General features: G+C 70.5%; 51 protein-coding genes (1 of these 51 only partly in view). 19 read left to right on the top strand and 32 right to left on the bottom strand.

From position 1 onward, the window contains the following. Window positions 1-1055 carry the 5' portion of a PspC domain-containing protein gene (locus J7E89_RS08875; RefSeq protein WP_214970683.1) on the bottom strand. The gene continues 238 nt to the left of window position 1, outside the view, so only the first 1055 of its 1293 coding nucleotides appear in the window; the start codon lies at window positions 1053-1055; its stop codon lies beyond the left edge, outside the window. 202 nt (window positions 1056-1257) lie between these two features. Between J7E89_RS08875 and J7E89_RS08870 the strand changes: the two genes are divergently transcribed. Next, on the top strand, window positions 1258-2604 hold the full coding sequence (locus J7E89_RS08870; protein WP_214970680.1) for a PspC domain-containing protein: 1347 nt from the start codon (window positions 1258-1260) through the stop codon (window positions 2602-2604). 165 nt (window positions 2605-2769) lie between these two features. Here the strand turns inward: J7E89_RS08870 and J7E89_RS08865 are convergent, their stop codons facing one another. The 6 genes from J7E89_RS08865 to J7E89_RS08840 form a co-directional block, all read right to left on the bottom strand. Then, window positions 2770-3267 (bottom strand): DoxX family protein, encoded by a 498-nt coding sequence (locus tag J7E89_RS08865; protein ID WP_251060306.1) that lies wholly within the window; start codon window positions 3265-3267, stop codon window positions 2770-2772. Between the two features lie 217 nt (window positions 3268-3484). Beyond that, a complete protein-coding gene (locus J7E89_RS08860) occupies window positions 3485-4750 on the bottom strand; it encodes a hypothetical protein (protein ID WP_214970675.1) in 1266 nt (421 codons plus the stop codon). 100 nt (window positions 4751-4850) lie between these two features. Continuing rightward, the gene (locus J7E89_RS08855) at window positions 4851-5657 is read right to left on the bottom strand and encodes a class II aldolase/adducin family protein (RefSeq protein ID WP_214970672.1); all 807 of its coding nucleotides are present in this window, start codon (window positions 5655-5657) and stop codon (window positions 4851-4853) included. 49 nt (window positions 5658-5706) lie between these two features. Then, window positions 5707-6318: a Uma2 family endonuclease gene (locus J7E89_RS08850; RefSeq protein WP_214970768.1), complete on the bottom strand. Its 612-nt coding sequence runs from the start codon at window positions 6316-6318 to the stop codon at window positions 5707-5709. Window positions 6319-6436: 118 nt separating this feature from the next. Then, window positions 6437-8020 carry a glutamine-hydrolyzing GMP synthase gene (guaA, locus tag J7E89_RS08845; RefSeq protein WP_214970669.1) on the bottom strand — a complete coding sequence of 528 codons (1584 nt, stop codon included), beginning with the start codon at window positions 8018-8020 and terminating at the stop codon, window positions 6437-6439. A gap of 625 nt (window positions 8021-8645) precedes the next feature. Further along, complete coding sequence (locus J7E89_RS08840; RefSeq protein ID WP_214970666.1) at window positions 8646-9422, bottom strand: DNA-binding transcriptional regulator; 777 nt, start codon at window positions 9420-9422, stop codon at window positions 8646-8648. 291 nt (window positions 9423-9713) lie between these two features. Here J7E89_RS08840 and J7E89_RS08835 point away from each other — a divergent pair, with 291 nt between their 5' ends. From J7E89_RS08835 to J7E89_RS40665, 4 genes are all read left to right on the top strand, one after another. After that, window positions 9714-10193: a hypothetical protein gene (locus tag J7E89_RS08835; RefSeq protein ID WP_214970656.1), complete on the top strand. Its 480-nt coding sequence runs from the start codon at window positions 9714-9716 to the stop codon at window positions 10191-10193. Window positions 10194-10281: 88 nt separating this feature from the next. Then, window positions 10282-10953 (top strand): bifunctional 2-polyprenyl-6-hydroxyphenol methylase/3-demethylubiquinol 3-O-methyltransferase UbiG, encoded by a 672-nt coding sequence (locus tag J7E89_RS08830; protein ID WP_214970654.1) that lies wholly within the window; start codon window positions 10282-10284, stop codon window positions 10951-10953. 735 nt (window positions 10954-11688) lie between these two features. After that, the gene (locus J7E89_RS08825; protein WP_214970651.1) at window positions 11689-11997 is read left to right on the top strand and encodes a chorismate mutase; all 309 of its coding nucleotides are present in this window, start codon (window positions 11689-11691) and stop codon (window positions 11995-11997) included. Window positions 11998-12714: 717 nt separating this feature from the next. Continuing rightward, on the top strand, window positions 12715-13929 hold the full coding sequence (locus J7E89_RS40665) for an LAETG motif-containing sortase-dependent surface protein (RefSeq protein ID WP_251060295.1): 1215 nt from the start codon (window positions 12715-12717) through the stop codon (window positions 13927-13929). Window positions 13930-14029: 100 nt separating this feature from the next. Here the strand turns inward: J7E89_RS40665 and J7E89_RS08815 are convergent, their stop codons facing one another. The 6 genes from J7E89_RS08815 to J7E89_RS08790 form a co-directional block, all read right to left on the bottom strand. Continuing rightward, on the bottom strand, window positions 14030-15826 hold the full coding sequence (locus J7E89_RS08815; protein ID WP_214970648.1) for a GMC oxidoreductase: 1797 nt from the start codon (window positions 15824-15826) through the stop codon (window positions 14030-14032). A 39-nt stretch (window positions 15827-15865) separates the two neighbouring features. Further along, window positions 15866-17482, bottom strand: a complete 1617-nt coding sequence (locus tag J7E89_RS08810) for a succinic semialdehyde dehydrogenase (RefSeq protein WP_214970645.1) — start codon at window positions 17480-17482, stop codon at window positions 15866-15868. A gap of 136 nt (window positions 17483-17618) precedes the next feature. Then, the gene (locus tag J7E89_RS08805; protein ID WP_214970762.1) at window positions 17619-19265 is read right to left on the bottom strand and encodes a serine/threonine-protein kinase; all 1647 of its coding nucleotides are present in this window, start codon (window positions 19263-19265) and stop codon (window positions 17619-17621) included. A gap of 75 nt (window positions 19266-19340) precedes the next feature. Further along, a complete protein-coding gene (locus J7E89_RS08800; RefSeq protein WP_214970641.1) occupies window positions 19341-22055 on the bottom strand; it encodes a protein kinase in 2715 nt (904 codons plus the stop codon). Between the two features lie 150 nt (window positions 22056-22205). Then, a complete protein-coding gene (locus J7E89_RS08795) occupies window positions 22206-24116 on the bottom strand; it encodes a serine/threonine-protein kinase (RefSeq protein WP_214970638.1) in 1911 nt (636 codons plus the stop codon). A gap of 299 nt (window positions 24117-24415) precedes the next feature. After that, window positions 24416-26134: a glycerol-3-phosphate dehydrogenase/oxidase gene (locus J7E89_RS08790; RefSeq protein WP_214970623.1), complete on the bottom strand. Its 1719-nt coding sequence runs from the start codon at window positions 26132-26134 to the stop codon at window positions 24416-24418. Between the two features lie 242 nt (window positions 26135-26376). Between J7E89_RS08790 and J7E89_RS08785 the strand changes: the two genes are divergently transcribed. From J7E89_RS08785 to J7E89_RS41770, 3 genes are all read left to right on the top strand, one after another. After that, window positions 26377-27639: a nucleotide sugar dehydrogenase gene (locus tag J7E89_RS08785; RefSeq protein WP_214970620.1), complete on the top strand. Its 1263-nt coding sequence runs from the start codon at window positions 26377-26379 to the stop codon at window positions 27637-27639. Between the two features lie 104 nt (window positions 27640-27743). Then, window positions 27744-28232 (top strand): hypothetical protein, encoded by a 489-nt coding sequence (locus J7E89_RS08780; protein WP_214970617.1) that lies wholly within the window; start codon window positions 27744-27746, stop codon window positions 28230-28232. Window positions 28233-28284: 52 nt separating this feature from the next. Further along, window positions 28285-28416, top strand: coding sequence for a hypothetical protein (locus J7E89_RS41770; protein WP_285439219.1), 132 nt, complete (start codon window positions 28285-28287; stop codon window positions 28414-28416). Window positions 28417-28484: 68 nt separating this feature from the next. Here J7E89_RS41770 and J7E89_RS08775 read toward each other — a convergent pair whose 3' ends face one another. From J7E89_RS08775 to J7E89_RS08760, 4 genes are all read right to left on the bottom strand, one after another. Next, a complete protein-coding gene (locus J7E89_RS08775; protein WP_214970615.1) occupies window positions 28485-29612 on the bottom strand; it encodes a GuaB3 family IMP dehydrogenase-related protein in 1128 nt (375 codons plus the stop codon). Between the two features lie 106 nt (window positions 29613-29718). Then, entirely contained in the window at window positions 29719-31221 is a 1503-nt protein-coding gene (gene guaB, locus J7E89_RS08770) for an IMP dehydrogenase (RefSeq protein WP_214970612.1), read from the bottom strand. Window positions 31222-31360: 139 nt separating this feature from the next. Continuing rightward, a complete protein-coding gene (locus J7E89_RS08765) occupies window positions 31361-31936 on the bottom strand; it encodes a sigma-70 family RNA polymerase sigma factor (RefSeq protein ID WP_028812321.1) in 576 nt (191 codons plus the stop codon). Between the two features lie 259 nt (window positions 31937-32195). Beyond that, window positions 32196-32807 carry a response regulator transcription factor gene (locus tag J7E89_RS08760; RefSeq protein ID WP_003948568.1) on the bottom strand — a complete coding sequence of 204 codons (612 nt, stop codon included), beginning with the start codon at window positions 32805-32807 and terminating at the stop codon, window positions 32196-32198. A gap of 391 nt (window positions 32808-33198) precedes the next feature. On the opposite strand from J7E89_RS08760, the gene J7E89_RS08755 reads away from it, so the two are divergent. Further along, window positions 33199-33540, top strand: a complete 342-nt coding sequence (locus J7E89_RS08755) for a WhiB family transcriptional regulator (RefSeq protein WP_214970606.1) — start codon at window positions 33199-33201, stop codon at window positions 33538-33540. A gap of 110 nt (window positions 33541-33650) precedes the next feature. Here J7E89_RS08755 and J7E89_RS08750 read toward each other — a convergent pair whose 3' ends face one another. Further along, on the bottom strand, window positions 33651-34547 hold the full coding sequence (locus tag J7E89_RS08750; RefSeq protein ID WP_214970603.1) for a LysR family transcriptional regulator: 897 nt from the start codon (window positions 34545-34547) through the stop codon (window positions 33651-33653). An 80-nt stretch (window positions 34548-34627) separates the two neighbouring features. Here J7E89_RS08750 and J7E89_RS08745 point away from each other — a divergent pair, with 80 nt between their 5' ends. Next, on the top strand, window positions 34628-35284 hold the full coding sequence (locus J7E89_RS08745; protein WP_214970600.1) for an MOSC domain-containing protein: 657 nt from the start codon (window positions 34628-34630) through the stop codon (window positions 35282-35284). 61 nt (window positions 35285-35345) lie between these two features. Continuing rightward, the gene (locus J7E89_RS08740) at window positions 35346-36119 is read left to right on the top strand and encodes an SDR family oxidoreductase (protein ID WP_214970597.1); all 774 of its coding nucleotides are present in this window, start codon (window positions 35346-35348) and stop codon (window positions 36117-36119) included. On the opposite strand, the gene J7E89_RS08735 is transcribed toward J7E89_RS08740, so the two are convergent. Continuing rightward, the gene (locus J7E89_RS08735) at window positions 36113-37870 is read right to left on the bottom strand and encodes a DUF2264 domain-containing protein (protein WP_214970594.1); all 1758 of its coding nucleotides are present in this window, start codon (window positions 37868-37870) and stop codon (window positions 36113-36115) included. The two genes, J7E89_RS08740 and J7E89_RS08735, sit on opposite strands and share 7 nt — an antisense overlap. 145 nt (window positions 37871-38015) lie before the next feature. On the opposite strand from J7E89_RS08735, the gene J7E89_RS08730 reads away from it, so the two are divergent. The 6 genes from J7E89_RS08730 to J7E89_RS08705 all read left to right on the top strand — a co-directional run bounded on the left by J7E89_RS08730 (window position 38016) and on the right by J7E89_RS08705 (window position 44155). Beyond that, on the top strand, window positions 38016-39116 hold the full coding sequence (locus J7E89_RS08730; RefSeq protein ID WP_214970591.1) for a substrate-binding domain-containing protein: 1101 nt from the start codon (window positions 38016-38018) through the stop codon (window positions 39114-39116). A 99-nt stretch (window positions 39117-39215) separates the two neighbouring features. Next, window positions 39216-40538, top strand: a complete 1323-nt coding sequence (locus tag J7E89_RS08725; RefSeq protein WP_214970589.1) for an ABC transporter substrate-binding protein — start codon at window positions 39216-39218, stop codon at window positions 40536-40538. 8 nt (window positions 40539-40546) lie between these two features. Then, window positions 40547-41443: a carbohydrate ABC transporter permease gene (locus tag J7E89_RS08720; RefSeq protein WP_214970586.1), complete on the top strand. Its 897-nt coding sequence runs from the start codon at window positions 40547-40549 to the stop codon at window positions 41441-41443. Continuing rightward, window positions 41440-42303 carry a carbohydrate ABC transporter permease gene (locus tag J7E89_RS08715; RefSeq protein WP_214970584.1) on the top strand — a complete coding sequence of 288 codons (864 nt, stop codon included), beginning with the start codon at window positions 41440-41442 and terminating at the stop codon, window positions 42301-42303. Before J7E89_RS08720 ends, J7E89_RS08715 begins: the two co-directional genes overlap by 4 nt. A gap of 57 nt (window positions 42304-42360) precedes the next feature. Continuing rightward, window positions 42361-43389 (top strand): hydroxyacid dehydrogenase, encoded by a 1029-nt coding sequence (locus J7E89_RS08710; protein ID WP_214970582.1) that lies wholly within the window; start codon window positions 42361-42363, stop codon window positions 43387-43389. A 61-nt stretch (window positions 43390-43450) separates the two neighbouring features. Then, entirely contained in the window at window positions 43451-44155 is a 705-nt protein-coding gene (locus J7E89_RS08705) for an ester cyclase (protein ID WP_214970580.1), read from the top strand. 77 nt (window positions 44156-44232) lie between these two features. Here J7E89_RS08705 and groL read toward each other — a convergent pair whose 3' ends face one another. The 4 genes from groL to J7E89_RS08685 form a co-directional block, all read right to left on the bottom strand. Next, on the bottom strand, window positions 44233-45858 hold the full coding sequence (gene groL / locus J7E89_RS08700; protein ID WP_214970578.1) for a chaperonin GroEL: 1626 nt from the start codon (window positions 45856-45858) through the stop codon (window positions 44233-44235). Window positions 45859-45951: 93 nt separating this feature from the next. Continuing rightward, window positions 45952-46260, bottom strand: a complete 309-nt coding sequence (groES, locus tag J7E89_RS08695; RefSeq protein WP_138896888.1) for a co-chaperone GroES — start codon at window positions 46258-46260, stop codon at window positions 45952-45954. A 360-nt stretch (window positions 46261-46620) separates the two neighbouring features. Next, on the bottom strand, window positions 46621-47490 hold the full coding sequence (locus J7E89_RS08690) for a polysaccharide deacetylase family protein (RefSeq protein WP_308315395.1): 870 nt from the start codon (window positions 47488-47490) through the stop codon (window positions 46621-46623). Next, window positions 47487-48431: a polysaccharide deacetylase family protein gene (locus J7E89_RS08685; RefSeq protein WP_214970576.1), complete on the bottom strand. Its 945-nt coding sequence runs from the start codon at window positions 48429-48431 to the stop codon at window positions 47487-47489. The genes J7E89_RS08690 and J7E89_RS08685 overlap by 4 nt, the downstream gene beginning before the upstream one ends. Before the next feature lie 82 nt (window positions 48432-48513). On the opposite strand from J7E89_RS08685, the gene J7E89_RS08680 reads away from it, so the two are divergent. Then, window positions 48514-49707: a methyltransferase domain-containing protein gene (locus tag J7E89_RS08680; RefSeq protein WP_308315402.1), complete on the top strand. Its 1194-nt coding sequence runs from the start codon at window positions 48514-48516 to the stop codon at window positions 49705-49707. Window positions 49708-49827: 120 nt separating this feature from the next. Here J7E89_RS08680 and J7E89_RS08675 read toward each other — a convergent pair whose 3' ends face one another. The 5 genes from J7E89_RS08675 to tsaB are packed head-to-tail and all read right to left on the bottom strand — an operon-like array spanning window position 49828 to window position 53047. After that, complete coding sequence (locus tag J7E89_RS08675) at window positions 49828-50454, bottom strand: hypothetical protein (RefSeq protein ID WP_214970574.1); 627 nt, start codon at window positions 50452-50454, stop codon at window positions 49828-49830. Between the two features lie 44 nt (window positions 50455-50498). Further along, on the bottom strand, window positions 50499-50765 hold the full coding sequence (locus J7E89_RS08670; protein WP_308315394.1) for a hypothetical protein: 267 nt from the start codon (window positions 50763-50765) through the stop codon (window positions 50499-50501). After that, a complete protein-coding gene (gene tsaD / locus J7E89_RS08665; protein WP_214970572.1) occupies window positions 50762-51871 on the bottom strand; it encodes a tRNA (adenosine(37)-N6)-threonylcarbamoyltransferase complex transferase subunit TsaD in 1110 nt (369 codons plus the stop codon). Before tsaD ends, J7E89_RS08670 begins: the two co-directional genes overlap by 4 nt. Continuing rightward, window positions 51864-52370: a ribosomal protein S18-alanine N-acetyltransferase gene (gene rimI, locus J7E89_RS08660; RefSeq protein ID WP_214970749.1), complete on the bottom strand. Its 507-nt coding sequence runs from the start codon at window positions 52368-52370 to the stop codon at window positions 51864-51866. Before rimI ends, tsaD begins: the two co-directional genes overlap by 8 nt. 17 nt (window positions 52371-52387) lie before the next feature. Further along, a complete protein-coding gene (gene tsaB / locus J7E89_RS08655; protein WP_214970570.1) occupies window positions 52388-53047 on the bottom strand; it encodes a tRNA (adenosine(37)-N6)-threonylcarbamoyltransferase complex dimerization subunit type 1 TsaB in 660 nt (219 codons plus the stop codon). Between the two features lie 97 nt (window positions 53048-53144). Between tsaB and J7E89_RS08650 the strand changes: the two genes are divergently transcribed. After that, window positions 53145-53729, top strand: a complete 585-nt coding sequence (locus J7E89_RS08650) for a hypothetical protein (protein WP_214970568.1) — start codon at window positions 53145-53147, stop codon at window positions 53727-53729. A 23-nt stretch (window positions 53730-53752) separates the two neighbouring features. Here the strand turns inward: J7E89_RS08650 and J7E89_RS08645 are convergent, their stop codons facing one another. The 4 genes from J7E89_RS08645 to alr form a co-directional block, all read right to left on the bottom strand. Beyond that, complete coding sequence (locus J7E89_RS08645) at window positions 53753-53917, bottom strand: hypothetical protein (protein ID WP_214970566.1); 165 nt, start codon at window positions 53915-53917, stop codon at window positions 53753-53755. Between the two features lie 138 nt (window positions 53918-54055). After that, on the bottom strand, window positions 54056-54568 hold the full coding sequence (gene tsaE / locus J7E89_RS08640; RefSeq protein WP_214970558.1) for a tRNA (adenosine(37)-N6)-threonylcarbamoyltransferase complex ATPase subunit type 1 TsaE: 513 nt from the start codon (window positions 54566-54568) through the stop codon (window positions 54056-54058). Next, a complete protein-coding gene (locus J7E89_RS08635) occupies window positions 54540-55775 on the bottom strand; it encodes an alpha/beta fold hydrolase (RefSeq protein WP_214970553.1) in 1236 nt (411 codons plus the stop codon). Before J7E89_RS08635 ends, tsaE begins: the two co-directional genes overlap by 29 nt. A 12-nt stretch (window positions 55776-55787) precedes the next feature. After that, entirely contained in the window at window positions 55788-56930 is a 1143-nt protein-coding gene (gene alr, locus J7E89_RS08630) for an alanine racemase (RefSeq protein ID WP_214970746.1), read from the bottom strand. Window positions 56931-57204 lie beyond the last annotated feature (274 nt).

Below are 57204 nucleotides of genomic sequence, written 5' to 3'. Positions count from 1 at the left end.
TACTTGGCGGCGTTCACCATTGCCTCGCGTGCGGCCTGCATCTGCGCGACGAGCTTGTCGTCGAGCGGGCAGTCGCCGACGACCACGACCTCCAGCGGTACGCCGTGCTTGTCCTCGACCTCCGCCGCCGACCGCTTGACCGCTTCGGCAAGGGTGGTGGGCTCCTCCGACTCGTCCTTGCCGTTGCCCTCCGGCTTGTAGAGCCAGTTACGGAGTTCCCGTTCCTGCGCCCGTGCCAGGCGCCGTACCTCTCCGGGGTCCTCCGCGTTGCGCTGGATCAGCGTCAGGGTGTGCAGCACCGAGTCGTGCACATGCGCCGCGACTTCGGCGCGTTCCTGGGCGCGGATGCGCATCAGGCGCTCCTCGGACAGGTCCTGGGTCATACGGACCAGCCATGGCCCGGCCAGGAGCGCTATGCCGGTGATGACCGCGAGCGCCGCCGTCAGTACGTTGCCGAGCTGCGCCGCGGAGCCCCGTACGACCAGGAACGCGGTCAGGCCCGTACCGACCAGCGCCACGCCCGCCAGTCCGCGTGCCAGTTGCAGCATGCGGCGGCGGCGGCCGATCTCCATCCAGTGGGCGCGGCGCGCGTTGTCTGCCTGGCGCCAGACGAGTACGACGCCGAGGCCGATCAGCAGCGCCGGCCACACGTACCGCCCGGCCTGGCCTCCCACCTCGACGTTGGTGACGAAGGTGACGGCTCCGACGAGCAGCGCGAAGAGTGCGAAGACCTGGCCCTTGTCGGGCTTGCGGAGCTTGCGGCGCCCGTCGGGTGCGGTCTCGAAGGCCGAGCGCGGCGCGTCCACGCCGCCGACGCCGAGGGGGACCACGAACCAGAAGACGGCGTACAGCACCGCGCCAAGACCGTCCGAGAGGAAGAGCGCGAGGAAAACGATCCGCACCCAGACCACCGGCAGTCCGAGATGCCCGGCAAGCCCGCGCGCGACACCTCCGAGCATCCGCCCTTCGGCGCTGCGATAGAGCTTGCGCGGCTGCGACTCCTCCGGTTCGGGGCCGAGGGGGCTCGCGGCTCGGCGGGGCGTGGCGACTGGCATGCCCCGATGGTCACATGTACGGGCGGGTCCGGGCATCAGGGTCGGTCCCCCACATACCCCTGACTCCCCCACACACCCTGACCAGCGGGCCGCGGGCCTGTCGCCCCCGCCCGCCCCGAGGCCGTGAGTCGGGGTGGAAATCAGGGATCGTCCAGGGTCGGGGCGGGTGCCGCGGCGCCGTACCGCCCCCCACCATGGACGTATGACACAGCCGTACGACGCCGCCGCTTCCCCGGCATCCGCCGGAGAACCACCGCCACCACCACTGCCGCTTCGCCGCAGCAAGCGGCAGAAGATGGTCGGCGGCGTGTGCGGCGGGCTCGGCCGGCACTTCGACCTCGACCCGGTGATCTTCCGGATCGGTCTCGGCGTCCTGGCCGCCACCGGCGGTCTCGGCCTCATCTTCTACGGCTTCGCCTGGCTCTTCATCCCCCTCGACGGCGAGGACGAGAACGAGGCCCGCCGCCTGCTGACCGGCCGGGTGGACGGCGCCACGCTCATCGCCGTGCTCTTCGCTCTCGTCGGGTGCGGCCTCTTCCTCTCGATGCTGAACAATGGCAGCGTCCTCGGCTTCGCCGTGCTGCTCTCCATCGCCCTCGCCGGCGCCACCTACTGGTCCCAGCGCCGCCGCCTCACCGACCCCGAAACCGGCCCGGTCGACCCGGTGGCCGCACAGGCGGCCGCCGTCGCGCCGCCGGAGACGCAGGCGCCGCCCGTGCCCGGGGCGCCCTCCTGGTGGCGGGATCCCATCGTCAAGGACGGCACGACGGGCCCGGTCGGCACCGGCTATCTGTGGGGGCCCGAGGGCGCGGTCGTGAACGAGGCGCCGGACCGGGACCGGGGTGCGGCCCCCGCCCTTCCCCCGCAGCAGCGGCGCGATCCCGCGACGCGCGGGCCGCGCGGCATCGGCGGCCGGGTGTTCCTGCTGGCGGTACTGGCGGCCGGGCTCGGCACCGGCCTGTCGTGGGACGCGCAGCCGCTCGGCACGAGCCTCCAGATCGGCCTGTCCTGCGCGCTCGCCGTCTTCGGGCTCGGCATCACGGTGAGCGCGTTCCGCGGCCGTACGGGCGTCGGCACGATTCTGCTCACCCTGATCACCGCGCTGCTGCTGACCGGCGCCGCCGCGCTGCCGAAGCAGATCTCCACGGACTGGATGCGTACGGACTGGAAGCCGGCCTCGGTCTCGGACGTGCGGCCGCGGTACGAGCTCGGGTCCGGCGTGGGCACGCTCGACCTCAGCGGCGTACGCGTGCCGGCGGATTCCTCCGTGGCCACCCGGGCCGAGGTCGGTGCCGGGCAGCTCAGGGTCGTCGTACCGAAGGACGTGAGGGTGGAACTGCGCATGCAGGTGGGTGTCGGTGACATCCAGCTGCCGGGAGAGAAGCGACAGGACTTCGACGTACGGACGGACCAGGACCGGCGCCGGACACTGGAGCCGGAGCCGGAGCCGGCCAACGGGCGGCCGCAGAGTGGCAAGCCCGCCGGGACACTCCAGCTGCATCTGGAAGTCGGCGTCGGACAGGTGGAGGTGACCCGTGCCGCGAAGTGACGCGCACCAATTCAGGCCCGGCAAGCTGATCAGCGGCCTCGTCGTGCTGGGCACGGCAGCGGCGTACACGGCAGACGCCACGGGCGCATGGCAGGTCCCGGCCTACCTCGCGCTCCCCGTCATCTGCCTCGGGCTGCTGCTCGCGGGCGCCGCGAGCTGGGTGACCTACAGCGTGCGCCGGCGGCGCGCCGCCAGGGCCGCGTCGATGGAGAGGAACGCGGCGCCCGCGAGCACGAGCGGCAGCCAGGCCATGAGGTAGATCAGGTCGTTCCCGTAGTAGTACGGGTCGGACGACCAGCTCACCGTCAGCCACAGGCTCAGCGAGATCAGCGCCCCGCCGAGCGCGGCGAGGCGCGCGAGCAGTCCGATCAGCGTGCCGATGCCGACGGCGAGTTCACCGAAGCCGATGGCGTAGCCGAAGCCCTCCGGGTTCTTGAGCGCGAGGTCCACGAGGGCGGGGATGGCCGAGGTGTCGCGCACGCCGCGCATCATCTCGCCGACCGAGCCGGTGCCGCTCGCGGACATGAACTGACTGTCCGTCAGCTTGTCCAGGCCTGCGTAGATGAAGGTGACGCCGAGGAAGATGCGCAGGGGCAGGAGCGAGTAGCGGCGCGCCGTGGCCCGCAGGCCGCCGCGCCCGTACGGCCCGTCGCCCATGCGCATGCCCATGCCTCTGCCCGCGCCCATGCCCGTTCCCGCCATGGTGCCGTTGCCGCCGGTTCGATACCCGTGGCTCATGGTCTGGTCCCGCCTCTCCGAAGAGTCAGCGCCGCCCGTACGGCGCGGGCACGATTGTCCCCTCGCGCCCCTCGAAGAGGGATACGTATGCAGCGGTGATCCGGCTCAAACGGCAGGTAGACGCAAGACGCGGCTCAGCCGCTCAGTCGGTGACGTCGATCGTCACCCGGTCGGTCTCCGCGCCCGCCGCCGTCACCACCTGCACATCCACCCGGCCCGGCTCGACCTCCACCGGCACGGGCACGGTCAGCACCGTGTCCGTCGGGTTGGCGAAGCCGCCCGGCACCGGGATCAGCGGCACATGGACGTGCACTGTCCCGATCCGTACGACCATCCGGGCCAGCCGGTCAGGGGTCCCCGCGCCCGGCGGTACGAAGCCCGCACCGCGGATCTCGATGTCGTCGCCGGTACGGATCGGCGCGTCCAGATCGCCCGCCTCCCTGGCCCGTACCACCGACAGGACCACCGGACGGCCACCTTCCGCGTACTTCCCCGCGAAGTACGTCGCCGCCGAGACCGCCACCAGTACGGCCAGGCCCCACGGCAGATCGGGCAGCTGCTCGGGCCGCCGGGCGAGACGTACGGCGGCGAAGACCACCGCGACCGCGCTCACCAGGACGTACTGCACGTCGGCGAAGTTGCCGCGGCCCGCGTCGTCCGTGAGCAGGTCGGCGGCGCGGGGGCGGTCGGCCCGTACCTTCTGCAGACGTTGCGAGAGGACCCGGACGGTCACCACCTGACGTACCACGACGGCGATGGCGCAGGTCAGCGCGAGCACGGTCAGCATGCCGAGGCCACGGGCGAGTTCGAGGCCCGCGATCAGCTCGTCGCGGTCGGCGTGGTCGGAGGCGCCCGCCAGCTGGATCGCGATCACCAGCACTGCGAAGACGATGAGCAGCACCCAGCTCGCGGCGACCGCGCGCGAGGTCGACAGCCGGTTGTCCTCGCCGATGAGGGGCGCGAGGAGGCCGCCGCGCGCCCGGTGCATGCGCGCCGCGCCGGTCAGCAGGGCGGCGGTGACGAGCGCGGCGATCAATCCCGCGGTGCGGGCCATGGTCCAGCCGGCGCCGATGGCGGTGAAAGCCTCCGCGAGCAGCAGCACGATCACCCCGCCCCACACCACGAACAGCGTGCTGCGCCACACCATCGCGAGCCACGCCTCGCCCGCCTCGCGGCTGCGCTCGGCGACCGCGCGGGCCGACTGCGTCAGCTCGTCCGACACCCACTGGCGCGAGGCGCCCGCGGAGTGCGCGACGGCGGCGGGCAACCCCTGACCTGCGGCAAGTCCGTCGCGCTTGGCCAGGAAGGCGGCGACGGCGCGGCGGTGGCCCTCGCGGGCGCCGTGCGGGCAGTCGCCGCACGTACAACCGCCACTGTGCGTGCTCTGTCTTGCCTCTTGCACAGCCACGGAAGCTTTCCGCCCTCTCGAACCCGCTGAAGGGAACTTCCCTCCGGTGTAGGGGAATTCTGCCGTACGGAGGGACGCCCGCGCTCCACCCGAAAGAGTGCTACGCGAACAGCTCCGGTTCGGTGCGGCTGATCCGGCGCCACAGCGGCTGGTGGTTGATCCACGCGACGAGGTCGCTGCCCAGCTGGTCCCGCGTGGCAACCGCGTCCTTGTGGTCGATCAGTACGGGCCGTCCCGCCGCCCGTGCGGCGAGCTGCACCTGGCAGCAGCGCTCCATCGAGATGAACCACCAGGCGGCCGCGTCCACCGAGTCCCCGACGGTCAGCAGCCCGTGGTTGCGCAGGATGACGGCCTTGTGCGGCCCGAGCGCGCCCGCGATCCACCGCCCCTCCGCCTCGTCGACGGAGACGCCCGTGTACGCGTCGTACAGCGCGTGGTCCTCGTAGAACGCGCACGCTTCCTGGGTGATCGGGTCGAGCAGCTCGCCCAGCGCGGACAGCGCACGGCCGTGGACCGAGTGGGTGTGGGCGACGGCCACGACGTCCGGCCTGGCCCGGTGGACCCGTGCGTGGACCATGAACGCCGCCTGGTTGACGTGGCGGGCGCCCTCGACGACCTGCCCGTCTCCGTTGACAAGGACCAGGTCGCTCACGGTCATGTCGGCGAAGGCGAGCCCGAAGGGATTCACCCAGTAGCAGTCGTCGTGCTGCGGGTCGCGCGCGGTGATGTGCCCCGTGACGCCTTCCTCGTACCCGTACTGCCCGAACAGCCTGAGCGCGGCGGCCAGCCGTTCCTTCCGGTACTGGCGCTCCTCGGCGGCGGTCGCGTGGGTGGGCGGCATCGCGAAGGCCAGCTGCTCGACGGGAACTGGAACCGGAACCGGTACGGGCGCGGGTATCTCACTCATGGGCCGGAAGCTACCGCGCGGTACAGGAGCTGAACAGAGGCGTGCGTTATCAGTCGCCTCCACGCCGACGGCGGTTGATCGCGGTGAGATCGATATCGATGTCGAACGGGACCGTCAGCTTGAGCCTGTTGTGGTGGATGCCCGTTGGAACGTAGGCCTTGAGCGCCGGATCGAGCTCGTAGACGTACACGACAGGAAGGCCATCGTTCTCTTCCACGCGCCAGTAGTGCGGCACGCCTGCCCCGGCATACTTCCGGGGCTTGACCTCGCGGTCGCGCTCTTCTGAGTCCTCGGAGACGACCTCGACAGCCAAGATGACGTCTTCGGGCTTGAGGTAGGTGCTCTTCGGGCCGGTATCCGCTCCGATCGGAACCACGAGGACGTCCGGCTCAGGCCGGTTTCGCTTGTTCAGCTTGATGCTGAACTCCCGAAAAACGTCGAGCTCGTCCGAAACCTGATCCAGGAGAGCGTTCTCCAACAGACGCATGGTGCGCATGTGGAAGGTAGTTTGCGGACTCAAGAAGACGAGGCTCCCGTCGATCAGCTCAGTACGCCTGGGCAAGTTCGGAAGCCGGTCGAGATCGTCCGCAGTCCAGCCGCCCGCCGGGGGTACTGGATAGTTGTACTGCTCGTCCAGTTCGTACTCGGGCGCGGCGCTCATGATTGCTCCCATGCGACGGAGTCTCGCGTGCAAAGTCAGCGTACCCACCGGGAACGCCGACGCCGCCGCCCAAACGAATGAGCGACGGCGTCGGCGTTGACCTATGGGGCGGCGGGGGTTACTCCCACTCGATCGTGCCCGGCGGCTTGCTCGTCACGTCGAGCACCACGCGGTTGACGTCCGCGACCTCGTTCGTGATGCGGGTCGAGATCTTCGCCAGTACGTCGTACGGCATCCGCGTCCAGTCCGCCGTCATCGCGTCCTCGGACGAGACGGGGCGCAGCACGATCGGGTGGCCGTACGTCCGGCCGTCACCCTGGACGCCCACGGAGCGTACGTCCGCGAGCAGGACGACCGGGCACTGCCAGATGTCGCGGTCGAGACCGGCCGCCGTCAGCTCCTCGCGGGCGATCGCGTCGGCCTCGCGCAGCAGGTCGAGACGCTCCTTGGTGACCTCGCCGACGATACGGATACCGAGGCCGGGGCCGGGGAACGGCTGACGCTGGACGATCTCCTCCGGCAGGCCGAGCTCCTGGCCGACCATCCGGACCTCGTCCTTGAACAGCTGGCGCAGCGGCTCGACGAGCTCGAACTCGATGTCGTCGGGCAGGCCGCCCACGTTGTGGTGCGACTTGATGTTCGCGGTGCCGGTGCCGCCACCGGACTCGACCACGTCCGGGTAGAGCGTGCCCTGCACGAGGAACGCGACGTCCTCGCCCTCCGCGCCGGCCTCGGCGACGATCTCCGCCTGGGCCTGCTCGAAGACGCGGATGAACTCGCGGCCGATGATCTTCCGCTTCTCCTCGGGGTCGGAGACCCCGGCGAGCGCGTTCAGGAAGCGCTCCTGCGCGTCGACGACCTTCAGCTGTACGCCGGTGGCCGCGACGAAGTCCTTCTCGACCTGCTCGGTCTCGCCCTTGCGCATCAGACCGTGGTCGACGTACACGCAGGTCAGCTGGTCGCCGATGGCCTTCTGTACGAGCGCTGCCGCGACCGCTGAGTCCACGCCGCCGGACAGGCCGCAGATGGCGCGCTTGGTGCCGACCTGCGCCTGGATGGCGGCGATCTGCTCCTCGACGACGTTGTGCGTGGTCCAGTCGGGCTCGATGCCCGCGCCACGGTAGAGGAAGTGCTCCAGGACCTGCTGGCCGTGCGTGGAGTGCATGACCTCGGGGTGGTACTGCACGCCGTACAGCTTCTTCTCGTCGTTCTCGAAGGCGGCGACCGGCACGACGTCCGTGGACGCGGTGACGGTGAAGCCCTCGGGCGCGGCCGAGCAGGCGTCGCCGTGCGACATCCACACCGACTGCTCGGTGGGGGTGCCCTCGAAGAGCGTGGAGCCGGCCTTGGAGACGGCGAGAGGGGTACGCCCGTACTCGCGCGCACCGTTGTCGTCGACCGCGCCGCCGAGCGTCGTGGCCATCAGCTGGAAGCCGTAGCACATGCCGAAGACCGGGACACCGGCCTCGAAGATCTCACGGTCGAGGGTCGGGGCGCCCTCGGCGTACACGGAGGACGGACCACCGGAGAGGATGATCGCCTTGGGGTTCTTGGCCAGCATCTCCGCCACCGGCATGGTGCTGGGGACGATCTCGCTGTAGACCCGGGCCTCACGGACACGGCGGGCGATGAGCTGGGCGTACTGCGCGCCGAAGTCGACAACGAGGACGGCGTCGGGGGCGGCGGGGGGCACTGCTGGCACGGGGCGGCCTTCCGGCGGTGAAGGGTGTCGGGACTGTCAATTCTAACGGGGATGCGACATTCCCCTTGTCTCACCATCCGAGTCCCAGACCACGTCTACCTCCTGACCTGCTACGCAGCGTCCGGAACCCGGCCAGAGGGCACGGAGAGGGCACTACTGCCGAGGAAATCCTCGACGGCGGCCCTGGTGTCTTCCTCATCATCCGGGAACAGGTGCGCGTACACGCTCATGGTGACGGCCACGGTGTCCCCAGCCAGGCGGCAACCGTCTTCGGACCTTGCCGTGCGCAATGAGCACGCTCGCGTACGTATGGCGAAGATCGTGGAGCCGGGCCCGTCCGGCGCAGGATATCCACGTGTCGGACCTGAAGCCCCAGCAGCTCGCTCGGCTGGAGACCACTGCCCGCAGCAAGGGTGATCAGCCCCCCGACACGCGCCCCACGGTCTGTCCTGCCCGCCAACTGGAAGATCGTGCAACACAGCCTGCAACCCACTCTCAGGCTCCGTCGTGCCTGACAAATCACACGGTGTGCCTCGGTCCGGAGCGACTTCCAGGTCCGCAGATGCGTGGGGCGATGCTGTCAGCGTCGTCCAGGAGGACTGGGTTCACGATGACGCGACCTCCCCTACCCCTCCGGCGGTCGGCTGTACTGCTGAAGTGTTGCCTTCGAGGTAGAGGTGTCGATCAGCCGCAGCTCCCACGGGCCGGTGTTGACGTCGAAGTCCTTGCCGAAGCCCACCCACTTGCCTGCCATGCGACGGCCGGTCGGCTCTACCAGCATCTGGATCGCACCGTGGTAGCGAGCTCCGTTGTAGTAGCCGTCGGCGGCCGTCTGCTCGATCCATGACCCGGTGACAACACTGCGGTCCACGGTCAGGTCCAGGGTGAGCGGGCTGTCCGGGTTGGAGGAGCCGCCGGGGAGGCTCTGGCCGGTCAGCCGGTTCCCGTGCTGGAGCAACACGACGTAGTGCTGCCCGTCGTAGGTCTCGTCTCGGGAGGACGAGTAGAACTCATACCGGGAGAGCCAGATGCCCGAGTAGTTCACGTCCGGCGGCGGTGGCTGCGTGGTCGCCGTGGCGGCCTGGATGCCTTCGGGTCCGGGGTCCATGTCGTGACCTCCTTGCGGATCGGGGTGGACTCGGGCCTGCGGTACGGGCGGGGTGAATCCGAGGGATTCGACCGGGCGGCCGGTGACGTGTTGGAGCGCGCGGGCGTAGACCGGGCGCGGGGCACGGCTGGTGCCGGCCTCCCAGCGCTGCACAAGACGCTTGGACGCGTCGTTGGGTTCGTCCAGGTCCTCGCCTGCACGGCGCAGCGCCTTCGCTAAGTCGTCCTGGGACATGCGCAGGCCGATCCGTACGGCCCGCAGGACATCGTTGGGTGCGGTCGCGGCTGTCGTCATGGCTTCGACGGTAGCCCCAACCAGCGTCTAATGACACCGAATTGACGCCTCCGAGTGACGCCCAAATGACGCCTTCCGTGCCGCCGCGATGACCAGGCCTCGACGCCGACGATGAGGTCATGCCGATCCGCATCGACGCCTACACGGTGAGAGCCGACGGGACGCGTACCGCACACCGAACCCTCTACGAGGGGGAAGGCGGCCCGCCTCCCACTACGAACGTCATGCCGATCTGCATATGCCCGCGCTGCCGTTCGCAGCGCCCCGCTGCAACCGGAAAGGGACAACCAGGTGACGACCACCCTTGAGCATCCCCCGATCCACCGCACCGAGCCCCGCGCCTTCCTGCCCCGGGAGGTCTGGCAGGGCCTCACCGCCGACGTGATCAGGGCGCACCCGGGAACGAGCCGGGTCCTGGCCGAGCGGATCATCGGCCAGACCGTCGCGTTCCTGATCGCCGGAACGACGACCGACGAGCCGCTGTCCCCCTCCGAGCAGGTCGACTGGGGCTGGCACGCCTTCCTCCTCCGCACCCAGGCGTACAGCGAGTTCTGCCAGCAGCACGCGGGCCGCTTCCTGCACCACCACCCTGGCGTCCCTGACGCGGCCGAGACCGGTGGGCCCGAGGCGATCCGAAACCGCACCCTGATGGCCGTCGGTGCGGCAGGCTTTGACGTGGACGTGGACGAGGACCTGTGGCCCGCAGCGGCCGAGTGCTCGCAATGCCACCAGGGCTGCACCGACAGCCCGGTAGGCGGAAAGAAGCAGTAGCCAGGAAAAGCGAGGTGCGGCCCGCCCCCGGTCCCATCCGGTGGGCGGGCCTGCCCGTACGTAACGACAAACGAGGACAGAGGGACAGGTGCGAGAGCAAGACGCAGGTGCGTGGGATGTGTGGGGGGCGTCCAAGGCTGGCCGCAACGAGAGGAACGCGGCCGGAGCGTCCACCTGGTTCAACTGGACGCAGTGGCCCGACCACGGCCCCGACGAGAAGATCCTCGGGAACATCGTCGGATCACCTGTCCTCGACCTTGGATGTGGCAGCGGTGGGAACCTCGCCCATCTCGTCGCCCTCGGGGCCGACGCGGTCGGAGTGGACATCTCCCCAGTACAGATCGCCAGGACGCGCGAACGCTGGCCGCACCTCGACGTCAGGCAGGAGACAGCCGAGGAGTTCCTCGCCGCCGACGACTACCAGTACACGGCCGTCTGCTCCGTGTTCGGGGCCGCCTGGTTTACCGACCCCGCCGACTTGCTTCCGCTGGTGCACGAGCGCCTGACGCCCGGCGGCGTTTACGCGTTCTCCCACAACCCTCCGGCGCTCGTGGGCTGCTACGGCCCTCAGGCGTCGCAGATGCAGCCGCCCGAGAAGGGCGCGGAACCCCTGTATGTGAAGCGCTGGGACTACGAGCCCGCCCGATGGGCGGAGATGCTCAAACAGGCCGGGTTCACCGACGTGACGGCTGAGGTGATCGAACCCCCGGCGGGGAAGCGCACAGGAACGCTGCTCGTCCGGGGCGTAAAGGGCTGCTGAGTGGGCCGATAGCATCCGGGCCACTGCCGTCACGCCTTCCCCCGTGGGCGTGGCGGCGGCCTTTGGGTGCGCGATCAGCGATGTGGCCTCTACTGGAGCCAGAACGTCCCCCCGCCTTACTTCGGCCGCACGATGCGGATGTACTCCAATGCGGCGGCGAGGCGCGCAGCCGGGCGGCGGCAATCTCCCGCAACCTTCGGGACCCAGCTCCGACAGGTTGTATTCGAGCATCTGCGGATCGCTGAGGTCGTACCCCGGCGGCCTGGAAATTTCGTCGATCAGCTCGACGACGCGGGTGAAGTCCTTAGTCCTGACGGCGTCGACGTCTTCGACGGTCTCGATCTCGACCATGGTGATCACTTCTTTCCGGGTTATGCGTTCAGCGGGGGGAAACGTCGACAAACGTTGGGACGTACTGGGACGTGTTTTTTGCACGTCATCCACCCTGTGGCGACGTCCGCCCAGGTCAGCTCATGGCTGCTTTCCCCTTGTCTCACCATCCGAACCTGGCTTTGGCCGCCCGTCGGCGGCAGGACATACTGGTTCCATGCACAAGCAGCTGAGCTTCCTCTTTACCTATGGCACCCGGTCCGACCGGTGCCATGGTCGAGCTGCTTGAGCTACTGACAAGCGACTTCACAGGCGCCCCGGGCCGACAAGGCCCGGGGCGTTCTGTCATTCCCGGGCCTGGCCGCCCCGGGGGGCCGTACCCCTTCATACAGAGGAGATACGGACATGAGCACCAGCACACCCACCGCAGCCGTCACCGCCGCCGACAAGACCGGCGCCCGCACCGACGAGGCCGCGGACCTGATCGGCAACGCCCGGGAGCGCATCGACTCACTCGACGACAGGATCATCGGTCTCATCCAGGAACGGATGGCCGTTTCGGCCGTCATCCAGGAGGCCCGCATCACCTCGGGCGGGCGCCGCGTGAACCTGTCGCGCGAGATGGAGGTGCTCGGCCACTACAGGGACGCTCTCGGGAAGCCCGGCACGGCGCTCGCGATGACGATGCTGGAGCTGTGCCGGGGCCGTATCTGAGTTCGGGCGCATCCTCACCCGTACGGCGCGTGACCGGGCCCCGCGGGGCTTCGTTGGTCCCGGTGTCCGCGCCAGCCAGGGGCGGGCGCGCAGGAAAGAACCACGCGTGGCTCCGCCGGGGCGTGCGGCGTACTGCAAGTGCGTCGTGGGACCTCGTCCCGGCGCGCGTGACCGGTCGGCAGGGGACAGCTAGCCCGGTCACCCAAGGCGGTCGGTTCCGGGGACGCCCGGAACCGACCGGCCGTGTCCCCAGGCCGGGTCCCGGGATGTCGTCGAAACTGTTGCGTCCGCCGCGGCAGATCCCGCACGATGCAAAGGCAGCTCGCGCGCTCCGGGCGGTCGCTGACATTGGTCGACACCACTCGTGCGCCCCTCGTGCGCCGGGCAAGCTCCACCAGCTCCACCAGCTTCACCTCAAGAGCCAGCGGCGCACCCCCCGGCGCCGCCCCCGCGGCACCGGCGCTGCCCTGACGCCGGTGCTGACGGCCTGGGGCCCCGCGGATCTCCCCCGTCCGCGGGGCCCTTCGCTTGCGCGGGCGGGCTGCGGCGGGCGCGTGACGCACGCCACATGAGAAACCCATGAGATTCCGCGCAACCCTTTACTCCCGTCACAGGTCATCCATGCGAACCAACGGCCACCTGTGCACCCCCACACCACGGCGGCCCTCACATCTCGTACCGCAGCTTGCGCGGTACGCCAGACTTCCTGAGGTCTAAATGAAGCTTCGCCGCGCCATGGCCCTTGCGGCTGCGACGGCCGTCATAGCTCCTGCCGCCCTGCTGGCCGCGCCGGCCGCGTACGCCGAGGGAGAGCCCACCACCACCTCGCAGACCGAGACGACCGACCCGGGCGAGGCCACCGACCCCGGCGCGACCGACCCGGCCGAGGAGAACGACCCGGTCGACGCGACCGACCCGTCCGAGACCGACCCGGGCGAGGCAACCGATCCTGGCGAGACCGACCCGTCCGTGGAAGAGCCGCCGACGGACCCCGGGACGGACCCGGGCACCGACCCCGCCGGTGACCCGGACCCGTCCGACACGGACCCCTCCGTGGAGGAGCCGCCGACGGACCCCGGGACGGACCCGGCCACCGACCCCGTCGGTGAGCCCGACCCCGACCCGGCCACGGACCCGGCGTTCGACCCCGGCAGCGAGACCGACCCGGAGGGCGAGGAGGACCCGGGCCAGGAGCCCGAGGACCCCGAGCCCGGCACCGAGCCCGGCGACGAGGACCCCGGCACCGACCCCGATGAGGACGACTGGGGGATCTGTGAGAACTCCGACCTCGAACTCGCGGTCAAGGGTCTGCCGGGCAAGATCGCCGCGGGCAGCGGCTGGCGCCAGTTCAGCCTGAACGTCTACAACTCGTCGGACAAGGACGTCTCGGACGTCTACTACTTCGCCGGGGCGTCCTTCGACAAGGACGGCATGGAGCTCATCAAGTCCCGCCAGGTCACCCTGCAGGCCTACAACGAGGAGCTCAACACCTGGGACGACCTCGTCGACCAGGAGGGCAACGCCGTCGGCTACGTCGGCGAGTCCAGCAAGATCGAGGCCGGCTACGAGGTCGACATCAAGCTGCGCCTCAACGTCAAGGCCAGTGCGCCGGCCGGCACCGCCTTCACCCTCGGCGCAGGTTTCTACACCGGTGACGAGGACTGCTCCGGCTTCGCAGACGTCTCGTACAAGTTCGAGATCGTCCCGGCCGGTACCAACACCGTGGGCACCGAGCCCCAGGAGGGCGGCAAGGCCCCGGTCCCGAGCGAGAAGCCGACCGAGAGCACGGTCCCGGCCGTGACCGGCGCCCTCGCCGAGACGGGTTCCTCGTCCACGATGCCGATGTTCGCCCTCGCGGGTGGCGCGGCCGTGGCGCTCGGCGTCGGTGCGATGTTCGTCGTACGCCGCCGCCAGGCCGGTTCCGAGGCCTGACACGGCCCGTATGACCCGGTGACACACCGGTAAGGGCTCGATAGAGACCGGCAAGAGGCGCTGCACTCGGAGGGGGGTGCAGCGCCTTTTGCCTGCCCGCTCAACTCTTGGGCGGGACGGCGGGTATGCCGAGGAACGGCAGCTTCAGCGCGCCGAAGGCCTCCTTCGGCACCGCCGGCGCCTTCGGTTCGATCGCCGCGAGGCGCTCGTACGCCGCGTCCTGCGCCGGGCGGGCGTCCGGCTCGTCCTTGTTGGGCCAGTACGACATGGCCCGCTCCGCCTGTGCGGTGATCGTCAGCGACGGGTTGACGCCCAGGTTGGCGGAGACGGCCGAGCCGTCCACCACCGAGATGCCCGGGTGTCCGTACAGCCGGTGGTACGGGTCGATGACGCCCTTCTCCGGCGAGGCGCCGATCGGGCAGCCGCCCAGGAAGTGCGCGGTCAGCGGCGTACCGATGAGCTCGCCGATGTTGCTGCCCGCGAAGCCGTTGATCTCGTCGGCGAGGATGCTCGCGGCGCGCGCCGCCTCGGGGATCTGCTTCGGGTTGGGCGCGCCGTGGCCCTGGCGGGCGGTCAGCAGGCCCTTTCCGATGCCTCCCGGTTTGCGGTACGTCGTCAGGGAGTTGTCCAGCGACTGCATGACCAGGCCGATGATGGTCTTCTCCGACCAGCGGTGGTTGGAGAGGGACCGCGCGGTCAGCAGCGGGTGTCTGACGACGTTGCCGAGCCAGCCCAGGGCGCGGGGGAATTTGTCGGCGTACGGCACCTGGATGACGGACATCGCGCCCATCGCGTTGGAGCCCTTGCCGTAACGGACCGGCTCGATGTGGGTGTTGGCGTCGGGGTGGATCGAGGACGTGATGGCGACGCCTCGCGTGAAGTCCGCCTTCTTCGCGCCGGTCTTCGCGCCGTGCTTCTTGCGGTAGCGGCGGTCGGTGGTCTGCGAGCCGACGAGCGCCTCGGAGTTGGTGCGGGTCAGCTCGCCGAGCTTCGCGGAGATGCGAGGGAGGTCGCCGCGGTCCTTCATGGTGTGCAGAAGGGTCTGGGTGCCGTACGTACCGGCGGCGATGACGACCTGGTGGGCGCGCAGGGTGCGGGGCTCGGCCTTGCGGCGGGCGTCGGTGGGGACGGTGGCGACGCGGTAGCCGCCGTCCGGGTGCTCGGTGAGGCCGACGACGGAGGTCATGGGGTGGACGACCGCGCCGGCCTTCTCGGCCAGGTAGAGGTAGTTCTCGTTGAGGGTGTTCTTCGCGCCGTGCCGGCAGCCGGTCATGCACTCGCCGCATTCGGTGCAGGCCCTGCGGGACGGGCCCGCACCGCCGAAGTAGGGGTCGGGAACCTCCGCGCCGGGCTGTGCCGTTGAATCACCGTCGGCGTCCTGCCCGTCGCCGTAGAAGACACCCACCGGTGCCATGTGGAATGTGTCGCCCACTCCCATGGCCTCGGCGGTCGCCTTCAGGTGTACGTCGGACGGCGTCATGGTCGGATTCAGGCGCACCCCGAGCATGCGCTTGGCCTGGTCGTAGTACGGCGCGAGTTCGTCCTGCCAGTCGGTGATGTCCGCCCACTGCTGGTCCTGGAAGAAGGGAGCGGGGGGTACGTACAGCGTGTTGGCGTAGTTGAGGGAGCCGCCTCCCACACCCGCGCCCGCCAGCACCATGACGTTCCCGAGCAGGTGCACGCGCTGGATGCCGAAGAGGCCGAGCGCGGGCGCCCAGAGGAAGTTCTTGATGTCCCAGGAGGTCTTGGGCAGGGTCTCGCGCGTGAAGCGGCGGCCCGCTTCCAGGACGCCGACCCGGTAGCCCTTCTCCGTCAGGCGCAGGGCCGATACGGAACCGCCGAAGCCGGATCCGACGACGATGACGTCGTAGTCGTACACAGAGCTCTCCTGTGGCATTGGCGCTCCTCGTCAGAAAACCTGGATCAGCAACCTGGATCAGCGGAAACGCAGGACCTTCAGCGCCTTCAGGCTGATGCTCATGAACGCCGCGTACTGCTCGTCGTCCATGCCGAAGGACGGGGCCATCGGGATCAGCCGCTGGTGGGCGACGGTCTGGGCCTCGGTGTACTTGAGGATGCCCTCGGAGCCGTGCCGGCGGCCGAGTCCGGATTCCTTCATGCCGCCCATCGGCGCCTGGACGCTGCCGTACGCCGGGGCGTAGCCCTCGTTGATGTTGACCGTGCCGGTGCGCAGCCGGGCGGCGATCGCGTGGCCGCGCTTGCCGTTCTTGGTCCAGACGCTGGAATTGAGGCCGTATGCGGTGGCGTTGGCCTGCGCCACGACCTCGTCCTCGTCGGTGAAGCGGTAGATGGAGACGACCGGGCCGAACGTCTCCTCGGCGCACACCGCCATCGGCGCCTCGACGCCGTCGAGGATGGTCGGCTCGAAGAAGAGCGGGCCAATGTCGGGGCGGGCGACGCCGCCGGCGACGAGCGTGGCGCCCTTGGCGACGGCCTCTTCGACGTGCCGCTTGACGTTCTCCAGCTGGCGCTCCCCGACGAGCGAGCCCATGTCGGCGCCGTACGCGAGGGACGTGCCGAGGCGCATCGCCTTCGTACGCGCGGCGAACCGGGCCACGAAGTCGTCGGCGATCGACTCGTGGACGTACAGCCGCTCGATGGAGATGCACAGCTGTCCGGCGGAGGAGAAGCAGGCGCGGACGGCGCCCGCCGCTGCCTTCTCGACGTCGGCGTCCTCCAGGACCAGCATGGCGTTCTTGCCGCCGAGTTCGAGGGATACGCCGATGAGGCGGGCGGCGGCGCCCTGGGCGACCTCGCGGCCGGTGCGGGTGGAGCCGGTGAAGGAGACGTAGTCGGCGTGCTTGACGATCTCGGGGCCGACGACCGGGCCCTCGCCGAGGACGACTTGGAAGACCTCGGGCGGCAGACCGGCCTCGACGAGGAGGTCGCGGGCCCACAGGGCGGTCAGCGCGGTCTCGGTGTCGGGCTTCATCACGACGGCGTTGCCGGAGACGAAGGCGGGCAGCGCGTCACCGATCGACAGCTCGAAGGGATAGTTCCAGGGGGCGATCTGGCCGACGACACCGCGCGGCTGGCGCAGCTCGGTGACCTTCGTCAGGGTCGGGATCGCCCCGGTGCGCCGCTTGGGCCTGAGGTACGACGCGGCCTTGCGCCCGTAATGGCGGGCGGCGATGGCGACGGCCAGGACCTCCTCGTGCGCGTGCAGGCGGGCCTTGCCGGTCTCCAGCTGAATGAGGTCGAGGACCTCGGCCTGGCGCTCCAGGACCAGGTCGTGGAAGCGGAGCAGGATCGCGGCTCGCCGGCGTACGGGTATGGCCGCCCAGAGGGGCTGGGCGGCGCGCGCCCGCTCGAAGGCGGTGGCGACGTCCTCGGGGGTGGACTCCGGCAGGTCGGCCAGCTTCTCGCCGGTGAAGGGCGTGTGATTCGCGGTGCGGCCGGAGCCGACCACATCACGCGTGAGCTGTGCGACCACCTCGGGGGTGACCACATCGGCCGCGGTGCGCGCACCTGCGGGGGCTGCGGCGAGTGGGTTCGTACCGAGGGCGGCTGCGGGGGCCTGCGAGTCCGTCATGAGGGGGAGAGTAAGCCTCCCGCACGCCTTTTGGTACCCGCCGGTAACGCCTTTTCACCAGCTCCTCACCACCGTGCCAGTGTTCACTGGCAAATAACCCCTGATCAGCGGCTTGTGCAGGCCCTTGGGCCCGGGTCTAACCGCGGGCGAACGAGTCGAGGGCGGTGTCGAAGTGCCGCTTGCCGTCGTCCTGCCTGCGGACCGGTGCCGAGACCGACACCTCGTACATCAGAGAGTCCTCCTCCCAGCAGAGGTCGTACGTGTGCCGGTCCTCGTCGCCCGGCTCGAAGCCGTCCCGGACGAACTCCCACAGCGCGGCCGCCAGCCCGTTGTGCGTGGTCCGCGTGACCTTGCCGGCGCGGTAGCCGGGGTGGGTGTCCGGGCCCTTGGCGTGCGCCAGCCGCATCGCGCCCAGCGGGCCGCCCGCTACGGGACTCTGCTGGCGTACGCCTATCCTGATGCTCCTGTCCGGCGACAGGTAGGAGACCTGGTTGTCGTCGGCCGAGCGCCGGTAGCCCTCGGGAACGGCGAGCGTGAAGCCCGCGGGGTCGGTCACCCTGCGGTAGCCGGGCGGGGGCGTGCGGTCGGGGTCGGCCGTGCCGGTCCGGGTGGGTCCCCCGTCGCCGGTGCCCGTCGACACGGTCGAGGTGACCGTACGGGTGTGCGCGCTGTCCGTACGGCCGCCGCCGCCCTGGCTGTCGCCGTCGCCGTCACCGTCGCGCAGGAACAGCGTCGCCGTCGCCGCGCCCGCCGCCGCCATCACGGCGACGAGAACGCCCGCGACGATCGCGCCCCGGACACCGCCGCCCCGCACGCCGCCACCCCTGAGGCGCGCCACCTTGTGGGCGAGCGGGACGTACGGCTGGGTGGCCCCGTACGGCCGCGTGGTCCCGTACGGCGTCGCGGCCTTGGGGGTGGTGCCGGTCACGAGGTACGCGAGCAGCAGCCGCTCCGCCTCGGCCGCGCCGAGTCTGCGCTGCGGATCACGCTCCAGCAGGCGCCGTACGACGGGAAGCAGCGGGGCCGCGGCGGCGGGCGGCCGGATGGGGTCGTGCATGACGGCGCACAGGACGCCGCCCAAGGAGTCGCGGTGGAAAGGGGACTCGCCGCTCACCGCCGTGCACAGCAGCACGCCGAGCGACCACATGTCGGAGGCCGGGCCCGCGGCGACGCCTTCCATCCGCTCGGGGGCGGTGTATTCGGGGGAACCGACGAAGGACCCGGCGTCGGTGATCGTCGTACCGCCGTCGAGTCGGGCGATCCCGAAGTCGGTGAGGACGACGCGGCCGGTGCCCGCTTCCAGCAGGACGTTCTCGGGCTTGAGATCACGGTGCAGTACGCCGCGCTCGTGGGCCACGCGGAGTGCGCCGACCAGGGCGAGGCCGATCCGCGCGGCCTCGCGGGTATCGACCGGGCCGTCGGCCGCGATCCATTCCGCGAGCGTCTCGCCGTCGATCAGCTCCATGATGATGTACGGGAGTTCGGTGCCGGGGTCCTCGACGATGTCGTGCACGACGATCACATGCGGGTGGACAAGCTGGGCCACGGTCCTGGCCTCGCGCAGCGCCCGCTCGCGCCGCAGCTGCGCGTCGGCGGCGGGCAGGCCGGGTTCGTCGCCGCCGAAGTGGAGCTCCTTGACGGCGACCGGCCGGCCGAGCAGCTCGTCGGTCGCCTGCCAGACGGTGCCCATTCCGCCCCGTCCAAGCTGGTCGCCGAGACGGTACCGCCCGGCGATCAGGCGGCTGCCGCCCCCGTCCGCCCCGTCCTCGGTTCCCCCGGTCATCCCGTGTGAGTCGTCCACGTCTCCAGTCCCTGCCCGGCGTCCATGAGCCCCAAGCGGCGGCCGGTCAGCCGCCCGTCACCCGGTAGGCCGGTAGGCCGCCGTGGCCTGTTCGTAGATCTCGGTGATCTCGTCGCGCTGGGCTTCCGGCCCGATGACCTGGACGACGTGGTAGCGGTCGCCGACGATCATCGCCAGGTTACGGACGTACACATCGCGCCCGCTGCTGTCCTGCCAGGTGAACTGACCCTCCGCCATCGCCTGCCGGCCCACGTCGATGCGGCGCAGCCCGTTCTGGGTTGACCAGGAGGAGTCCCTGACGGGCTGGAGTTCGCGCTCCTTCTTGAGCTGGTAGTCCATCGGGTCGCTGCCGTTGTCCTTGACGGAGTCGCGGCCGGGGACGATCACCAGCTCGAAGTCGCCGCCCCGGTACCGGACCTGGCCGGCGTCGTTGACCGGGCGCCGCTCCCAGTCCTTGTCGACGACGGTCTGGAATCCCTCGGGGTCCTTGACGAGCTTGTACCCCTTGGCGACCTCGGTGGCCGGGACGGAGGTCTGCGGCTGCTGGGAGCTGGGCGTCTTCCGCGCAGGCGGTGGCGTGGACTCGGTCCCGGCGGAGGGGCCGGGGGTGGCGGGCGCGCCGGTGCTCCGGGCGTCGCCCGCCTTCTTCGGGTCGCCCTGGCTGCCGTCCTGCTCCTGCTCACCGGCCTTCGGCATGAAGACCAACGCGTAGGTGAGCGCGGCGACCAGACCGAGGAGGATCAGGATCAGGAGCGTACGCCCGAGTGAACGCGGGCCGCCGCGCTGCTTCTTCTGAATCCGCGGCTCCTTGATCCGCGGCTCACGCGCAGGACGCGGCTCCCGGGGAGGCCGTGGCTCATGGTGAAGCTGCGGCTCTCGCTGCTCGCCCTTGCGCCCGGCCTTGGTCTTCTTGTGCCGGTGGCGGCCGTGCACGTCCGATGACGATCCGGCGCGGCGCTTGCGTACGAGCTCGCCGCGGCGGCGCACGATCGGAAGGCGCGCGGCGTCGACGGACGGCAGCGGCACGATGTCCGCACCGGCCTCCGGCTCGGGAGCGGATCGTACGAGCGAGCGGAGCCAGCCGCGCAGCTCCTCGAAGTCGGGCCGCTCGGTCGGGTCCTGACGCAGCAGCGACTCGACGACGGGCCGCAGCGGGCCGCACTCCTCGGCGAAGGCGGGCGGCTCGGCGCAGACGAGCTGCACCAGCTCTATGGCGCTCTCCTCCGGGTACGGGGCGTGGCCCTGCACGGTACGGAAGAGGAGCGCGCCCAGGGCCCAGAGGTCGGTGGAGGGGCCGATGGGCGGGGCCAGCTGCCAGTTCTCGTGGACGGAGCCTGCCTGCTCGGGCGCCCAGCGCTCGGTGACCGCGCCGACGACGGCGATCCGCGCCTGCCGGGCCCGCTCGGCGGCGAGCGGAGTGGCGGGCCCCTGGTACGCGGGAACGTGCCCGCCCGCCACGAACTCGTCCCAGCTCCGGGCCTGGCCCTGTGCATCGTGCCGCTGCGTCGATGTCTCGCCTGCGGCGTGCCCCTCCCCGTGGGCCTGACCCTGGCCCTGGCCGCGTCTTAGGCCGTCGGCTCGCATTCCGTCGCCCGCCGCGGAACGGGGGACCGCGCCGTGCCACGAGTCGTCGAAGTCGCCGGGGGCGCCCGGGGGGCGGCCTTCCGGGGTGGCGCTCGGCGCTCCGCCGGGCCCGGAGTGCCAGCCGCTCGCGGTGCCGGGTGCGCCGGGGCGCGTACCGGCGCGGGTGCCGTCCTGCCAGGTGCCCGCGAGTTCCGGCCGCTGGGGACGCTCGGCGGGCGCGGGGGCGGGGGTGGGCGCGGGAGTGGGCTCGATGTCGACGTACGGGCTGATCGCGCGCGGGCCCCCTGCCGGACGCGGCGCCGGGCGCTGGACCGGGAGCGAGCCCGTGCCGCCCGGGCGCTGCTCCTCGTTGACCCGGGCCGCCGCACGGGCTCCCGCGCGGTACGCCGCGATGGCTCCGGCGCGCGCGGCGCGGACCTCGGCGGCGGGGCTCCCGCCGCCCGCCGGCAACGTGGTACGTACGCCGGAACCGGCGTCGGCAGCGGGAGCGGGAGCGCCGCCGTACTGCGCGGCGCCTTCGTGCCCGGGAGGCGAGCCAGGGACTCCCCAACTGCCGCCCCCTTCATCCGCGTCCACCGCCGACTCCGTCGGCGCCGGCACCGGGGCGTATCCGCAGAGCGCCTCCTCCGCCGCGCCGGCCGCGAGCCCGGTCAGGACAATGCGGCCGTCGTCGCAGACGAGCACCGTGCGGACGGTGATGTTCCGGTGGGTCCAGCCGTGCGCGTGCAGCACCCGCAGGGCAGTCAGCACGTCGGCGGCGATTTCCGCGGCCCGGTAAGGATTCAGCGGCTTCTCGGCGAGCAGCGCCGCCAGCGGCCGCGCCGCGACCAGTTCACTCACTATCCAGAGCGAGCCGCCCTCGGCGAAGACGTCGAAGACCTGGTCGAGCCTCGGGTGGTCGGGAATCTGCGCGGCCGCCTGCGCCGCCTCGATGGCCCGCCGCACCGCAGGGTCGGTCGGCCGCCGCGTCGTACGCCCGGCCGCTCGCCGCTGCGCCGCCGCCCCGCCGCCGCTCTCGCCGTCCAGGAACTCCGCGTCCACGACCTCGGGTAACGGCACCTGACGGACGAGGACTTCCTGCCCGCTGTACGTGTCGAATGCCCTGGTCTCTACCAGCTCGTACGCGTCGGAAGGCGGCAGCGGAAGGCGGTAGCGGTCGGCAAGTACCCGTCCCGCGTAGTCGTCCACGACGCCTCCCCAGAGCGCACTGTTCCCCGACTCGGCCCAACCGCACCAAGTCGTCAATTCCGGTCGCGTACGGTCAGTCCACGAGCTCTCACGATACGTGGCTGAACCCGGCCGCGCCGCCGGGTCTCGGCAACCCGGCGGTTCCGTACGTCAGTCCTTCGGCTTGAACGTGTCGAACGCGGTCTCGCGCAGCGTCCGGCACTCCTTGCCGTTCCACTCGTCCGCCTTGCAGGTGACCATGATCGCGTAGCCGCGCTTCGCGTCGACCTTGAAGCCCCTGTTGAGCACGTGAACCCGCATCCCCGCCTCGTCGCGCTCGAACTCCCAATCGGCGGTGGTGGGGTAGCCGTTGTAGTCGACGGGCCGTATGCCCAGGTGCTTGTAGCCATTGCTGCTCGCGGCGACCCCGGCCTGGGCAGCAGCCCAGGCCGCCCGCGCGTCGCCACCGGGGCTGCCGGTGAAGTCGACCTGAACGCGCGGATATCCGCCGGCCTTGTTGTATTTGCCGCCGGAGTTCGAGCCCGCTATGCCGTTCCGCTCAAAGCCCTTCGGCATCGCCATCGTGAAGTGGAACCGGTCGTCGCTGACCTTCACGTATCCCTCGGGCAGCCCGCCGTCCTTCGGCGGGTCGTCCGTCTTGGAGTCGTCCGCATCGCCCTGGCCGTCGTCGCCATTGCCGTCGTCGTTGCCGCTGCCCTGGCCGGAGTCGTCACCCGTGGAAGGCACGGGCGACTTGTCACCCTTCCCGCCGTCCGCTTCCTTGCCCTTGCCCGCGTCGCCCTTGGCGTCGCCACCGGCGGTGGCGCCGCTCGAAGCGGACGTCTCGTCCGTGGACTTGCCCTGCGGCTTGTCGTCCGGGCCGTTCAGCGCGACAGCGAGCACCGTGCCGAGCACCGCGAGCGCCGCGACCACGGCCACTATCACCAGCGTGCGACGCGGCACGACATCGGTGAGCGAGGCCCGGGCCGGCGGCCTCGCGCCCGGTCCGGGATCCGACTGGGACCGCGCCTGCGAGGCCTGCTTCTGCTTGGCCGCCTGGGCAGCCGCCGCGTTGCGTACGGACTTCAGCGCGCCCCGCACCCGCTCGCTCGCGGGCGGACCCGCGTCCGCCGCCGCGTCGTTCTTGGCCGGCCGCACCGCGCTGAGCACGTCTTCAGGTACCGGCGGCAGCGCCACCACCCGCGTAGCTTCCGGCGACGGTTCGGGCTCGTCCGGCTTCTCGGGCAGGTTAATCACGTCGTTGAGGAGGGCGCGCGCCCCCGCCTCGTCGAGCCGCTGGTCGGGGTCCTTGGCCAGCAGGCCGTAGATGACCTCTTCCAGCGGGCCCGCGTTCTTGGGCGGGTCGAGCGGCTCGGTCATGACGGCCGTGAGGGTCGCGATCGCGGACCCCTTGTCGTACGGCGGCGTGCCCTCCACCGACGCGTACAGCAGCCCGCCCAGCGACCACAGGTCGGCGGCCGGCCCCGGCTTGTGACCCCGGGCCCGCTCCGGCGAGATGTACGACGGCGCGCCCACCAGCATGCCGGTCGAGGTGATCGAGGGGTCGCCCTCGACCTGCGCGATGCCGAAGTCGGTCAGGACGACCCGGCCGTCCTCGGAGATGAGGACGTTGGACGGCTTCACATCGCGGTGCAGGATTCCCTGGCGGTGCGCGGCGCGCAGTACGTCGAGGATGGCGAGGCCCACCTCGGCGGCGCGGCGCGGCGTCAGCAGCCCGTCCTGGCGCACGGCGTCGGCGAGCGACTTGCCCTCGATCAGCTCCATGACGATCCACGGCCGGTCGTCCTCGTCGACGACGTCGTAGACAGTCACGGCGCCGTTGTTGCGGATCCGGGCGATCGCCTTCGCCTCACGCAGCGTGCGCGTGATGAGCCGGCGCTTCTCCTCTTCGTCGATGCTCGTGGGGAAACGCAGTTCCTTCACTGCGACAGTGCGGCCCAGCGTCTCGTCGACGGCGCGCCATACCGTGCCCATGCCGCCCCGGCCGAGCACCTCACCGAGCCGGTACCGCCCAGCGAGAAGACGCCCCTGGGTGTCCTTGGACTGCTCCGCCTCCGACATGCGTCCCCTCTGCGATCCCTGATTTTCGCCCGCGATGGCTGCGTTCCAGGGTGATGCAGTAACACGCCCTGGCAGAGCCTTCATTGTCCCTCACCGCACGACCGATCGTGGTCCCGGGTCACCGGGCCCTGTTCACAGCACGAACAAAAGGGACCACCCGCAGGTCACAGCAGTTTCAGGGCAGCTCCACCGAACCTCCCCGCCACCCGGCCGAGTTCGCCGCATTACGGCCAGTCACCAAATCGGCGCGCCGAATCAGCCCGCCGGATCAGCCCGCCGGATCGGCTCACTGAGCCGGCTCACTGGATCGGCACGATGTCCGGCGCCCCCAGCCGCGCCGCGTCGGCCGTCAGGTCGTCCGGCTGGCGCTGCGACTCCCGTTCCGCCTCGACCCGCTTCTCGTAGTGCTCGACCTCCTTCGCGATGTGCTCCTTGTCCCACCCCAGCACCGGCGCCATCAGCTCCGCGCACTCGCGCGCACTGCGCGTCCCCCGGTCGAAGGTCTCGATGGAGATGCGCGTACGCCGTGTCAGTACGTCGTCCAGGTGCCGCGCCCCTTCGTGCGAGGCGGCGTACACCACCTCCGCCCGCAGGTAGTCGTCCGCCGCGCTCAGCGGATCGCCCAGCGACGGGTCACGGGCGATCAGCTCCAGCAGTTCCTCGGTCAGCGAGCCGTACCGGTTCAACAGGTGTTCCACGCGCACCGTGTGAATCCCCGTCCGCGCCGCGATCCGCGCCCGCGCGTTCCACAGCGCCCGGTATCCCTCGGCCCCGGCGAGCGGCACGTCCTCCGTCACGCACTCGGCGACCCGCTGGTCCAGACCGTGCACCGCCTCGTCCACGGCGTCCTTCGCCATCACGCGGTACGTCGTGTACTTGCCGCCCGCGACCACGACTAGCCCCGGCACCGGGTGCGCCACGGTGTGCTCGCGCGAGAGCTTGCTGGTGGCGTCCGACTCCCCGGCCAGCAGCGGCCGCAGGCCGGCGTACACGCCCTGCACGTCGTCGCGTGTCAGCGGCACCGCCAGCACCGAGTTCACGTGCTCCAGCAGGTAGTCGATGTCCGCACTGGACGCCGCCGGATGGGCCTTGTCGAGGTCCCAGTCGGTGTCGGTCGTGCCGACGATCCAGTGCCGCCCCCACGGGATGACGAACAGCACCGACTTCTCGGTCCGCAGGATCAGTCCGGTCGACGAGTGGATCCGGTCCTTCGGCACCACCAGGTGAATGCCCTTGGACGCCCGCACATGGAACTGTCCGCGCTCCCCGATCAGCGCCTGCGTGTCGTCCGTCCACACGCCGGTCGCGTTGACGACCTGCCTGGCCCTGACCTCGTACTCCCCACCGCCCGAGGTGCCGTCGATGTCCCGCACCCTCGCCCCGACGACCCGCTCGCCCTCCCGCAGGAAGCCGACCACCCTGGCCCGGTTGGCTACGTGCGCGCCGTACTGCGAGGCCGTGCGCACCAGCGTCGTCACATAGCGGGCGTCGTCCATCTGGGCGTCGTAGTACTGCAAAGCGCCGACCAGGGCGTCCTTCTTCAGCGCGGGCGCGACCCGCAGGGCGCGCTTGCGCGAGAGGTGACGGTGCATCGGCAGTCCGCGCCCGTGCCCGGACGACACCGACATCGCGTCGTACAGCGCCACGCCCGACCCGGCGTACCACCGCTCCCACCCCTTGTGCTGGAGCGGGTAGAGGAACGGCACGGGTTTCACCAGGTGTGGCGCGAGGCGCTCCAGCAGCAGTCCGCGTTCCTTCAGGGCCTCCCGTACGAGCGCGAAGTCGAGCATCTCCAGATAGCGCAGCCCGCCGTGGATCAGCTTGCTCGACCGGCTCGACGTGCCCGAGGCCCAGTCCCTCGCCTCGACCAGTCCGGTCGCCAGCCCGCGCGTGACGGCGTCGAGAGCCGTCCCCGCACCGACCACTCCCGCGCCCACGACAAGCACGTCCAGTTCACGCTCGGCCATCGCCGCGAGCGCCTCGGCGCGCTCGGCGGGTCCCAGTGTCGCTGTCCTCACTGCTGCCTCCCGTAGTGGTCGGGGTGGCCGGGATCACATCCCTGCCCCCTCGATTCTGTCTGTGCTGCCCGTCTTCAGCCACCGCCTGTGGACGGCTGTGGACAACACTCCCGCGCCCCGGCCTCACACAATGCCGCATAACGGTCATATTTACGCTTAGTCTGAAATTGCGCTCGCCCGAACTGTCCACAGGGCTTGCCTGTTGCCTCCCCTCCGGCTATTGGGAAGGACGGCCCACCGCCATGCCCGCAGATCTCGCCGTCATCGGACTCGGCCATCTCGGCCTGCCCCTCGCCCAGGCCGCAGTCGCCTCCGGCATCGACACCATCGGCTACGACACCGACCCACGCCTCCTCGCCGACCTGGCGGCCGGGCGAGCCCCGGCCGACGGCTCCCTCACCGCCGCCGACCTGCGCCGCATGCTCGCCGGAGGCTTCCGCACCGTCACCGCCCCGGCCGAACTCGGCCGGGTCCGTACCGCCGTCATCTGCGCCCCCACCCCGCTCGGCGCCGACCGTACGCTCGACCTGAGCGCCGTCGGCGACGCCGCCAGGGCCCTGGCGGCGCAACTGCGCCCGCACACCACCGTGCTGCTCGAATCCGCCGCATACCCCGGCACCACGGAAGAATTCCTGCGCCCCATCCTCGAAGAGGGCTCCGGGCTGCGGGCCGGCCGCGATTTCCACCTGGCCTACTCCCCCAGCCGGGTGGATCCGGGCAACCGGTTGCGCAGTTACGCCGGTACCCCGCAGGTCATCGGCGGCCTCACCCCCGCCTGCACCGAATCGGCCGCCGCGTTCTACGGGCGCCTCACCGACAAAGTCGTCCGAGCACGCGGCCCGCGCGAGGCCGAGACCGTCGGCGTACTGGAAACGAACTACCGGCACGTCAACATCGCCCTGGTGAATGAGATGGCCGTGCTCTGCCACGACCTCGGGGTCGACCTGTGGGACGTCATCCGCTGCGCCGAGACCAAGCCCTTCGGTTTCCAGGCATTCCGCCCCGGCCCCGGCGTCGGCGGCCACGGCGTCCCCGTCGACCCCAACTACATCCCCCACAGCAGCAGCACCCCCGGCCACCCGCTCCGCATGGTCGGCCTCGCGCAGGAGATCAACGGCCGCATGCCGCAGTACGTCATCCAGCGCTGCGCCACGCTCCTCAACGAGCACGGCAAATCCGCCCGGGGCGCCCGCGTTCTGCTCCTGGGCATCACCTACAAGCCGGACCTCGCCGACCAGCAGGGCTCCCCCGCCCAGGAGATCGCCACCCGCCTGATGGACCTGGGCGCCCAGGTCGGCTACCACGACCCGCACGTCCCCGACTGGCGCGTGCGCGACGTCCCGGTGCCCCGCGCCGACTCCCTCTACGAGGCGGCCGCCAACGCGGACCTGACGGTGCTTCTGCAGAACCACCGCACGTACGACCTCCAGGCCCTCGCGGTGAAGGCCCAGCTCCTCCTCGACACCCGGGGCGCGTCCCCGACGGGAGCCAGCCACCGCCTCTGAGCGCCGAAGGGCGCGGAACCCCCGGGCCCCCGTCGTACGGGGCTGCTAGCCTGCGGCGTCATTTACCGCACACCCGTGCGCATGCGTCCCTGGGGGGATTTCAGATGAGCCAGCCCGTACCGCCGCCGTCGTCCGGCAACCCATTCGCCGACGGCGCCTACCCGCAGGCGCCGGCCCCGGCTGCCCCGGCGCGCGACAACGTCGCCCTCGGCGTCGCGGCCGCCTTCGCCGCAGCGCTCGTCACCGCCGGAATCTACGGCGGCATCATCGGCGCCACCAAGTACCAGATCGGCTTCGCGGCCGTCGGGGTCGGCTACCTCATCGGCCTCGTGGCAGGCAAGGTCGGCGGCCGCAACCCCGCCCTGCCGGTGGTGAGCGCGATCCTGTCGCTGGGCGCGGTCTACCTCGGCCAGCTGCTGGGCCTGGCGATCGCCATCTCCGACATGCTCCGCCTCACCGTGACCGAGCTCTTCTTCGAGAACTTCGAGCTGCTGACCACGGGCTGGAAGGAGGAGGCAGGACCGATGTCCTTCCTCTTCCTCGCCATCGGCGCCTTCGCGGCTTTCTCCGCCGCCAAGAAGTCCGCCGGCTGACCCACTTCCCCACGACGGGTTCTCACTGTCAGTCGAGCCGACGCTGTACCGCATGGGCGCGGCCGACGTGGCCCGCATCGACGCGGGCGTACCGCCGCACGCGGTGGTCCCGATGCCGTTCCGCGCCCCGGAGCACATCCCGCGCCCCCGGACGCGGGATGTGCTCCGGCGCAGGGCGGGCTGAGGGAGCAGGTCCGACGTGAAGGGGCCCGGACCACACGGTGGTCCGGGCCCCTTCACGTTGCGTATCGGTCAGCGCTTGTGCTCGGCCGGGGAGACCGTCACCTCGACGCGCTGGAACTCCTTGAGCTCGCTGTAGCCCGTCGTCGCCATCGAGCGGCGCAGCGCGCCGAACAGGTTCATCGAGCCGTCCGGGGTGTGCGACGGGCCGAGCAGGATCTCCTCCGTCGTGCCGACGGCGCCCAGGTCCATGCGCTTTCCGCGCGGCACGTCCTCGTGGACGGCCTCCATGCCCCAGTGGTGGCCGCGGCCCGGCGCGTCGGTCGCGCGCGCCAGCGGCGAGCCCATCATCACGGCGTCCGCGCCGCAGGCGATGGCCTTCGGCAGGTCGCCGGACCAGCCCACGCCGCCGTCGGCGATGACGTGCACGTACCGGCCGCCGGACTCGTCCATGTAGTCGCGGCGCGCCGCGGCCACATCGGCGACCGCGGTCGCCATCGGGACCTGGATGCCGAGCACGTTGCGCGTGGTGTGCGCGGCCCCGCCGCCGAAGCCGACGAGGACACCGGCCGCGCCCGTACGCATCAGGTGCAGCGCGGCGGTGTACGTCGCGCAGCCGCCCACGATGACCGGGACGTCGAGCTCGTAGATGAACTGCTTGAGGTTCAGCGGCTCGGCCGCGCCCGACACGTGCTCGGCGGAGACCGTGGTGCCACGGATCACGAAGATGTCCACACCGGCGTCGACGACGGCCTTGGAGAACTCGGCCGTACGCTGCGGAGACAGCGCGGCGGCGGTGACGACACCCGAGTCGCGCACCTCCTTGATGCGCTGCCCGATCAGGTCCGCCTTGATCGGAGCGGCGTAGATCTCCTGGAGGCGGCGGGTCGCGGCGCTCTCGTCGTCGAGCTCCGCGATCTCCTGGAGCAGCGGCTCCGGGTCCTCGTACCGCGTCCACAGACCTTCGAGGTTCAGTACGCCCAGACCGCCCAGCTCACCGATGCGGATGGCGGTCTGCGGCGAGACGACCGAGTCCATCGGAGCGGCCAGGAACGGCAGCTCGAAACGATAGGCGTCGATCTGCCAGGCGATCGAGACCTCCTTCGGGTCCCGGGTGCGCCGGCTCGGCACGATGGCGATGTCGTCGAACGCGTACGCCCTGCGGCCGCGCTTGCCGCGCCCGATCTCGATCTCAGTCACGTGTGTGGCCTTTCCCTCTTGGTATGCCGTTCCAGTATCCCCGACACACACACGAGGGGCGGCCCCGGGAATATTCGGGGCCGCCCCTCAGCGTGTACGTGCGAGGTTACTTCCTGCTGTAGTTCGGTGCTTCGACCGTCATCTGGATGTCGTGCGGGTGGCTCTCCTTGAGGCCCGCCGAGGTGATCCGTACGAACCGGCCGTTCTGCTGAAGCTCCGGAATCGTCCGGCCGCCGACATAGAACATCGACTGACGCAGGCCGCCCGCGAGCTGGTGCACGACCGCGGACAGCGGGCCCCGGTAAGGCACCTGGCCCTCGATGCCCTCGGGCACGAGCTTGTCGTCGGTGCCGACGCCCTCCTGGAAGTACCGGTCCTTGGAGTACGACTTGGCCTGGCCGCGGGACTGCATCGCGCCGAGCGAGCCCATGCCGCGGTACGACTTGAACTGCTTGCCGTTGATGAAGAGCAGCTCGCCCGGCGACTCCTCGCAGCCCGCGAGCAGCGAGCCGAGCATCACGGTGTCGGCGCCAGCGACGATCGCCTTGGCGATGTCGCCGGAGTACTGGAGGCCGCCGTCGCCGATGACCGGCACACCGGCCGCCGTCGCGGCGAGCGAGGCCTCGTAGATCGCGGTGACCTGCGGGACGCCGATGCCGGCGACGACACGGGTCGTACAGATGGAGCCGGGTCCGACGCCGACCTTGATGCCGTCGCAGCCGGCGTCGATGAGCGCCTGGGCGCCGTCGCGGGTGGCGACGTTGCCGCCGATGACGTCGACCGTGGAGTTCGACTTGATCTTGGCGACCATGTCGCCGACGAGCCGCGAGTGACCGTGGGCGGTGTCGACGACGATGAAGTCGACGCCCGCCTCGATGAGGGCCTGGGCGCGCTCGTACGCGTCACCGGCGACACCCACGGCCGCGCCGACGAGCAGTCGGCCCTCGGCGTCCTTGGCGGCGTTCGGGTACTTCTCGGCCTTGACGAAGTCCTTGACCGTGATGAGGCCCTTGAGGATGCCCGCGTCGTCGACCAGCGGAAGCTTCTCGATCTTGTGGCGGCGCAGCAGCTGGACCGCGTCGACGCGGGAGATGCCGACCTTGCCCGTGACGAGCGGCATCGGCGTCATGATCTCGCGGACCTGGCGCGCGCGGTCGGTCTCGAAGGCCATGTCGCGGTTGGTGACGATGCCGAGCAGCTTGCCCGCCGCGTCCGTCACCGGCACACCGCTGATGCGGAACTTGGCGCACAGCTCGTCGGCCTCGCCGAGCGTGGTGTCCGGGCGCACGGTGATCGGGTCGGTCACCATGCCGGACTCGGAGCGCTTGACGAGGTCGACCTGGTTGGCCTGGTCGGCGATCGAGAGGTTGCGGTGCAGGACACCGACGCCGCCCTGGCGGGCCATGGCGATGGCCATGCGCGCCTCGGTGACCTTGTCCATCGCGGCGGACAGCAGCGGAACGTTCACTCGTACGTTCTTCGAGATGTACGAGGAAGTGTCGATCTGGTCGGGGGCCATGTCCGACGCGCCAGGCAGCAGCAGCACGTCGTCGTAGGTAAGCCCGAGCATCGCGAACTTCTCGGGCACTCCATCGACGTTGGCAGTCATGCCTGACACCTTCCCAAATGGTCTTGCTCGGCGCGGATGTCCATGCTAACGGGATCGCACGGTGTCTCATTCCACGAGCAAGATCACCCACAAGGTCTGTACGTTCATACGGCACGCGGAAGGACCGGGCGCGTCGGCGTCACTGCCCGGCGAGCGCCCGCAGCCGGCTGAGCGCGCGATGCTGCGCGACCCGCACGGCACCTGGGGACATGCCCAGCATCTGCCCGGTCTCCTCGGCGGTCAGCCCGACCGCGACCCGGAGCACGAGCAGCTCGCGCTGCGCCTGGGGAAGATTTGCCAGAAGTTTCTTCGCCCACTCGGCGTCGCTGCTGAGCAGCGCGCGCTCCTCGGGGCCGAGGGAATCGTCGGGCCGCTCCGGCATCTCGTCGGACGGCACCGCGGTCGACCCGGGGTGACGCATCGCGGCGCGCTGGAGGTCCGCGACCTTGTGCGCGGCGATGGCGAAGACGAAGGCCTCGAAGGGCCGTCCGGTGTCCTTGTAGCGCGGCAGAGCCATGAGGACCGCGACGCAGACTTCCTGCGCCAGGTCCTCCACGAAGTGGCGGGCATCACCGGGTAGCCGGCTCAGCCGGGTGCGGCAGTAGCGCAGAGCCAGCGGATGGACGCGGGCCAGCAGATCGTGCGTCGCCTGCTCGTCGCCCTCGACGGCACGTCGGACGAGTGCACCGATCACCGTCGTCTCGTCGTCGCGCATCGGTCCATGGTGCCTTGACACCGACCCATCCGCGGCACCACGTCCGTAGTTGTGCACCGAAGCGTTATGAGCAGGTACGCCGGAACTCATCTCCTGAGCCCTCCCCTCCCGCTCGACCGAATCGTCCCCGAGGAACTCCACCCCTCAAGGATGCGGCATCGGCGACGGAAAGGGGCACGGGCGTCCGTTACCCCGCCCGCCGGACGGCGGACGGGGCACGTCGTAGCAGCACCCGCGCGGGAGCGCACCGGCCCCGGTCCTAACGGACCAGGCCCCAGCGGAATCCGAGCGCGACCGCGTGCGCCCGGTCCGAGGCGCCGAGTTTCTTGAAGAGCCGCCGGGCGTGGGTCTTGACCGTGTCCTCCGAAAGGAAGAGCTCACGGCCGATCTCGGCGTTGGAGCGTCCGTGGCTCATACCTTCGAGCACCTGGATCTCACGCGCTGTGAGCGTCGGCGCCGCACCCATCTCCGCCGACCTGAGCCGGCGCGGGGCGAGCCGCCAGGTCGGGTCGGCGAGCGCCTGGGTGACGGTCGCACGCAGTTCGGCGCGCGAGGCGTCCTTGTGCAGGTAGCCGCGGGCACCGGCGGCGACCGCGAGCGCGACCCCGTCGAGGTCTTCGGCGACCGTGAGCATGATGATCCGGGCGCCCGGGTCTGCGGAGAGCAGCCGGCGCACGGTCTCGACGCCGCCCAGACCGGGCATGCGTACGTCCATCAGAATCAGGTCCGAGCGGTCGGCGCCCCAGCGGCGGAGGACTTCCTCGCCGTTGGCCGCTGTCGTCACGCGCTCCACACCGGGCACGGTCGCGACCGCCCGGCGAAGCGCCTCTCGGGCAAGCGGGGAGTCGTCGCAGACGAGGACGGATGTCATTGCTGTCCTCCGCGGCTCTCACAGCTGCTGCGCGTCACCTTGAGCCTCCAGGCTGGTACATATCTCGTCACCTGTGCGATTGACGCTCTCGGACACTTGCCCGATCGCTTGTTCTTTCAACCGCCTCGCACTCTCAACGACGGTCACTCGAAAGAGTTACGGGTTGGACTGCCACCATCGGCACTCTACGTGAGGGCTTGGTCGCAGAGAAGCGCATCAGAGGTCGCCATGCCCCCTAAGCGAAGCTATGCCCCATTTAGCGGCTTTTCTTCCGTTTTGCTGGTGTCTGTGGCTAGATTCGCAATGAGTCATATTTACATCTACTTGCACAAGTAGGTGCCGCCTCACGGTCCAGACGCACTCTCGATGCATCGATGCAAGGGGACAAGCAATGGCAGATTTCTCCCGCCTTCCCGGACCCAACGCCGATCTGTGGGACTGGCAGCTGCTCGCGGCGTGCCGCGGGGTGGACAGCTCGCTCTTCTTTCATCCGGAGGGAGAGCGGGGCGCGGCGCGGAGTGCGCGTGAGAACTCGGCTAAGGAGGTTTGCATGAGGTGCCCGGTACGCGCGGAATGTGCGGCGCACGCCCTTGCGGTGCGTGAGCCCTACGGCGTATGGGGCGGACTGACCGAGGATGAGCGAGAAGAGCTGATGGGCCGCGCGCGCAACCGTCTCATCACGGCTTCGACGGGGCCCGCCACCCACACCGACCCCATGAAACCATCGCTGTGAACAAACCCGCGAAGGAACGTTTCTGCACCGTGCCCGCATCAAGGACCGCAGCCTGCGCCGCGGCCTGCACCAGCCTCCTGCACTGACCTCACTCAGCGCACTGACCTCACTCAGCGAGCCGCAGCGAGCGCCAGCTGGTCGAGTGTGGCCGCCACCGCCGGCACCTGAGCCAGGTCCGGCAGCGTGAGCGCCACGATCTCGCGCCGCACGGCCGGCTCCACCGCCACGGTGCGCGCACCTTTCGGACGTACCGACTCCATCGCCAGCTCGGGCAGGACCGCGACCCCGAGGCCGGCGCCGACCAGGCCGATCACGGCCGGGTAGTCGTCGGTCGCGAAATCGATCCGGGGCGTGAAGCCCGCGCTCTCGCACACCTCGACCAGCTGCCTGCGGCAGCGCGGGCAGCCCGCGATCCACGGCTCGTCGGCCAGTTCCCCGATGCCGACCTGGCCGGCCTCCGCGAGCCGGTGCCCCTCGGGGACCAGGCCGACGAGACGGTCGGTGAGCAGCGGGCGTACGACCAGGTCGTTCCAGTCCTCGGTGGCGCCCCCGGGCCCGTAGCGGAACGCCAGCGCCACGTCGCAGTCGCCCTCGCGCAGCATTTCGACCGAGCGCGGGGGCTCCGCGTCGACCAGTGACACGCGGGTGCCGGGGTGGGCGGCGCGCAGCGCGGCCAGCGCGGTGGGGACGAGGGTGGAGCTGCCGCTGGGGAACGACACCAGGCGTACGCGTCCGGCGCGCAGGCCCGCGATGGCGGCGACCTCCTCCTCGGCGGCGGTCAGCCCGGCGAGGATGCCGACCGCGTGCCGGACCAGGACCTCGCCCGCCTGGCTGAGGCGCATCTCGCGGCCCGTACGGATGAGCAGCGTGGTGCCCGCGGAGAGTTCGAGGGCCTTCATCTGCTGGCTCACGGCGGGCTGCGTGCAGCCGAGTTCGCGCGCGGCGGCGGAGAAGGAACCGGTGGCGGCCACGGCGCGCAGGATACGGAGATGACGGGCTTCGATCACCCTTCAAGCATAAGCGACTCTTGGGTTTGCCGCAGAATAATGGCGAGCGACTTTGAGTCATGGCCGGTTAACGTTCGGCCATGAAGCTTCTGACCGTGAACGTGGGCCGCGCCGAGGCCGTGGATTACGCCGACGCTCCGAGTGGCACCACCGGCATCAACAAGCAGCCCGTCGACGGGCCCGTTCGGGTGGTGGCGCCCGGGCCCAAGGGCGTCGGGGCGGGCGGGCTGGTCGGGGACTCGGTGTGCAACAAGCGCCATCACGGTGGTGACGACCAGGCGGTGTACGCCTTCGCGCGCGAGGACCTCGACGGCTGGGAGCGCGAGCTGGGGCGCACGCTGGCCAACGGCTCGTTCGGCGAGAACCTCACGACCCTCGGGCTCGACGTAAACGGCGCGCTCATCGGCGAACGCTGGCGCGTCGGCGCCGACTTGGTCCTGGAGGTGACCTCCAGCCGCATTCCGTGCCGTACGTTCGCGCAGGCCCTCGGCGAGAAGGGATGGGTCAAGCGCTTCACGCGGCAGGCCGCGCCCGGGGCGTACCTGCGGGTGATCGAGCCGGGCGAGATACGGGCGGGCGACACCATCGAGATCCTGCACCGGCCGGACCACGACGTCACGGTCGGCTTGCAGTTCAGGGCCGCGACGACGGAGCGCGAGCTGCTGGCGCGCACGCTCGCGGCCGGTGAGGCGCTGCACCCGGAGGCGCTGGAGGCGGCGCGCAAGTACGTCTCCTGACAGTCCTGGGCCGCAAAGCCTGGCGGGCGGGCGCGTCATGCGGGGCACTAACGTGCCCCGCATGACGACTGCACTGATTACCGGAGCTACAGCAGGCATCGGCGCCGCCTTCGCGCGGCGCCTCGCCACGGACGGGCACAACCTGGTGCTGGTGGCCCGCGACACCGAGCGGCTCCAGGAACAGGCGACGGAGCTGCACGATCTGCACGGCATCGAAGCGGAGGTGCTGACCGCGGACCTGTCGACGGACGCCGGGATCACGTCGGTCGAGGCGCGGCTGTCGGACCGCAGACATCCGGTGGATCTGCTGGTCAACAACGCGGGGTTCGGCAACAAGGGGCGCTTCCTCGAAGTGTCCATGGCCGACGAACTGACGATGCTGAAGGTGCACTGCGAGGCGGTTCTGCGGCTGACGGCGGCGGCCACCGCCGGGATGAAGGAGCGGGGGCGCGGCGGCGTCGTCAACGTCGCGTCCGTCGCCGCCTTCGTACCGCGCGGGACGTACGGAGCCTCCAAGGCGTGGGTCGTGCAGTTCACGCAGGGCGCGGCTCGGGACCTGGCGGGGAGCGGGGTGCGGCTGATGGCGCTGTGTCCCGGTTTCGTACGTACGGAATTCCATGAGCGGGCCGGGATGGGGACGGACAACATCCCGGGGTGGATGTGGCTCGACGCGGACAAGCTGGTGGCGGCGGCGATGGGTGATCTGGCGCGCGGGAAGACGGTGTCGGTGCCGGACCCGCGGTACAAGGCGCTGATGGGCGCGGTGAAGCTGGCGCCTCGTGGCCTGCTGGGAGGGATCACTTCGAAGACGGGCCGGAAGTACGGACCTCAGTGACCCAGGCTCAGCTCGGCAGTTGACCCGTCCCGCCAGGTGACCTCGATGGTGTGGCCGGTGATCCGGACGTCGGCGAGGGTGATGACGGGCGCCGGGTCGGGCTCGGCGGTGAGGGATGCCAGGGCCGCGAAGAGGGTGTCGCCCGCCGTGGTGCGGCCGTCGAGAGCGGCGGTACGGGTGCGGGCAGCGGCCAGGGTCGAGCCGGTGGGCAAGTCGCGGGCGGTGGTGTAGCCGTGGAGCGGGTGGAGCTGGGCGGTCACCCGGCCGTCGCAGGCCCAGCCGGTCTGGCGTACGGGGGTTCCCTCCGGGGCGCCGGTGACGAGGTGGGCGCGGAGTTCGGCGCGGCCGTGGACGGCGGTGGCGGACGCGACGCGGATGCCGGGGGCGGGGGTGTGCGCGGAGGCAGCCCAGCCGGGGCCGCCTGCCAGGGGGCGGGCGGGGCCGCGTTGGGTCCAGGCGCCGTCGATGCGCAGGGCGAAGTGGTTATCGGCGCTGTCGTGGGTCGGGCCCGTGCGGGTGGAGTAGGCGAAGCGGGCGTAGCCGGGGTCCTCGTCCGGGCCGACGTGGTTGCTGCCGTGGTTGTGGAGGCGTACGAGACCGTCGGCCGCCGTGGACTGGATCAGCATGTTCGGCGGGCCGAGGGTGGTGACGGCGTCCCGGGTCTCGGCGGGCAACGGCTCTTCGGGGTCGGTCCAGGCCGGGTGGCCGGCCGGTAGCAGCAGGCCGAGGAAGCCCTTGGCGGCCCAGTAGGGGGAGGCCGGGCCTGAGTAGCTCTGGATGACCGGGGCGTACGGGCCGTGCCAGCCGAGCGTCAGCAGTCCGTCGGCGCCGACCGCGCCCCGGTCGAGGAAGTAGCGCAGGGTGCCGGAGGCGAGGCGGCGGGTAGCGCCCGGGCTGAGGGGGGTGTGGCCGGTGAGTTCGCCGAGCCAGGGGGCGGCCGCGGCGGCGAAGCGGTAGGTGAGGGAGCGGCCGTACGGCATGGGGGCGCCGTTGGCGTCGAACATCCTCGTCTCGGCTTCGAGTTGGGCGTGCAGGCGCGGGCCGTAGCGGGCGAGGAGTGTTTCGTCGCCCGCGAGGTGGGCGTGCAGGACGGGATAGAAGTGCAGGGCCCAGGCGTTGTAGTGGTCGAAGGCACGGTTGGGGCCGTCGCTGTACCAGCCGTCGCCGAGGTGCCATTCCTCGATGCGGGCGAGGGAGCGGTCGATGGTGGCCCGCGGGCGGTCGGTCGCGATGCCGATGTCCTGGAGGAACCCGGCGACTGTGAGGCCGAAGAGCCACCAGTTGTTGTCGACGGGGGACGGGGCGAGGGCGGGCAGCAGCCAGTCGACGGTGCGGGCGCGGGTGCGCTCGTCGAGGGTGTCCCAGAGCCAGGGGCGGGTGAGGCGCAGGGCGAGGGCGATGGAGGCGGATTCGACGACGGCTTGGCGTACGTCGGCCATGAGCGGCCAGGACTCGGGCGCTTCCTTGGTCAACTCGCTGTCGCTCACCGGCTTTTCGGTGCCTGCGGTGAGTCCTTCGGCGTAGCGGGCGAGGTGGCCGTGCGGGTCGTGGCCTTCCGCGCCGGCGACTCGGAAGGCGGCGAGCAGGAACGTACGCGCATAGCCTTCGAGGCCGTCGGAGCGGGGCCCGGACCAACTGGGGCGGGAGCCGGGCAGGTTGATCAAGGCGCGGCGCGGGGTGGCGTGGGGGCGTACGGCCAGCAGGAGCTGGTCCGCCGTCGATTCCCATTCGTCGCGGTTCCCGAACGGCATGATGCTCCCCTGGTCGCCGGAGTCCAGGCCAGAATCTAAAACCTGGGTTGATCGAACGTCAATGGATTGCGGTTGAATGATCGAAACTCCTATCGTTCGATCACACTGGTTTCTGTGCCACACACTGCCGAGGGGGACTGCCACCGTGCGCGAGAGTGCTGCTGAACGTCACGACCGACTGCTGGGCCTGGTACGGGAACGGGGCTCTGCCCGCGTTTCGGACCTCGCCGGCCTGCTGGGGGTCTCGCCCGTCACGGTGCGCCGGGACGTGGAGGAGCTGGCCGGGCGCGGGCTGCTCGACCGGGTGCACGGGTCGGTGTCCTGGCCGCGGGAGCAGGGTGCTCCGGTCGCGGCGGTCGCGGGCCCCGGCAGCGGTCTGGTACTCGGCATGCTGGCTCCCTCCGCGACGTACTACTTCGCCGAGGTCATCCGGGGTGCGCACGAGGCCGCGGCGCGGGCCGGGGCCCGGCTGATCCTGCGGATCTCGGACTACCGCCCGGAGGAGGACCACGCGCGCGCCGAGGGCCTGCTGGCGGCGGGGGCCGAGGGGCTGCTGGTGGCGCCGGGGTGGCGGCGGCCGGGCGACCCGGCGGCGTACGGCGACTGGATCACCTCGCTGCCCGTGCCCACCGTGCTGCTGGAGCGGCAGCCGGCGGCGGGCTCGCCGCTGGACGGGCTCGACCGGGTCTGTTCGGACCACCGGCACGGGGTGCTGCTGGCCGTGCGCCACCTGATGGAGCTGGGGCACGGGGCGCCGCTGCTGATGGCCCGCGACGACTCGCCGACGGCTCTCGCGGTGCGTTCGGGGTACGCGGAGGCGCTGGGCGTGCTGGGGGTGCGGGCGCCGCGGGACGTGATCGATTCCGTACCGGCGGAGGTGCACCCGGACCGCTTCGAGGCGGCGGTGCAGGCGCTGCGGGCGGCGGTGACGTCGGGGGCGGCGACGGCGGCGCTGATCCACAACGACGTGGACGCGATCCAGGTGGTGCAGCGGCTGGCGGAGCTGGGCGTGCGGGTGCCGCGGGATCTGGCGCTGATCGCGTACGACGACGAGGTCGCGGCGCTCGCGGACACCCCGCTGACGGCGGTGGCGCCGCCGAAGCGAGAGGTGGGGCGGCATGCCACCGGGCTGCTGGTGGAACGGCTCGGGCAGGCGCGCGGCGCGGGTGGGCAGGAACCGCGGCGACACCTGACGCTGCTTCCGCAGCTGCGCGTACGGGGATCCTGCGGAGCCTCATCGATCTGATCTTTTTTCGATCAATCAATCTTTCGCTCTTGACTTCGCTCAGCGCTGGCTCAAGGATCACGGCCAACGCCAGTGTCGCCGCCCGTCAGGAGCCGTGCCGTGAGCCCACGTTGGAACAGAACGTCCCATGCCATAGTCGGCGCCGCCACCGCCCTCGCCGTTCTCACGGCCTGCGGCGGCAGCGGCGAAGAGGAGAAGAATTCCGCCGCCGACGGCAAGCCCGTCTCGATCACCTTCTGGGGCTGGGCCAAGGGCTCGAAGGAGGTGGTCGACGCCTTCAACGCCTCGCACAAGGACATCCGGGTGAAGTTCGAGGAGATCCCCTCCGGCAACGCCGGCGGCTACGCCAAGATCTCCAACGCGGTAAAGGCGGGCAACGCCCCCGACCTGGTCTCCATCGAGTACCCGATGCTCCCCGAGTTCGTCAGCCAGGGCTCGGTCCAGGACATCAGCGGCCACCTCACCGACGACGTGAAGAAGAAGTTCCTGCCGCAGGCGGTCGAGCTGACCACTCTCGGCGGCAAGAACTGGGCCGTCCCCTTCGACGCCTCGCCGCAGGCCTTCTACTACCGCAAGGACGTGTTCAAGAAGCACGGCGTCGAAGTCCCCAAGACGTGGGACGAGTTCCGCAAGGCCGCCGAAAATGTCAAGAAGGCCGACAAGAAGGCGCGCATCGGCACCTTCTTCCCCGACGACCCCACCACCTTCCAGGCAATGGCCTGGCAGGCCGGCGCCCAGTGGTTCAAGGCCGAGGGCGACACCTGGAAGGTCGACACGACCGACGCCGCGACAACGAAGGTCGCGTCGTACTGGCAGGGTCTCCTCGACGACGACCTGGTCCGCAACAACGCCTCCTTCAGCCCGGAGTGGACCAACTCCCTCAAGAGGGGCGGCACCATCGGCTACCTCGGCGCCTCCTGGGGCGCGGGTGTCCTGGCCGGCACCCTGCCCGAGCAGGGCGGCAAGTGGGCCGTCGCCCCGATGCCGTCCTGGGACGGCAAGCCGGCCAGCGGCATGCTGGGCGGCTCCACCTTCGCGGTCACCAAGGACAGCAAGAAGACCGCGGCCGCGGTCGAGTTCGCGAAGTGGATGACGACCACCGAGGCAGGCGTCAAGGCCCGGATCGCCTCCGGTACGTCGAGTGCCTTTCCGGCAGCCGCCGAACTGCGCCCGGCGGCCAAGGAGGCCTTCGACGCGACGTACTACGGCGGCCAGGACATCTACCAGGTCTTCGAGGACGCCGGCGCCTCCATCACCCCCAACTGGGCGTGGGGCCCGAGCACCGGCACCACCAACACCGTCATCAAGGACCAGTTCGGCAAGGTCACGAACGGCGGCGCGACGATCGCCGACGCGGTCAAGGCCGGGCACGACGCGACCGTCTCCGAGCTGAAGAAGCGCGGCCTGAAGGTCGAGGGCTGAGGAACAACGTGAAGGCCCGCACCCGCACCAACGCCGCCGCCGGCGTCCTGCTGACCCCCTTCTTCGTCCTCTTCACCCTGGTGATGGTGGTGCCGATCGGATACGCGGTCTGGCTGAGCCTGTTCACCGAGAAGCAGTCGGGACTGGGCTTCGGCGGAACGGAGACCGTCTTCAGCGGTCTCGACAACTACCTGGCGGCGCTGGGTGATCCGGCCTTCCGCGAGGGCTTCGTCGTACTCCTCGGGTACTGCGTCTTCTACATCCCGCTGATGATCGGCGGAGCCCTCGCACTCGCCCTGCTCCTCGACTCCACACTCGCGCACGCCCGCCGCTTCTTCCAGCTCGCGCTCTTCCTGCCGCACGCCGTACCGGGCATCATCGCCGCGCTGATCTGGGTCTATCTCTATACGCCCCAGCTCAGCCCGGTCGTCGACGCCATGGAGGCCGGCGGTATCGGCTTCGACTTCTTCGCACCCGAAGGCGCCCTCCCCTCCGTCATCAACATCGCGCTGTGGGAATGGCTCGGCTACAACATGGTGATTTTCTACGCCGCCCTCCAGGCCGTCGACCGCTCCGTACTCGAAGCGGCCACGGTGGACGGGGCGGGCGCCTGGCGCATCGCGTTCAGCATCAAGGTCCCGCTGATCCGCGCCTCGGTCGTGATGGTGGCGCTGTTCACGGTCATCGGCTCGCTGCAGCTGTTCACCGAGCCGCTGATCATCAACAAGGGCACCGGATCATCCGTCACCTCCACCTGGACGCCGAACATGTACGCGTACACCGCGGCCTTCGACCGGGGTGACTACGGACTGGCGGCCGCCGCCTCCGTACTCCTCGCGCTCACCGCCGCGCTGCTCTCCTTCGCGGTCACCCGCTTCACCGGCCGGAAGGGCAAGAAGGCATGAGCTCTCCCCACACGAACACCGCCACCAGCCGCTGGATGTCGAAGACCGCCGTCAACGGCGCGCTCGTCCTCGCCATGGTCTACATGCTTCTCCCCCTCGTCTGGCTGGTCACCGCCGCTACGAAGGACACCGGCGGACTGCTCGCCGGAAACGCCTTCTCCTTCGAGGACTTCAACCTTGGCGCGAACCTCTCCGCCCTGGCGACGTACAGCGACGGCGTCTACTTCCGCTGGTACCTCAACAGCCTTCTCTACGCGGGCGGCGGCGCCGTGGTCAGCTCGCTGATCAGCGTCGCCGCGGGCTACGCCTTCGACAAGTACCACTTCAGGGGCAAGGAGAAGCTGTTCGGCGTCGTCCTGCTCGGCGTGCTGGTCCCGACCACCGCGCTGGCCCTGCCCATGTACCTGCTCGCCAGCGAAGTAGGCATCGTCAACACCTACTGGGCCGTGCTCGTCCCCGTACTGGTCCACCCCTTCGGCGTGTACCTCGCCCGGGTCTTCAGCGCCGGCTACATCCCGAACGAGGCCCTCGAAGCCGCCCGTATCGACGGAGCCGGCGAGCTGCGCACCTTCTGGTCCATCGGTATGCGCATGATCATGCCCGGCTTCGTGACCGTCTTCCTCTTCCAGTTCACCGCGATCTGGAACAACTTCTTCCTCCCCCTGGTGATGCTCTCGGACCAGAAGCTCTTCCCGCTGAGCCTCGGCCTGTACGCGTGGAACAGCAACGCCCACGGCGAGCCGGAGTTCTACCCCCTCGTCGTCACCGGCTCACTCCTCGCCGTCGTCCCCCTGATCGTCGCCTTCGTCTCCCTCCAGCAGCACTGGAAGGCCGGGCTCACCGCCGGAAGCGTCAAGTGACCGAGTGACGCACGCCGAGCGACCGTCAAGCGACCGAAGAGGAGCCCGAGTTCCACCATGCACCACGCCACTGACAATCAGCCGTCCCTGCTTCTCGCCATGGGCCCCGGTATCGCGCAACGCCTGTTCACCGACCGCCACCGCAGCCGCCTGGCCGAGCTGGCGCGCACCGACCCGTACCTCGTCGCGCACGACCTCACCACCCCCGCGCCGCCCATCGCGACCGCCCTCGCCGAGGCCGAGGTCCTCTTCACCTGCTGGGGCGCCACCCCGCTCACCGCCGAAATCCTCGACGCCGCCCCGAACCTCCGCGCCGTCATCCACGCGGCGGGCTCCGTCAAGCACCACATCACCCAGGCCTGCTGGGACCGCGGTATCGCCGTCACCTCGGCCGCCGCCGCCAACGCCCTGCCCGTGGCCGAGTACACGCTCGCCGCGATCCTCTTCGCCGGCAAACGCGTCCTGCACTCCGCCGCCCGCTACCGCGCCCTGCGCGCCGACCACGACTGGCGCGCGGAGCTCCACAGCGCCGGAAACCACCGCCGCACCGTAGGAATCGTCGGCGCCTCGCGCATCGGCCGCCGCGTCATCGAGCTGCTCCGCCCCTTCGACCTGGACGTCCTGCTGTACGACCCGTACGTCGCCCCGCGCGAAGCCGCCGCCCTCGGCGTCGAGCTCGCGCCGCTCGACGAGCTGTGCGCCCGCAGCTCCGTCGTCTCCGTCCACGCCCCGCAGCTCCCGGCGACCCACCGCATGATCAGCACCCCCCAGCTGGCCGCGATGCCCACCGGCGCGACGCTGATCAACACCGCGCGCGGCTCCCTCATCGACGAGGCCGCGCTGCTCCCGGAGCTGGCCTCCGGCCGCCTGAGCGCCGTACTCGATGTGACAGACCCGGAACTGCCGCCCCCGGACTCGCCGTTGTACGACCTCTCGAACGTCCTCCTCACCCCCCACATCGCGGGATCACTGGGCGACGAACTCCACCGCATGGCCGACCAGTCGCTGGACGAACTGGAGCGTTACGCCGAGGGGCGCCCCTTCGCCGACCCGGTCCACCCGGCGGCCCTGCGACACTCCGCCTGACCAGGCGCAAAGCCGAATCCTCACTAAACTGGGACATATCCCATCGAGGTCAGGAGGCGGCATGAAATTCGTACAGATAATCGACTACAAGACCGAACGGTCCGAAGACATGAACCAGCTCATGGACAAGTGGGCCGAGCAGACCAAGGGCAAGAGGACCGCCACCCACAACGTCATTGGCAAGGACCGGTCGGAAGCGAACCACTACGTCGAGATAGTCGAGTTCCCGTCGTACGAGGAGGCGATGAAGAACTCCCATCTGCCGGAGACCGACAAGACCTTCCAGGAGATGGTGGCGCTCTGTGACGGGATGCCCTCGTTCACGGATCTCGACGTGGTCCGCGACGAACAGCTGAACAAGGACACCTGTCGCCGGTTCTTCCTGGAACTCTGCGGTACGGACGATCCTGCCGGCTTCAGCGAGATCTTCGCGGCCGATTACCGCGACCACGACGTCGCCAACGAGCAGGACACCCAAGGGGTCGACGGCATCCGCATGGAGGCACTCGGCTACCGCACGGCGTTCCCCGACTTCCAGTTCACCATCGAGGACCAGGTGGCCGAGGGCGACCGGGTCGCGACGCGCTGGAGCTGGCGCGGCACCAACACCGGAGAGATGCGGGGCATGCCCGCGACCGGCAACGCGGTCAGCAACGTCGGCACCACGACCTTCCGGTTCGAGGACGGCAAGATCAAGGAAGGCTGGTGGCACTGGGACGTGATGGGCATGATGCGCCAGCTCGGCATGGTCGAGCCGTCGTCGTAGCAGGCCCCGACGCAAAGGCCCTCGTTCCCACCGCTGAGCGGCGGGAACGAGGGCCTTTGTGCGACTCGCGAGCGAGGTCAGTGGCTGTGGCCGTGACCGCCGTGACCGGCGTCCGCCTCTTCCTCGGCCGGCTTCTCGACGACCAGGGTCTCGGTCGTGAGCAGCAGCGACGCGATGGACGCGGCGTTCTCCAGCGCGGAGCGGGTGACCTTGACCGGGTCGATGACGCCGGCCTTGACCAGGTCGCCGTACTCACCGGTCGCGGCGTTGAAGCCGTGGCCCTTGTCGAGCTCGCTCACCTTGGCGGTGATGACGTAGCCCTCAAGGCCGGCGTTCTCGGCGATCCAGCGCAGCGGCTCGACGACGGCGCGGCGGACGACCGCGACACCGGTCGCCTCGTCGCCGGTCTTGCCCAGGCCGCCCTCGAGCACCTTGGCGGCGTGGACCAGAGCGGAGCCACCACCGGAGACGATGCCCTCCTCGACCGCGGCGCGGGTCGCGGAGATGGCGTCCTCCAGACGGTGCTTCTTCTCCTTGAGCTCCACCTCGGTGGCGGCGCCGACCTTGATCACGCACACGCCGCCGGCCAGCTTCGCGAGGCGCTCCTGGAGCTTCTCGCGGTCCCAGTCGGAGTCCGTGGACTCGATCTCGGCCTTGATCTGGTTGACGCGGCCGGTCACCTCGGCGGAGTCGCCGCCGCCGTCGACGATCGTCGTGTCGTCCTTGGTGACGGTCACGCGGCGGGCGGAGCCCAGCACGTCGAGACCGGCCTGGTCCAGCTTGAGACCGACCTCTTCGGCGATGACAGTCGCACCGGTGAGGGTGGCGATGTCGCCGAGCATGGCCTTGCGGCGGTCACCGAAGCCGGGGGCCTTCACCGCGACGGCGTTGAAGGTGCCACGGATCTTGTTGACGACCAGGGTCGACAGGGCCTCGCCCTCGACGTCCTCGGCGATGATCAGCAGCGGCTTGGACGCGCCGGCCTGGATGACCTTCTCCAGCAGCGGCAGCAGGTCCTGGATCGAGCCGATCTTGCCCTGGTGGATCAGGATGTACGGGTCGTCGAGGACGGCCTCCATACGCTCCTGGTCGGTCACCATGTACGGCGACAGGTAGCCCTTGTCGAAGGCCATGCCCTCGGTGAAGTCGAGCTCCAGGCCGAAGGTGTTGGACTCCTCGACGGTGATGACACCGTCCTTGCCGACCTTGTCCATCGCCTCGGCGATGAGCTCGCCGACCTGCGAGTCCTGGGCGGAGAGCCCGGCCACGGCGGCGATGTCGGACTTGTCTTCGATCGGACGGGCGTTCGCGAGGAGGTCCTCGGAGATCGCCTTGACCGCGGCGTCGATGCCCTTCTTCAGGGCGGCCGGGGAAGCGCCGGCGGCGACGTTGCGCAGGCCCTCGCGGACCAGCGCCTGGGCCAGCACGGTGGCGGTGGTGGTGCCGTCACCCGCGATGTCGTTGGTCTTGGTCGCCACCTCCTTCACGAGCTGGGCACCCAGGTTCTCGTACGGGTCGTCGAGCTCGACCTCGCGGGCGATCGTGACACCGTCGTTGGTGATGGTGGGGGCGCCGAACTTCTTGTCGATGACGACGTTGCGGCCCTTGGGACCGATCGTCACCTTCACCGTGTCGGCAAGCTTGTTGACGCCGCGCTCAAGGGCGCGACGGGCGTCCTCGTCGAACTTCAGAATCTTCGCCATGGAGCTTCTCTGTCCTCTCAAACGAAATGCGCCCCGGGCCGCCCGGCTGTCGCTGGGTGCCAGGGGCGCAGATCAAAAGCAATCTTGAGTGAATTACTTCTCGATGATCGCGAGCACGTCGCGAGCCGAGAGGACGAGGTACTCCTCGCCGTTGTACTTCACCTCGGTGCCGCCGTACTTGCTGTACAGCACGACGTCGCCGACGGCCACGTCGAGCGGAAGGCGCTTGCCGTCCTCGAAGCGGCCCGGGCCCACGGCCAGGACGACGCCCTCCTGGGGCTTCTCCTTGGCGGTGTCCGGAATGACCAGGCCAGAGGCCGTGGTCTGCTCGGCGTCGAGCGGCTGGACCACAATGCGGTCCTCGAGCGGCTTGATGGCAACCTTGGAGCTGGTGGTCGTCACGGTCCGGTCTCCCCCTTCGGAGATCTCACGGGGTTAACTGATGTGGGGTGGCGACCAGGTGGATCCGTCGTCGCGGGTGCCGGACCTGCCCGTCGCTACTGTTGGCACTCACCGGTGGAGAGTGCCAACGCCGAGACTATGACGCGGTTAGCACTCGGTCAAGCGGAGTGCCAATCCGACGCCGCCGTACGTGTTGACGAACGCGCCCGTGCCGGGCCCGGCACGGGCCCGTGCCGGCCGGCTCCCGATACGGCCAACGCCCCGACGGAGCCCCAGGTTCCGTACGACACTGCGCGTAGCGACAACAGCGAGTGCAGGACCAGCGGCGGCTGAACGCCCGGCCCGGCCCCCCGCCCCGCGTCAGAGATAGTCCTCCAGCCGCGCCACCGCGAAGCCCTGCTCCTGGATCCGGCGCAGCATCCGCGACGTCATCTCGGTGATCGTCGAGCCCTTGAGCTCGCCGGGCCCCCGGAAGTGCGCGAGCACGATGTCGCCCGGCCGCAACCGGTCGCCGTGCGCGTACCGCAGGTCGTTGATCTGCATCGACGCCGCCCACAGCACCACCGCCTCGGCCCCGCAGTCGCCCGCCGCCCGCAGCGTCTGGTTGTTGTACGCCCCGTACGGCGGCCGGAAGAGCCGCGGCCGCGCGCCGAAGCGGGCCTCCAGGCGGTCCTGCTGGCCGCAGATCTGGGCGCGCTGTCCGGTGTACGGGAGACCGGGCAGGTAGACGTGGCCGACCGCGTGGTTCTGCACCGTACTGAGGCCGCCGCCGGCCCGCCTCAGCCGGTCGAAGTGGTCGTACCCGGGCGAGGCCACGCTGTCCGTCAGAAACATGCTGATCGGCAGCTTGAGCTCGTCGACCATCCGTACAAACTCCGGATCACGCTCAGCACCATCGTCAAAGGTAAGAAAGACGACCCTGTCGCGGGTCGGTACTCGGTCCACCACAAAAGGCCGGGCCGGCTTACGGACCGGAGGCGCCGGCGCCGGACGGAGCGGCTCCCGCAGTCCCCATCGCGCGTACGCCCCGGCTCGCGGGGCCGGTGCGCCGTGCGCCCCGGTGGCCGCGGGCCCGGCGGCCCCCGCCGCCCCCGCCCCCGCCTTCGGTGCGACGCTGCGCACCGCCTTCCTCCCGAGTCGCTCGATCGGGTCCACGGACTGCGCGCAGCCGGTGAGCGCGAGCGCACCGGCCGCCAGCAGTCCGGCCAGCAGCCGGTGCGCGCGCCTCACAGGTAGTCCTCCAGCCTGGCGACGGCGTAACCCTTGGCAGTGACCGTCTTCATGACCCGCCGGATCATGTCCGGCATGGTGCCCTTCCACTGCTCCCTGCCGCGGAAGTGCGTGAGGATGATGTCGCCGGGATGCAGGTCGCGGTCCCACTCGCGCCATTCCATCCGGTCGGGGAACGCCTCGGCGGCCCACAGCGGCACGGCCTTGATGCCGCAGGAGCGGGCGGCGCGCAGGGTGTCGGCGTTGTACGCCCCGTACGGCGGCCTGAAGAGCCGGGGCCGCTTGCCGTACCGCTTCTGGATGATGGTCTGCATTCCGCAGATCTCGCGCTTCTGCCGGGCATAGGAAAGGCCGGGCATGTAGCGGTGATTGAGGGTGTGGTTGTGCAGGGATACGCCGCGCGCCTGCATCCGCTCGAAATAGCCGTAGTTCTCACGCACCAGGTAGTTGCTGAGGAACGCGCTGTAGGGGACGCCCAGCTCGGTCATCATCCGCAGCAGCTTCGGATCCTTCTCCACGCCGTCGTCGATCGTCAGGAAGACGACCCGTTCGTCGACCGGGACGGTGGTGAAGACGGGCGGCAGTCCGCGCCCCGCTTCGAAGCCCTTGCGTGTGGTGATCTCCGGCTTCACGGCGGGTGGCGGGGGTGCGGCGAGCGGCGCCTGTGCGAGCCCCCACTTCTTGGCGGCGGCGACGCGCACGGTCTGGGCGCGCCGCAGCCGTTCGGCGTACCCGGCCAGATCCCGGGCCGGCCCCTGCCGGTACGCCTGCTCCTGGCCGGCGGCGGGTGCGGCGGCCCGCGGCCCGCCCGGCTCCGGCGTGTCAACGGGCTCGGTGGCGCATGCGGAGCCGATCGCGGCGACAAGGAGAACGGCCATGACCATACGGACCTGCCTGCCCCCCTTCCCAGTCATTTCTTCCTTTTGTCGTACTAGTTGCATGGCGATGGATCCTGTCAGCGCACGACACCGTCGGCGGGGCGACACCGCGAGCGGGCGCACACGGTCCCCCGGCTGGCCCACAATTGACCGCGTGAACGACACCCCTGACGCCGTGGAATCCTTCGCCGCCCTGCGCACCGAAGAGGGCCGCGCCCTCCTCGCCGCGCTCCGCGACCACAACCCCGCGGACGAGCTGGCGACCGCGACGCGGCTGCGCCGCGACCACCCCGCCGCGCTGGTCTCGACGGCGCTCGGGCAGGCCCGGCTGCGACAGCGGGCGGTGGCGAAGTTCGGCTCCGAGGACGCGTACCGGATGTTCTTCACCCCGAACGGCGTCGAGCAGGCCACCCGCACGACGGTGGCGACGTACCGCGCAGGGCGCTTCGCCACACTCGGCGTACGGAGCGTGGCGGACCTGTGCTGCGGCATCGGCGGCGACGCGATCGCGCTGGCCCGCGCGGGGATCTCGGTCCTGGCGGTCGACCGCGACCCGCTCACGGTGGAGGTGGCGCGCGCGAACGCGGAGGAGCTGGGCCTGGCCTCGCTCATCGAGGTCCGCTGCGCCGACGTAACGACCATCGACACGTCCCCGTACGACGCGGTCTTCGTCGACCCGGCGCGACGCGGCGGCCGCGGCCGGATCTTCGACCCGCAGGCGTACTCCCCGCCGCTCTCCTGGGCGATCGAGGCTGCCCGTACGTCCGCACACGCCGCACTCAAGATCGCACCGGGTGTTCCGCACGAGGCGGTCCCGGACGACGCCGAAGCGGAGTGGATCTCGGACGGCGGCGACGTGAAGGAGGCGGTGTTCTGGTTCGGCACGGCCCCGAAGGCGATCCGGGCCACCCTGCTCCCCGGCGCGCACAGCCTTCTCGGCACCGGCCTGCCGGACCCGGAGCCCGGCAAGGTCGGCCGCTACCTGTACGAGCCGGACGGCGCGGTGATCCGCTCGCATCTGGTGGCGGAGGTGGCGCGGCAGGTGGGCGGCCGCCTGATCGACGAGACGATCGCGTACGTGACGGCGGACGAACTCCACCCCACTCCGTACGCCACCGCCTACGAGATCACCGACCAGCTGCCGTTCAGCCTGAAGAAGCTGAAGGCGCTGCTGCGGGAGCGGGGGGTGGGCGTACTGACGGTGAAGAAGCGCGGCTCGGCGATCGAGCCGGAGGAGCTCCGCCGCAAGATGAAACTGTCCGGCCCGAGTTCAGCAACGGTCTTCCTCACGAGAGTCGCGGGTGCCCCGACGGTCCTGATCGGCCACCCAGCACCGTGACCCTTCGGGGCTTTCCCCTGACCCGCCCGGAGGGCGTCCGGGGGTCTGGGGGCTTGCCCCCAGCTTCGGGAAGGGGCGGGTTGGGGAACAGCCCCGCAGGCCCGTACCCCCTAAGCACCCTTACCCCACCGCCCGCACAGCCCACCGAAAGTGCCCCACCGCCTTCGCCGCACATATCAGCCCGGCCACCCACAAAATGACCCCGAGCCCGATAAAGAACACCGCGTCCACGTACGTCTCAGAACCCGGCCGCGCCCGCACCGCGAACCCCAGCGACGACCACAGCCCCAGCCCGCACACCACCACCGCCGACAGCACCCACGCCAGGCTGAGCCCGGGTACCCGCCACGGCGCGGCGGAAGAAGCGGAAGAACCGTGGCCGCGGCCCAAGTCCGCCCAGGCCACCACGAGCTGACGGATCGCACGGTCACGCCGCACGCCCAGCCCGATGAAGATCCAGCACGCCACAACGCCCGCCAGACCAACCGCTCCGAACGCCGCGCCGAAGACCGCGGTGAGCGGGTCGCCCGGCCCCTCGAACGCCTGAAGGGCCAGCCCGACGATCCCCCACCCGAGCGCGGCGCCCCCCACCAGCAGCCAGAACCGCGCCAGCCGCCCGGCTCCGAGGTCGCGCGCGATCAGCTCGTCCATGGCCCGGGCCCGGTCGGCGAGCATCGCCTCCGGTCCGGGCCAGGCCCGTATGTGCTCGGGCGGCGGGGGCGGCGGAAGCGGCGTACGGCGAGACATGCGCACGACACTACCCACGCCTGATCCACCGCCGTCAGCCGCCGTCAGCCGCCGTCGACCGACTCGAAACGCCAGCGATGAACCGCCCGCGTAATCAACCCCGGCTCGGGCTCCGGCAGTTCCGGCAGGCCGGCGTCGTCGTACCCCGCGTCCCACCACGTCATCACGAGCACCCGGTCCTGCGGCGCCCGCAAGATCTCCCTGCGCACCGGCTCGACCGCCAGGACAGCCGCCTGCGCCCGGGCCCACTCCAGCAGCTCCGCGCCCCGCCCCTCGACGGCGCGGGCCTCCCACATCAGCACGACGCTCACGAGTAGAGATTGTCCTTGCTGATCTCATGCACGTGATCGTGATCGTGGCCAGGACCCCGCACCGCACCCGGTACGTGCGGCTCAGTCACCGGCAGCGACGAATCCGCCGACAGATCCCAGTCCGACGCCGCCCGCCCCCGCGCCACCATCTCCGCGCCGAGCGCCGCCACCATCGCCCCGTTGTCCGTACACAGCCCCGGCCGCGGCACCCGCAGCTGAATGCCGGCCCGCTCGCACCGCTCCGCCGCCAGCGCCCGCAGCCGCGAGTTGGCCGCCACGCCGCCGCCGATCATCAGGTGGTCGACGCCCTCGTCCTTGCAGGCCCGCACCGCCTTGCGCGTCAGTACGTCGACGACCGCCTCCTGGAACGACGCCGCCACATCCCGCACCGGCACCTCCTCGCCCGCACTGCGCTTGGCCTCGATCCACCGCGCCACCGACGTCTTCAGCCCCGAGAAGGAGAAGTCGTACGCCGCGTCGCGCGGCCCGGTCAGACCGCGCGGGAACGCGATCGCCTTCGGATCGCCCTCCTTCGCGAGCCGGTCGATGACCGGGCCACCCGGAAAGCCGAGATTCAGCACCCGGGCGATCTTGTCGAACGCCTCGCCCGCCGCGTCGTCGATGGTCGCGCCCATCGGCCGTACGTCGCTCGTGATGTCGGGGGCGAGCAGCAGCGACGAGTGCCCGCCGCTCACCAGCAGCGCCATCGTCGGCTCGGGCAGCGGACCGTGCTCCAGCTGGTCGACGCAGATGTGCGAGGCCAGGTGGTTCACGCCGTACAACGGCTTCCCGAGCGCGTACGCGTAAGCCTTGGCCGCGGACACGCCCACCAGCAGCGCACCCGTCAGCCCCGGACCCGCCGTAACCGCGATGCCGTCCAGATCCGAAGCGGCGACCCCCGCCTCCTTCAGCGCGCGCTCGATCGTCGGAACCATCGCCTCCAGGTGCGCGCGCGAGGCGACCTCCGGCACCACACCGCCGAAGCGGGCGTGTTCGTCGACGCTCGACGCGATCGCGTCGGCGAGCAGGGTCGTACCGCGGACGATGCCGACGCCGGTCTCGTCGCAGGAGGTTTCGATGCCGAGGACGAGCGGTTCGTCAGCCATGGTGAATCCCGGTTTCTTGTTCTTGTACTTGTACGGAGGTCGCGGGATCTGCCGGGTCGGTCGTCGTCGTCAGCCGCATCACGAGCGCGTCGATATTGCCGGGCTGGTAGTAGCCGCGCCGGAAGCCGATCGGCTCGAAGCCGAACCTCTCGTACAGCTTCTGCGCCCGCGTGTTGTCGACGCGCACTTCGAGAAGCACCTCGGAGCATTCGAAGGCGCTCGCGTGCCCCAGCAGATCGGTGAGCAGCCGGGACCCGAGTCCGGTCCCCCACTGATCACGGGCGGCTGCGATGGTCTGTACGTCGCCGAGCCCTCCGGCGGCGGCAAGCCCGGCGTACCCGACGAGCCTGCCGTCCTCCTCGGCCACCGCATACCGGCGGGTGGCCTGCGGCCCGCGCGCGTGGGCGAGTTCGGACCAGAACATCCCGGGCGACCAGGCGTCCTCGGGGAACAGCTCCCGCTCAAGCTCGAGCACCGGATCGATGTCCCACCAGCGCATTTCTCTCAGCACCGCGGTCACTTCGGGGTGACCACCTTGTAGTTCTTCGGGACCTGCGCGTCGGGCCGGCGCAGATACAGCGGCAGCGGCGCCAGAAAGCCGTCGGACTCCCCCGCCGCGAGCTTTTCGGCGGCCAGCGACGCCAGCGCGCCCGCCGACTGGTGCTCGGGTCCACGCGCGTCGGGGAACTCGCCGGGGTAAAGGAGAGCCCCGGAGCCGACGACCGGCAGGTCCGCGAGCTGCTCGGCGATGTCGGCGGGCCGGTCGACGGCGGGCTCGGAGACCCGCGTACGGGCATCGGCGTACCGCGCCCAGTAGACCTCCTTGCGCCGTGCGTCGGTCGCCACGGCGAAGGGCCCGGTGAGCCCGGCCGCGTAGGCCAGCCCGTCCAGGGTGCACAGCCCGTGGACGGGCACCCCGAGCACGAGGCCGAAGGTCTCGGCCGTCGCCAGCCCGACGCGCAGTCCGGTGTACGGACCGGGGCCGACGCCCACGACGACCCCCGTCACGGCGTCGAGTTTCAGACCGGCTTCGGCGAGGACCCGGTCGACGGTGGGGAGCAGCAGCTCCCCGTGACGGCGTGCGTCGACCTGGCCGGCCTCGGCGACGACGGAATCACCGTCGTGGAGGGCGACGGTGACGGCTGGAGTTGCGGTATCAACGGCGAGCAGGAGCACACAAACAGCCTACGGCCCGCGCACGGGGAGCACGGCGTCCCCCGTCCCTACCGGCCCCTGCTGCTACCGTCACCACAAATACGCGCGCAGCACGAACATGAGGTGGAGCAAGGTGGCAAGGAGCAGCTCGGGAATCGTGGCCGGGCTCACCGCGGCAGCCGTGGCGGCGGTCGCTTTCCTCGCCTACCAGGCGTCGGCGAGCGCCCCCTCCGCCGCGCAGCTCGCCGAACCACCCACCGGCAAGACCCCCGCGGCGCACGCCTCGCAGCCGCCCAAGGGACCGGCCAAGGTGAAGGACGTATTCGCGGTGCCGGCCCAGTCGGGCACGGGCACGCGCGTCGTCTACTCGCTGGCCGAGCGGCGGGTGTGGCTGGTGAACGGCAAGGGCAAGGCCACCAGGACGTTCAAGGTCGTGCCGAGCACGGTCAGCCCGCCGCCGGGAACGTACGCGGTGGGCTCACGCTCGGGAATCATCACCGGCTCCGACGGGGTGCAGGTCGAACACGTCGTACGGTTCCTGACCTTCGAGGGCGTCCCGATCGGTTTCAGCGCCGCGGTCGACGGCTCGATGCCGAGCCCGGACCCGAAGAGCAAGACCGGCGGCGTACGCATGCTGCGCGCCGACGGCGACGCGATGTGGAGCTTCGCGACGGTCGGCGTGAAGGTCGTCGTCGTCCCGTAAATACGCTCGTAAGGACTACAGGCCTACGCGGCGTCGCGCTGTTCCCCGACAGGCACCTCAGCCACCTCGTGTTCCTGCGGCTGCTGCTGCTCCCGCGGCGGTGTGGAGACCGCCGTGGCCGCCGCGCACGAGGCCAGTAGGTCGCGCATGGAGACAGGCTCGGGCGCGTCGCGTTCTGAAGCCGGCATGGATGCCTCCTGGGCTCCGGTTGAGCAGGCGTGGTTAGGTAGACCTAACCAGGTCTCGGTATCCATGTGACCACGCCCGGCCGCACCGGCGCAACATCTTGCCGACGTCTTGTCGGAACGTACGGACGCCAGGCTCCGTCAAGCACCCAGCGCGGCCAGGTCCTCGCCGGCCCACCGCGCACCGATACCGCGCACCGTCACCTCGCGCACGTCGTCGTCGGCGTTCCCGACCGCCCGGTGGATGACCACGTGCAGCCGGTCGTCGGACAGCTCCTCGACCTTCCCGTCACCCCACTCCACCACCACGACGGAGTCGGGCAGCGAGACATCAAGATCGAGATCTTCCATCTCGTCGAGCCCGCCGCCCAGCCGGTACGCGTCGACGTGCACCAGCGCCGGACCGCCGGTCAGCGAGGGATGGACGCGCGCGATGACGAATGTCGGCGACGTCACGGCGCCGCGCACCCCGAGCCCTTCGCCGAGCCCACGCGTCAGCGTCGTCTTGCCCGCGCCGAGCTCGCCGGTGAGCATCACGAGATCGCCGGGCCGCAGCACTTTGGCGAGCCGGCGCCCGAACTCCTGCATCAATTCGGGCGAGTGAACAGTAAGAACGGCGGTGACATCAGCCGCCGGGCTGTGCGGTGCTTCCATACGTCCCAACGTTAGCGGCTGCCGGTACTGCGCCCACCCGCGCCAGCAGGTCCGCGAGCCGGTCGGTGACCACCTCGGGGTGCTCCAGCATGACCAGGTGCCCGGCGTCGGGGACTATCACCAGCTCGGCGTCCGGCAGCAGATCCGCGATGCCCTCGCTGTGCTCGCTGGGCGTCACCAGGTCCTTGTCGCCCGCGAGCACCAGCACCGGCACCTCGGCGAAGATCTCCAGCGCGTCCGCCTTGTCGTGATTGGTGAACGCCGGATAGAACTCGGCGACCACGTCGATCGGGGTCCCCTCGATCAGCCGCTCCGCGAACCGCGCCACGGCCGGATCGACATCCTTCGAGCCGAACGAATAACGCTTGATGAGCCCGGCGAACAGATCCGCCGTCGCCCGCCGCCCGCGCTCGACGATCTCCGCCTGCGTACCGAGGGCGCGCAGCACGCGCGGCAGGACACGGCGTACGGCGTTCACACCGGCGACCGGCAGCCCGAAATTGACCTCGCCGAGGTTCCCCGACGACGTACCGACGAAAACAGCACCGACCACACGCTCGCGGACGATCTCAGGAAACTGATCCGCCAGCGCCATCATCGTCATGCCGCCCATGGAGTGCCCCACCAGCACCAGCGGTCCCTCGGGCGCGGCAGCGTCGATGACGGCCTTCAAGTCGCGCCCCAGCTGCTCAATATCGACAGCGACACCACGCGCCTGTGCCGCACCGCGCCCCGAACGCCCGTGGCTGCGCTGGTCCCAGTGAACGGTCCGCACGACACCCCACAGCGCGGCCCGCTGAAAATGCCAGGAGTCCTGACTCAGGCAGAAGCCGTGGCTGAACACAACAGTCACAGGAGCCGGAGTCTTACGCCCGAAGAGCCGGCGCCGTCGCGGCCCCGACGAGGTGCCGTCCGCCTCCACCTCGTCCACTTCGTAGTAGATCCCGGTCCCGTCGTCCGCCGGGGCCCGCCCCGGCATCCCGCGCAGAGCGCCGTACGGACCCGAGGCATCCAGCGCGAGCCGTGCCTTCTTTCGCATGCCGCGGCCGACCGTCAGCCGCTCGAGGGCAACACCGGCAGCGGCGCCCGCCGCGACCACACCTATCGCGGCGCCGGCCACACCCGCCCGCCGCCAGTTGCCGTTGGCGGCGGCGGTCGCGGCCTCCGCCGCCACCTCCACCACGCCGGGCGCGCTGCTCTCGCTCACGGTGCCGCTCTCCTAGCTTTCGGGGGCCTCATTCACATAGACGCGCGGTACCCGCGATCCGATGCGGGTGACAATTTCGTACGCGATGGTGCCCGCGGCCTGGGCCCAGTCCTCGGCGGTCGGTTCCCCCCGGTCGCCAGGACCGAACAGCAGAGCCTCGTCCCCCGGCTCCACCACATCGGTGCCGAGGTCGACCACGAACTGGTCCATGGCGACCCGCCCGGCGACCCGACGCCACTTGCCTCCGACGAGCACGGGCCCGCTACCGGACGCGTGCCGCGGAATCCCGTCGGCGTACCCGACCGGGATGAGCCCGAGGTTGGTCTCCTCCCGCGTCACATAGTGATGCCCATAACTGACGCCGTGCCCCTCCGGCACCCGCTTGACCAGCGCCACAGAGGCAGCGAGCGTCATCACGGGCCGCAGCCCGAAGTCCGCGGGCGTGCCGAGCTCGGGGCTCGGCGAGACGCCGTACATGGCGATGCCGGTCCGTACGAGATCGAAATGCGTCCCGGGCAGGGTCAGCGTCGCGGGCGAGTTGGCGATGTGCCGCACTTCCGGCTCGGCACCGGCCTTCTCGGCGTGCTCCACCAGATCGCGGAAGACAGCCAGCTGGACATCGATCGACGGATGCCCCGGCTCGTCCGCACAAGCGAAATGCGACCAGAGCCCGGTAACCCTGACAGCGTCCCGGACCTCCAGGGCACGCCGCACCAGCTCAGGCCAGTCGGCCGGCTGGCACCCATTGCGCCCGAGCCCGGTGTCGGCCTTGAGCTGTACGCGCGCCACTCGCCCCGCCGCACGCGCCGCCTCAACCACTTCCTCCAGCGCCCACATCCCGCTCACGGATACGTCGATACCCGCCTCGACCGCCTCGCGCCAAGGCCCGCCGGGGGTCCACAGCCAGCACATCAGCGGCCCGTCGAACCCGGCGGCGCGCAGCGCCAGCGCCTCTTCGGGGGTCGCGGTCCCCAGCCAGGTCGCCCCGGCGTCGAGGGCCGCGCGGGCACAGCGCACGGCGCCGTGGCCGTACGCGTCCGACTTCACCACGGCCATCAACTCGGCACCCGCCGCGCGAGCACGCAAAGCCCGCACGTTGGCCCGCAGGGCCGCCAGGTCGATCTCGGCGCGGGCTCGCATGGGGGTATGAGTCATCGCGGTCATCGCGCCAAGTGTCTCAGAGCCCTACGACACCCTCGGCGCACCTCACTCCCCCGGCGCAGCCACACCCTTCCCACCCCCCGCCGGGAAAGACGACAAGACCACAGGAGAGCCACGACTCTCGTTCCCCACCGGCCGGCAGGGGAGCCACGACGCGAGGGGGCGGGACGCGCAGGGGGTGCCGTTCGGGACGTAGAGCGTGATTTGTGGGCAGGACGCGGGCTTCGCGGAAGGCACCGCTTCGCGCCTAAATCATGCAGTCCCGAAC

Origin of the sequence: Streptomyces sp. ISL-100, from assembly GCF_018614615.1 — a bacterium.
In the GTDB taxonomy this organism is placed as follows: domain Bacteria; phylum Actinomycetota; class Actinomycetes; order Streptomycetales; family Streptomycetaceae; genus Streptomyces.
The sequence above is the reverse complement of the archived record's forward strand: the minus strand, read 5'-3'. Positions and strand labels throughout refer to the sequence as shown.

Excerpts from the sequence above, each read along its gene's own strand:
- guaB (WP_214970612.1), bottom strand. The coding sequence starts at position 31,221 with ATGACTGCCAACGTCGATGGAGTGCCCGAGAAGTTCGCGATGCTCGGG.
- J7E89_RS08650 (WP_214970568.1), top strand. The coding sequence starts at position 53,145 with ATGAGGTGGAGCAAGGTGGCAAGGAGCAGCTCGGGAATCGTGGCCGGG.
- J7E89_RS08780 (WP_214970617.1), top strand. The coding sequence starts at position 27,744 with ATGAGCCAGCCCGTACCGCCGCCGTCGTCCGGCAACCCATTCGCCGAC.
- J7E89_RS08745 (WP_214970600.1), top strand. The coding sequence starts at position 34,628 with ATGAAGCTTCTGACCGTGAACGTGGGCCGCGCCGAGGCCGTGGATTAC.
- J7E89_RS08735 (WP_214970594.1), bottom strand. The coding sequence starts at position 37,870 with ATGCCGTTCGGGAACCGCGACGAATGGGAATCGACGGCGGACCAGCTC.
- J7E89_RS08755 (WP_214970606.1), top strand. The coding sequence starts at position 33,199 with ATGGCAGATTTCTCCCGCCTTCCCGGACCCAACGCCGATCTGTGGGAC.
- J7E89_RS08865 (WP_251060306.1), bottom strand. The coding sequence starts at position 3,267 with ATGCGCATGGGCGACGGGCCGTACGGGCGCGGCGGCCTGCGGGCCACG.
- J7E89_RS08805 (WP_214970762.1), bottom strand. The coding sequence starts at position 19,265 with ATGACCGGGGGAACCGAGGACGGGGCGGACGGGGGCGGCAGCCGCCTG.
- J7E89_RS08850 (WP_214970768.1), bottom strand. The coding sequence starts at position 6,318 with ATGAGCGCCGCGCCCGAGTACGAACTGGACGAGCAGTACAACTATCCA.
- J7E89_RS41770 (WP_285439219.1), top strand. The coding sequence starts at position 28,285 with ATGGGCGCGGCCGACGTGGCCCGCATCGACGCGGGCGTACCGCCGCAC.
- J7E89_RS08785 (WP_214970620.1), top strand. The coding sequence starts at position 26,377 with ATGCCCGCAGATCTCGCCGTCATCGGACTCGGCCATCTCGGCCTGCCC.
- J7E89_RS08705 (WP_214970580.1), top strand. The coding sequence starts at position 43,451 with ATGAAATTCGTACAGATAATCGACTACAAGACCGAACGGTCCGAAGAC.
- J7E89_RS08795 (WP_214970638.1), bottom strand. The coding sequence starts at position 24,116 with ATGTCGGAGGCGGAGCAGTCCAAGGACACCCAGGGGCGTCTTCTCGCT.
- tsaE (WP_214970558.1), bottom strand. The coding sequence starts at position 54,568 with ATGGAAGCACCGCACAGCCCGGCGGCTGATGTCACCGCCGTTCTTACT.
- J7E89_RS08685 (WP_214970576.1), bottom strand. The coding sequence starts at position 48,431 with ATGCAACTAGTACGACAAAAGGAAGAAATGACTGGGAAGGGGGGCAGG.
- J7E89_RS08855 (WP_214970672.1), bottom strand. The coding sequence starts at position 5,657 with ATGAGTGAGATACCCGCGCCCGTACCGGTTCCGGTTCCAGTTCCCGTC.
- J7E89_RS08815 (WP_214970648.1), bottom strand. The coding sequence starts at position 15,826 with ATGCCACAGGAGAGCTCTGTGTACGACTACGACGTCATCGTCGTCGGA.
- J7E89_RS08740 (WP_214970597.1), top strand. The coding sequence starts at position 35,346 with ATGACGACTGCACTGATTACCGGAGCTACAGCAGGCATCGGCGCCGCC.
- J7E89_RS08870 (WP_214970680.1), top strand. The coding sequence starts at position 1,258 with ATGACACAGCCGTACGACGCCGCCGCTTCCCCGGCATCCGCCGGAGAA.
- J7E89_RS40665 (WP_251060295.1), top strand. The coding sequence starts at position 12,715 with ATGAAGCTTCGCCGCGCCATGGCCCTTGCGGCTGCGACGGCCGTCATA.
- J7E89_RS08840 (WP_214970666.1), bottom strand. The coding sequence starts at position 9,422 with ATGACGACAGCCGCGACCGCACCCAACGATGTCCTGCGGGCCGTACGG.
- J7E89_RS08825 (WP_214970651.1), top strand. The coding sequence starts at position 11,689 with ATGAGCACCAGCACACCCACCGCAGCCGTCACCGCCGCCGACAAGACC.
- tsaD (WP_214970572.1), bottom strand. The coding sequence starts at position 51,871 with ATGGCTGACGAACCGCTCGTCCTCGGCATCGAAACCTCCTGCGACGAG.
- rimI (WP_214970749.1), bottom strand. The coding sequence starts at position 52,370 with ATGCGCTGGTGGGACATCGATCCGGTGCTCGAGCTTGAGCGGGAGCTG.
- J7E89_RS08715 (WP_214970584.1), top strand. The coding sequence starts at position 41,440 with ATGAGCTCTCCCCACACGAACACCGCCACCAGCCGCTGGATGTCGAAG.
- J7E89_RS08645 (WP_214970566.1), bottom strand. The coding sequence starts at position 53,917 with ATGCCGGCTTCAGAACGCGACGCGCCCGAGCCTGTCTCCATGCGCGAC.
- alr (WP_214970746.1), bottom strand. The coding sequence starts at position 56,930 with ATGACTCATACCCCCATGCGAGCCCGCGCCGAGATCGACCTGGCGGCC.
- J7E89_RS08760 (WP_003948568.1), bottom strand. The coding sequence starts at position 32,807 with ATGACATCCGTCCTCGTCTGCGACGACTCCCCGCTTGCCCGAGAGGCG.
- J7E89_RS08710 (WP_214970582.1), top strand. The coding sequence starts at position 42,361 with ATGCACCACGCCACTGACAATCAGCCGTCCCTGCTTCTCGCCATGGGC.
- J7E89_RS08675 (WP_214970574.1), bottom strand. The coding sequence starts at position 50,454 with ATGTCTCGCCGTACGCCGCTTCCGCCGCCCCCGCCGCCCGAGCACATA.
- groL (WP_214970578.1), bottom strand. The coding sequence starts at position 45,858 with ATGGCGAAGATTCTGAAGTTCGACGAGGACGCCCGTCGCGCCCTTGAG.
- J7E89_RS08765 (WP_028812321.1), bottom strand. The coding sequence starts at position 31,936 with ATGCGCGACGACGAGACGACGGTGATCGGTGCACTCGTCCGACGTGCC.
- J7E89_RS08810 (WP_214970645.1), bottom strand. The coding sequence starts at position 17,482 with ATGACGGACTCGCAGGCCCCCGCAGCCGCCCTCGGTACGAACCCACTC.